Annotated in this window: 50 protein-coding genes and 2 tRNA genes (2 of these 52 only partly in view); 14 read left to right on the forward strand and 38 right to left on the reverse strand. The window is 47.2% G+C overall.

The window, feature by feature from the left end; translation table 11 throughout:
- Positions 1–475, reverse strand: the beginning of a protein-coding gene (murJ, locus tag F0316_RS10475) for a murein biosynthesis integral membrane protein MurJ (protein ID WP_001911253.1). 1,088 nt of this gene lie to the left of the window's left edge; only the first 475 of its 1,563 coding nucleotides appear in the window; its start codon is at positions 473–475; its stop codon lies off the left edge, out of view.
- A 257-nt stretch (positions 476–732) separates the two neighbouring features.
- On the opposite strand from murJ, the gene rpsT reads away from it, so the two are divergent.
- Positions 733–993 carry a 30S ribosomal protein S20 gene (gene rpsT, locus F0316_RS10480; RefSeq protein WP_000002742.1) on the forward strand — a complete coding sequence of 87 codons (261 nt, stop codon included), beginning with the start codon at positions 733–735 and terminating at the stop codon, positions 991–993.
- A 67-nt stretch (positions 994–1,060) separates the two neighbouring features.
- On the opposite strand, the gene F0316_RS10485 is transcribed toward rpsT, so the two are convergent.
- Positions 1,061–1,363 (reverse strand): ArsR/SmtB family transcription factor, encoded by a 303-nt coding sequence (locus F0316_RS10485; protein ID WP_001053149.1) that lies wholly within the window; start codon positions 1,361–1,363, stop codon positions 1,061–1,063.
- A gap of 222 nt (positions 1,364–1,585) precedes the next feature.
- Positions 1,586–2,476: a transcriptional activator NhaR gene (gene nhaR / locus F0316_RS10490; protein WP_000018876.1), complete on the reverse strand. Its 891-nt coding sequence runs from the start codon at positions 2,474–2,476 to the stop codon at positions 1,586–1,588.
- Between the two features lie 394 nt (positions 2,477–2,870).
- Here nhaR and F0316_RS10495 point away from each other — a divergent pair, with 394 nt between their 5' ends.
- Positions 2,871–4,019, forward strand: coding sequence for a Na/Pi cotransporter family protein (locus F0316_RS10495; protein WP_000609761.1), 1,149 nt, complete (start codon positions 2,871–2,873; stop codon positions 4,017–4,019).
- Between the two features lie 92 nt (positions 4,020–4,111).
- Here the strand turns inward: F0316_RS10495 and F0316_RS10500 are convergent, their stop codons facing one another.
- Genes F0316_RS10500 through rppH form a run of 5 tightly spaced genes read right to left on the reverse strand, consistent with a single transcriptional unit; the run spans position 4,112 to position 9,388 of the window.
- On the reverse strand, positions 4,112–4,963 hold the full coding sequence (locus tag F0316_RS10500) for a thymidylate synthase (protein WP_000816212.1): 852 nt from the start codon (positions 4,961–4,963) through the stop codon (positions 4,112–4,114).
- A gap of 9 nt (positions 4,964–4,972) precedes the next feature.
- Positions 4,973–5,788 carry a prolipoprotein diacylglyceryl transferase gene (gene lgt / locus F0316_RS10505; protein WP_001135560.1) on the reverse strand — a complete coding sequence of 272 codons (816 nt, stop codon included), beginning with the start codon at positions 5,786–5,788 and terminating at the stop codon, positions 4,973–4,975.
- 28 nt (positions 5,789–5,816) lie between these two features.
- Positions 5,817–6,611 (reverse strand): sulfite exporter TauE/SafE family protein, encoded by a 795-nt coding sequence (locus F0316_RS10510; protein ID WP_001019422.1) that lies wholly within the window; start codon positions 6,609–6,611, stop codon positions 5,817–5,819.
- 9 nt (positions 6,612–6,620) lie between these two features.
- A complete protein-coding gene (gene ptsP / locus F0316_RS10515) occupies positions 6,621–8,867 on the reverse strand; it encodes a phosphoenolpyruvate--protein phosphotransferase (RefSeq protein WP_149560470.1) in 2,247 nt (748 codons plus the stop codon).
- A 2-nt stretch (positions 8,868–8,869) separates the two neighbouring features.
- Positions 8,870–9,388, reverse strand: coding sequence for an RNA pyrophosphohydrolase (gene rppH / locus F0316_RS10520; RefSeq protein ID WP_001911254.1), 519 nt, complete (start codon positions 9,386–9,388; stop codon positions 8,870–8,872).
- A 630-nt stretch (positions 9,389–10,018) separates the two neighbouring features.
- On the opposite strand from rppH, the gene mutH reads away from it, so the two are divergent.
- Together mutH and F0316_RS10530 are read left to right on the forward strand one after the other, a co-directional pair.
- A complete protein-coding gene (mutH, locus tag F0316_RS10525) occupies positions 10,019–10,684 on the forward strand; it encodes a DNA mismatch repair endonuclease MutH (RefSeq protein ID WP_000801222.1) in 666 nt (221 codons plus the stop codon).
- A 216-nt stretch (positions 10,685–10,900) separates the two neighbouring features.
- Positions 10,901–11,935 (forward strand): NADP(H)-dependent aldo-keto reductase, encoded by a 1,035-nt coding sequence (locus F0316_RS10530; protein ID WP_002043163.1) that lies wholly within the window; start codon positions 10,901–10,903, stop codon positions 11,933–11,935.
- Between the two features lie 37 nt (positions 11,936–11,972).
- Here F0316_RS10530 and F0316_RS10535 read toward each other — a convergent pair whose 3' ends face one another.
- The 5 genes from F0316_RS10535 to brnQ form a co-directional block, all read right to left on the reverse strand.
- Entirely contained in the window at positions 11,973–12,224 is a 252-nt protein-coding gene (locus F0316_RS10535; RefSeq protein WP_001249919.1) for a hypothetical protein, read from the reverse strand.
- A 577-nt stretch (positions 12,225–12,801) separates the two neighbouring features.
- Positions 12,802–14,136 (reverse strand): cyclic-di-GMP-binding transcriptional regulator VpsR, encoded by a 1,335-nt coding sequence (vpsR, locus tag F0316_RS10540; protein ID WP_000107102.1) that lies wholly within the window; start codon positions 14,134–14,136, stop codon positions 12,802–12,804.
- A gap of 273 nt (positions 14,137–14,409) precedes the next feature.
- Positions 14,410–15,942 (reverse strand): lysine--tRNA ligase, encoded by a 1,533-nt coding sequence (lysS, locus tag F0316_RS10545; protein WP_000128764.1) that lies wholly within the window; start codon positions 15,940–15,942, stop codon positions 14,410–14,412.
- Between the two features lie 30 nt (positions 15,943–15,972).
- A protein-coding gene (gene prfB, locus F0316_RS10550; RefSeq protein ID WP_010895430.1) for a peptide chain release factor 2 occupies positions 15,973–17,071 on the reverse strand; the annotation gives its coding sequence in 2 pieces (ribosomal slippage) (positions 15,973–16,995 and positions 16,997–17,071; 1,098 coding nt in all).
- A gap of 169 nt (positions 17,072–17,240) precedes the next feature.
- A complete protein-coding gene (gene brnQ, locus F0316_RS10555; RefSeq protein WP_000815020.1) occupies positions 17,241–18,554 on the reverse strand; it encodes a branched-chain amino acid transport system II carrier protein in 1,314 nt (437 codons plus the stop codon).
- A gap of 308 nt (positions 18,555–18,862) precedes the next feature.
- Between brnQ and F0316_RS10560 the strand changes: the two genes are divergently transcribed.
- Positions 18,863–19,585 (forward strand): tRNA1(Val) (adenine(37)-N6)-methyltransferase, encoded by a 723-nt coding sequence (locus tag F0316_RS10560; RefSeq protein ID WP_149560472.1) that lies wholly within the window; start codon positions 18,863–18,865, stop codon positions 19,583–19,585.
- A gap of 87 nt (positions 19,586–19,672) precedes the next feature.
- Positions 19,673–20,944, forward strand: coding sequence for an ATP-dependent RNA helicase SrmB (gene srmB, locus F0316_RS10565; protein ID WP_000597952.1), 1,272 nt, complete (start codon positions 19,673–19,675; stop codon positions 20,942–20,944).
- A gap of 121 nt (positions 20,945–21,065) precedes the next feature.
- Here srmB and prfC read toward each other — a convergent pair whose 3' ends face one another.
- Positions 21,066–22,655 carry a peptide chain release factor 3 gene (prfC, locus tag F0316_RS10570; protein ID WP_000108381.1) on the reverse strand — a complete coding sequence of 530 codons (1,590 nt, stop codon included), beginning with the start codon at positions 22,653–22,655 and terminating at the stop codon, positions 21,066–21,068.
- A gap of 209 nt (positions 22,656–22,864) precedes the next feature.
- On the opposite strand from prfC, the gene F0316_RS10575 reads away from it, so the two are divergent.
- Positions 22,865–24,922, forward strand: coding sequence for a putative bifunctional diguanylate cyclase/phosphodiesterase (locus F0316_RS10575; protein WP_000160067.1), 2,058 nt, complete (start codon positions 22,865–22,867; stop codon positions 24,920–24,922).
- Here the strand turns inward: F0316_RS10575 and rimI are convergent.
- From rimI to ubiT, 4 genes are all read right to left on the reverse strand, one after another.
- Complete coding sequence (rimI, locus tag F0316_RS10580) at positions 24,911–25,360, reverse strand: ribosomal protein S18-alanine N-acetyltransferase (RefSeq protein WP_000214241.1); 450 nt, start codon at positions 25,358–25,360, stop codon at positions 24,911–24,913. The two genes, F0316_RS10575 and rimI, sit on opposite strands and share 12 nt — an antisense overlap.
- Positions 25,357–25,764 (reverse strand): DNA polymerase III subunit psi, encoded by a 408-nt coding sequence (locus F0316_RS10585; protein WP_000953212.1) that lies wholly within the window; start codon positions 25,762–25,764, stop codon positions 25,357–25,359. The genes rimI and F0316_RS10585 overlap by 4 nt, the downstream gene beginning before the upstream one ends.
- A 110-nt stretch (positions 25,765–25,874) precedes the next feature.
- Entirely contained in the window at positions 25,875–26,378 is a 504-nt protein-coding gene (locus tag F0316_RS10590; protein WP_000908540.1) for a GNAT family N-acetyltransferase, read from the reverse strand.
- A complete protein-coding gene (gene ubiT / locus F0316_RS10595; RefSeq protein WP_000932672.1) occupies positions 26,362–26,889 on the reverse strand; it encodes a ubiquinone anaerobic biosynthesis accessory factor UbiT in 528 nt (175 codons plus the stop codon). Before ubiT ends, F0316_RS10590 begins: the two co-directional genes overlap by 17 nt.
- A gap of 232 nt (positions 26,890–27,121) precedes the next feature.
- On the opposite strand from ubiT, the gene F0316_RS10600 reads away from it, so the two are divergent.
- From F0316_RS10600 to F0316_RS10610, 3 genes are all read left to right on the forward strand, one after another.
- The gene (locus F0316_RS10600) at positions 27,122–29,176 is read left to right on the forward strand and encodes a bifunctional diguanylate cyclase/phosphodiesterase (protein ID WP_001111411.1); all 2,055 of its coding nucleotides are present in this window, start codon (positions 27,122–27,124) and stop codon (positions 29,174–29,176) included.
- A 107-nt stretch (positions 29,177–29,283) separates the two neighbouring features.
- Positions 29,284–30,297, forward strand: a complete 1,014-nt coding sequence (gene ubiU, locus F0316_RS10605; protein ID WP_000421320.1) for a ubiquinone anaerobic biosynthesis protein UbiU — start codon at positions 29,284–29,286, stop codon at positions 30,295–30,297.
- A gap of 11 nt (positions 30,298–30,308) precedes the next feature.
- A complete protein-coding gene (locus tag F0316_RS10610) occupies positions 30,309–31,187 on the forward strand; it encodes a U32 family peptidase (protein WP_000872504.1) in 879 nt (292 codons plus the stop codon).
- A 58-nt stretch (positions 31,188–31,245) separates the two neighbouring features.
- Here F0316_RS10610 and vcrM read toward each other — a convergent pair whose 3' ends face one another.
- The 17 genes from vcrM to rlmE form a co-directional block, all read right to left on the reverse strand.
- Positions 31,246–32,583, reverse strand: a complete 1,338-nt coding sequence (gene vcrM / locus F0316_RS10615) for a sodium-coupled multidrug efflux MATE transporter VcrM (protein WP_000981941.1) — start codon at positions 32,581–32,583, stop codon at positions 31,246–31,248.
- A gap of 42 nt (positions 32,584–32,625) precedes the next feature.
- Complete coding sequence (locus F0316_RS10620; protein WP_000887845.1) at positions 32,626–33,033, reverse strand: MarR family winged helix-turn-helix transcriptional regulator; 408 nt, start codon at positions 33,031–33,033, stop codon at positions 32,626–32,628.
- A 98-nt stretch (positions 33,034–33,131) separates the two neighbouring features.
- Positions 33,132–34,043 (reverse strand): lipoprotein NlpI, encoded by a 912-nt coding sequence (nlpI, locus tag F0316_RS10625; RefSeq protein WP_001897601.1) that lies wholly within the window; start codon positions 34,041–34,043, stop codon positions 33,132–33,134.
- 115 nt (positions 34,044–34,158) lie between these two features.
- Entirely contained in the window at positions 34,159–36,288 is a 2,130-nt protein-coding gene (gene pnp, locus F0316_RS10630) for a polyribonucleotide nucleotidyltransferase (protein WP_000462070.1), read from the reverse strand.
- A gap of 362 nt (positions 36,289–36,650) precedes the next feature.
- Positions 36,651–36,920 (reverse strand): 30S ribosomal protein S15, encoded by a 270-nt coding sequence (rpsO, locus tag F0316_RS10635; protein WP_000055654.1) that lies wholly within the window; start codon positions 36,918–36,920, stop codon positions 36,651–36,653.
- A gap of 141 nt (positions 36,921–37,061) precedes the next feature.
- Positions 37,062–38,000: a tRNA pseudouridine(55) synthase TruB gene (gene truB / locus F0316_RS10640; RefSeq protein ID WP_114732901.1), complete on the reverse strand. Its 939-nt coding sequence runs from the start codon at positions 37,998–38,000 to the stop codon at positions 37,062–37,064.
- Positions 38,000–38,398, reverse strand: coding sequence for a 30S ribosome-binding factor RbfA (gene rbfA / locus F0316_RS10645; protein WP_001123656.1), 399 nt, complete (start codon positions 38,396–38,398; stop codon positions 38,000–38,002). The genes truB and rbfA overlap by 1 nt, the downstream gene beginning before the upstream one ends.
- 101 nt (positions 38,399–38,499) lie before the next feature.
- Positions 38,500–41,196: a translation initiation factor IF-2 gene (gene infB, locus F0316_RS10650; protein WP_000192207.1), complete on the reverse strand. Its 2,697-nt coding sequence runs from the start codon at positions 41,194–41,196 to the stop codon at positions 38,500–38,502.
- 24 nt (positions 41,197–41,220) lie between these two features.
- A complete protein-coding gene (gene nusA / locus F0316_RS10655) occupies positions 41,221–42,708 on the reverse strand; it encodes a transcription termination factor NusA (protein WP_000031603.1) in 1,488 nt (495 codons plus the stop codon).
- A gap of 18 nt (positions 42,709–42,726) precedes the next feature.
- Positions 42,727–43,182: a ribosome maturation factor RimP gene (gene rimP / locus F0316_RS10660; RefSeq protein WP_000147148.1), complete on the reverse strand. Its 456-nt coding sequence runs from the start codon at positions 43,180–43,182 to the stop codon at positions 42,727–42,729.
- 209 nt (positions 43,183–43,391) lie between these two features.
- Positions 43,392–43,468: transfer RNA gene (locus tag F0316_RS10665), tRNA-Met, on the reverse strand.
- Between the two features lie 53 nt (positions 43,469–43,521).
- A tRNA-Leu gene (locus tag F0316_RS10670) sits at positions 43,522–43,605 on the reverse strand.
- A 7-nt stretch (positions 43,606–43,612) separates the two neighbouring features.
- On the reverse strand, positions 43,613–43,948 hold the full coding sequence (gene secG / locus F0316_RS10675) for a preprotein translocase subunit SecG (RefSeq protein WP_000495557.1): 336 nt from the start codon (positions 43,946–43,948) through the stop codon (positions 43,613–43,615).
- Between the two features lie 256 nt (positions 43,949–44,204).
- A complete protein-coding gene (gene glmM, locus F0316_RS10685; protein ID WP_032475274.1) occupies positions 44,205–45,545 on the reverse strand; it encodes a phosphoglucosamine mutase in 1,341 nt (446 codons plus the stop codon).
- Positions 45,546–45,570: 25 nt separating this feature from the next.
- On the reverse strand, positions 45,571–46,407 hold the full coding sequence (folP, locus tag F0316_RS10690; RefSeq protein ID WP_085603139.1) for a dihydropteroate synthase: 837 nt from the start codon (positions 46,405–46,407) through the stop codon (positions 45,571–45,573).
- Between the two features lie 66 nt (positions 46,408–46,473).
- Positions 46,474–48,420 carry an ATP-dependent zinc metalloprotease FtsH gene (gene ftsH / locus F0316_RS10695; protein WP_001107448.1) on the reverse strand — a complete coding sequence of 649 codons (1,947 nt, stop codon included), beginning with the start codon at positions 48,418–48,420 and terminating at the stop codon, positions 46,474–46,476.
- Between the two features lie 109 nt (positions 48,421–48,529).
- A complete protein-coding gene (gene rlmE, locus F0316_RS10700; RefSeq protein ID WP_000043220.1) occupies positions 48,530–49,159 on the reverse strand; it encodes a 23S rRNA (uridine(2552)-2'-O)-methyltransferase RlmE in 630 nt (209 codons plus the stop codon).
- A gap of 119 nt (positions 49,160–49,278) precedes the next feature.
- On the opposite strand from rlmE, the gene yhbY reads away from it, so the two are divergent.
- Positions 49,279–49,575 (forward strand): ribosome assembly RNA-binding protein YhbY, encoded by a 297-nt coding sequence (gene yhbY, locus F0316_RS10705; RefSeq protein WP_001054291.1) that lies wholly within the window; start codon positions 49,279–49,281, stop codon positions 49,573–49,575.
- 76 nt (positions 49,576–49,651) lie between these two features.
- Here the strand turns inward: yhbY and greA are convergent, their stop codons facing one another.
- Complete coding sequence (greA, locus tag F0316_RS10710) at positions 49,652–50,125, reverse strand: transcription elongation factor GreA (RefSeq protein WP_001883448.1); 474 nt, start codon at positions 50,123–50,125, stop codon at positions 49,652–49,654.
- Positions 50,126–50,681: 556 nt separating this feature from the next.
- On the opposite strand from greA, the gene F0316_RS10715 reads away from it, so the two are divergent.
- Both F0316_RS10715 and dacB read left to right on the forward strand, forming a co-directional pair.
- Positions 50,682–51,719 (forward strand): porin, encoded by a 1,038-nt coding sequence (locus F0316_RS10715; protein WP_001044317.1) that lies wholly within the window; start codon positions 50,682–50,684, stop codon positions 51,717–51,719.
- 97 nt (positions 51,720–51,816) lie between these two features.
- Positions 51,817–53,262 carry a serine-type D-Ala-D-Ala carboxypeptidase gene (gene dacB, locus F0316_RS10720; RefSeq protein WP_172626016.1) on the forward strand — a complete coding sequence of 482 codons (1,446 nt, stop codon included), beginning with the start codon at positions 51,817–51,819 and terminating at the stop codon, positions 53,260–53,262.
- 67 nt (positions 53,263–53,329) lie between these two features.
- Here the strand turns inward: dacB and tyrS are convergent, their stop codons facing one another.
- Entirely contained in the window at positions 53,330–54,517 is a 1,188-nt protein-coding gene (gene tyrS / locus F0316_RS10725; RefSeq protein ID WP_000146476.1) for a tyrosine--tRNA ligase, read from the reverse strand.
- Between the two features lie 130 nt (positions 54,518–54,647).
- On the opposite strand from tyrS, the gene F0316_RS10730 reads away from it, so the two are divergent.
- The gene (locus F0316_RS10730) at positions 54,648–55,949 is read left to right on the forward strand and encodes a peptidoglycan DD-metalloendopeptidase family protein (protein WP_000949649.1); all 1,302 of its coding nucleotides are present in this window, start codon (positions 54,648–54,650) and stop codon (positions 55,947–55,949) included.
- 81 nt (positions 55,950–56,030) lie between these two features.
- Here the strand turns inward: F0316_RS10730 and vexF are convergent, their stop codons facing one another.
- Positions 56,031–57,671, reverse strand: the 3' portion of a protein-coding gene (vexF, locus tag F0316_RS10735) for a multidrug efflux RND transporter permease subunit VexF (protein WP_000494540.1). The gene runs 1,479 nt beyond the window's last position; the window shows 1,641 of its 3,120 coding nt (coding positions 1,480–3,120); its start codon lies off the right edge, out of view; its stop codon occupies positions 56,031–56,033.

The raw sequence follows: 57,671 nt of genomic DNA on the forward strand, positions 1-57,671 counted from the left end.
TTGCCCCAGACAAGGCAACAAAGGTGATAAACCACAAATAGGGAAAAGTAATCTTAAGCAGTAGGCTCGCTAACTCAAACTTTCCTGCTGCAGGGCCCCCATTCAGCCAGTCTAAGAACCAACCTGCGCCAAATAATGCGGTGACGGCGCCAGAGCCGAGCACGCCAATTAGCGTCACTATGGTCACTAAAACACCGAGAGTTCCCGACGCTCGCGCAATTAAATCTCGAGTTTTATTGATATCACCCGAGGCGTGATATTCGGTTAATACCGGGACAAATGCTTGAGAGAAGGCCCCTTCTGCAAATAATCGGCGTAAAAAATTGGGAATTCGGTTGGCAAAAAAGAATACGTCAGCACTTGCGCCTGCGCCCATCAAATTGGCCACAACCACATCGCGCACTAAACCTAAAACACGAGAAATCAAAGTCATAGCACTTACAATGATGCCAGACTTGAGTAAGCGTTTACTCACGGTAACCTCGAACAAAGAGTCAAAACCACATTATCTGATTCGAAAGGATAAGAATGTCATAGTGAGATCAGATAAGTATTAGCATTGGTAAAAAAATGCTGATAGAATCCCCGCCATCTTAACCGCGAAGGCTCTTCGATACCAAGTTTGTTTGGTCCAGTTGGGTTTTTGCACAAATCATTTGACATTAAAGAGCAAATCGGGGATATTTCCCGCCCTTAAAATGTCACCGAACTAAGTTTTTGGGAGTTAGACCCTTGGCAAATAACAAATCTGCTAAGAAGCGCGCTATCCAAGCTGAGAAACGTCGCCAGCACAATGCTAGCCGTCGTTCTATGATGCGCACTTACATGAAGAAAACTGTTGCTGCAATCGCTGCTGGCGACAAAGAAGCTGCAACTGCTGCATTCGCTGTAGTTACACCAATCCTAGACCGCATGGCGACTAAAGGCCTTATTCACAAGAATAAAGCAGCTCGTCACAAGTCTCGCTTCTTTGCTGCTATCAACGCTCTGTAATAGAGTTTGATCTTCAGCAACAAAAAACCGGCCTACGCCGGTTTTTTTATACCTTTTTTCGACCACCCTACTGATTCGCCTGACAATAAAGACGGTGCAACAGTTCAATCATCGCCTTCACTTCTGTACTGCTCAACGTATAAAACACGGTTTGCGCTTCTTTACGTGTATTCACTAAACCATCACGACGTAACCACGCTAGATGTTGAGAAAGAGCAGATTGGCTGAGTTCCAAACGGCTGCTCAATTCCCCTACCGACAGTTCATTGTCCAATAACATACACAAAATTTGCAGTCGCCGCTCATTGGCCATCGCTTTGAGCAAAACTACCGCTTTGGCAGAATTTTTTTCCATCTCTTGGAGATTCATTGGTGCCCCCTTTAAATACGGCATTTTAATTCCAATCCATTCATTCACTTTTCTCTGTCGTTCTAATCACCGATGTCGTAATTCGGTTGAGTGATCATGATGGGTCGAAATGGTGAAAGCGGAGAAAACTCGCTGATAATGATAAAAAACTAATCAAGAACGCTAGTTTATTGTTTTCACTTATCATTGGGTAGTGATCAAAGACTTAACAGTGATAATTATTCACAAAAATAAGTTAGTAAAATCAGCATCACAGACATTTTTTACTGCTGGGTGCTGGATCATGCGTTCAGCGAAGATGACATAATACTCCTCTTTAATCTCATCCACATGTCCGATGAGTTTCAATGATGATTCCGCATCCACTTCTGAGACATAAAAAGAAGGAGCCATAAACACGGCATCACTGTGATAGATGGCAAACGCTTTCATTAAAGCAGAGTCATCAAATTCACCGAGAATATGCGGTTGTAACCCTTGACGATCAAACCACTGCCGCACTTTACGCCCCATTGCGGTTCGACTGCCTGGAACTAACAATTTTTTACTCTGCAACACCGCGGGGAATGGCGCAAAATCCACGTCACCAAAGCTGAAAAAACTCATGCGACTCTCACCGAGTTTTTTACTAAATAAGCCGGGACTTTGGCTCGAATCCACTGGGCAATCAGATAAGATCATATCCAACTTATGCTGGGCTAACTGCTCTAATAGCATCTCATGGGTTGATTCAAAGCAGCGTAGATGAATCCGATTATCACCGGGTACTGAGGTCAGCAATATTTTGCTCACCAATCTTTTGGATAAGGCGTCTGCCACCCCCACATCAAACAGCAAGTTTGAACGCTGGCTATAGTTAACGATATCCAACATTTCATAACTCAAGCCAAACATGCGATCAGCGTATTTAAAGACCAACTGTCCCAATTCAGTCGGCTCAATACTGCGCCCATTACGTTTCGTCAACTTACCATCAAGTCGATCTTCCAAAGCTTTGATCTGCCCAGTCACGGTTTGGGGCGTTAAAAACAGAGCATCGGCCGCTTTGGTTACCGAGCCTTGTTTACACACCATCCAGAAATAATAGAGGTGGTTATAGTTAAGATGAGACATGAAATCGACTACCTGCTAGAAATCCCGTTTTCCTTATAACAGATGCGATCTTTTACAACAATAAGTTCGAATAAACCGAAACAATAAACCGTTTAGTTAGGATTTTTCATAAACAAAAATACGAACTGTCATAAACTGATAGCACCCGAGGCCTATCGACAAGCTCATTACACACTTTGTTACAACCCAACCACCAAGTGGCACCGGCCACAAACCCATTATAAAACATAAAGTTAACAAAACCCTTATCACTCATTTTTTAAGCACGTTGCAATATTGATGAATAACTCATCAGTTACACCGAAATGTCATATTAGTGAAATATTTCCTCTCTACCATCAGCCTCGAATTCAACAATCGACCGAACCCTTAACAACGGTCCACGGAGAAAATAATGATAAACCAAGCAACTTCCCCGGCAGCGCCGATTTCGCTGACCACGAAAGGCCTACGTTGGGCAAACTTGGCTTTCATGCTGTATTTACTACTTCTTGCAGTCGCGATGGTCGGCAGCGGTTTTAAATGGGCAACCGGCGATCAAGCCAAAGTTCTATTTGAATTTGCTTCCCACCCAATTGCAGGATTGATGATTGGTTTAGTGGCAACGGCACTGATTCAATCCTCAAGCACGGTGACTTCTATTATTGTTGGTCTCGTTGCCGGTGGGTTACCGGTTGAAACCGCGATTCCTATGGTGATGGGTGCCAATATTGGTACTACTGTGACCAATACTCTCGTCAGCCTTGGCCATATGCGCTGTAAAGAAGAGTTTCGCCGTGCTTTCGCCAGTGCCACCATCCACGATTTTTTCAATCTTCTCGCGGTGCTGATCTTCCTACCTCTAGAAATGATGTTTGGAATTTTAGAGAAAGTCTCACACTGGCTCGTTTCGCCTCTGCTTGCGACTGGCGATATGAGCATGAAAGGTTTTGACTTTATCAAACCGATTACCAAACCTGTCATCACAGGTCTTGAAACCCAGCTTTCGGTATTGGGTAATACTTTCGGTGGTGTCGCACTTATCGTATTGGGTATTGCGACCATTTTCGTCGCCATTACGGTGATGGGCAAACTAATGAAGAGTTTGATGGTTGGCCGCGCACGTGAAATTCTACAAAATGCGATTGGCCGAGGCCCACTACACGGTATTGCTTCAGGTACAGTGGTTACGGTATTAGTTCAATCTTCATCGACCACAACCAGCCTAATGGTTCCTCTCGTGGGCTCTGGCGTGCTGAAAGTGCGTGAAATCTACCCATTTACCTTAGGTGCGAACATTGGCACTTGTATTACTGCTCTGCTCGCCGCAACCGCAGTCTCTGGTGAGTTTGCCGTGTTTGCTCTGCAAATTGCGCTGGTGCACTTAAGCTTTAACTTGATGGCTACAGTCTTGATTTACGGTATTCCTTTCTTACGCGAACTGCCTATTAAAGGTGCTGAACTCATCTCAACTTGGGCTTGTAAGAGCAAAATGGTGGTGGTGAGTTACTTATTGGGTGTGTTTGTCGTCATCCCCGGCAGCATTCTTGCCCTAACCGCTTAAGCGTTAAAGCATCATCTGTATAAAAAAAGCTCCCGACCTTCGGGAGCTTTTTTTATATAAAACCCATCAAGCCATACCGCCTGAATACGGGATTAGACTGAAAACGGGTATTGAATAGGATCGTGGAACTGATATCCGGTGACGTCAAAATCATCCAAAGTGACCCAAGTTTCCAAATCATGCAGTGTTTTAATCTTTGGATTGATATGGAACTGAGGCGCTGGGAATGGCTCACGTTTTAGCTGCACATCGCGCATCAATTCGAGTTGATCTTGGTAAATGTGCGCATTGACGATCTTGTGATACGCCAAGCCCGGCTTTTTCCCTGTGATCTGTGCCATCAGCGCAAGGAACACATAAACCTGCACCATGTTGAAATTCAAACCCAAGGGCACATCACATGAACGCTGAGTGCTGTTGAGATACAAGGTATCCCCCAGCAATGAAAAATGATGGCTGTACATGCAAGGGCGCAAACACCCCATATGAAATTCACCCGGATTGTAGAAGTTAAGAATTTCACCTCGGTCATCAACGCCACGGCTCAAATCATCAACAATCTTTTTCAACTGGTCAATATGACCACCATCAGGCTTAGCCCAAGCTCTACCCTGAACTCCATACACGCGTCCCATGTCATCCTCACCTTTACGGTAAGGATTGTTGAGCCATGCTTGGTTTAAATTGGCATTAGCATCCCAGGTTTTGGTACCTAATTGGCGAAAATCCGCCGCATTATCGTAACCACGAATATAGCCGAGCAACTCGGCTACGGCAGCTTTCCAAAAACTCTTGCGTGTAGTCACTAGAGGAAACTGATTGTTGCCCACATCGTAGGTCAAATCGGCATTAATCACGGTCAAACAACGCTTGCCCGTTCGTTCATTTTCAACCCAAACACCTTGATCGACGATGCGCTGACAAAGATCTAAATACTGTTTCACCTAACTACCCTATTTTGCTGCTACACGGTCTTGATACAAACCGCGCTTGTAAGACCAAACCATCATCAAAATACCGATGATCACCATAGGTAAGGAGAGGATTTGCCCCATTGAAATGAAGCCACCAAACAGACCCAACTGAGCATCTGGCTCACGAACGTATTCCACAAGGAAGCGGAATGTACCGTATCCAGCTAAAAACAGTCCGGATACGCTGCCTAGCGGACGAGGTTTACCAATAAACCAATTAAGAATAAAGAACAGAACCACGCCTTCTAAGGCGAATTCATAAAGCTGTGAAGGATGGCGCGGCAGTGGGCCACCATTAGGGAATACAAAAGCCCAAGGCACATCCGTCACTCGTCCCCAAAGTTCACTATTCATAAAGTTACCGATACGTCCCATCCCCAAACCGAATGGCACCAAGGGGGCAACAAAATCGGCCACACCAAAGAAGGTGCGTTGGTTTTTACGCGCATACCAGAACATGGCGGTGATCACACCCAATAAGCCGCCATGGAAGGACATACCGCCAGTCCACACTTTGAATAAATAAAGAGGGTCAGCAAGGAACAGATCAAAATTGTAGAAGATCACATAACCAACTCGGCCACCGATCACTACACCTAAAAAGCCGGCGAATAACAAGTCAGAGACTTGCTCACGCGTCCAACCACTGCCGGCGCGATCCGCTCGGCGATTGGCCAACCACATAGCAAAAAGGAAACCCACCAAATACATCAAGCCATACCAGCGCACCGCTAGAGGGCCGATCGAAAACAATACGGGGTCAATATTGGGAAACTGCAGATAACCCTGAGGCATAACAAACCTTCTCTATAAACAATGAGTATTACTGGAACAACATGGTCACAGCGACGCACATTAAAAAAATGGCAAAGAATCGCTTAAGCCTTGCTGTTGGCATTTGGGTGGCAAGTTTAGCGCCAATTCGCGTGGTAAGCATCGATGTTGTAGCAATCGCTAACAATGCAGGTAAATAAACATAACCAAGGCTGTATTGTGGCAAGTTCTCCACTTGATAACCGTGCAAAATAAAACCAATCATGCCCGATATCGCAATCGCAAAACCACAGACCGATGAAGAACCTATCGCCTTTTTCATTTCAATGCCATGTCGATTCAAAAAAGGCACCGATAAAGAACCGCCGCCAATACCGGCCAAACTTGAGATCACCCCAATTCCGGTACCGCACAAGGTGGTAATCCATGCACTTGGCATTGGATGATTTTGTAATGCACGTATCGAACGGTACATCTGCACACTCAAACAGAGCACAATGACCCCGAACACTTTGGGTAAATATTGGCTTGGGATCCATTCTGCAACCACTGAGCCTAAAAACCCACCGACCACCACACCCGGCATTAACCATTTCACGACAAAAACATCGACATTACCCAGCTTTAGATGGTTTAGTGCCGATGAGCCTGATGTGAGTATGATCGTCGCTAACGATGTGGCCAGCGCAAGCTGCATCACAATCTCGGTCGAGATGCCAGCATAAGGCAGTAAAAACAGTAGAGCGGGGACCACTAGTAAGCCGCCACCAATGCCCAATAAGCCAGCAAGCACACCCACCACTGCCCCTAACAGCAGCAGTATAGCTAAGAGTTCAATATTCACATTTGGTTCCTATTTTTTGCCTGCACGGACAAAACCTGCAAAACCGTGTTTTTCGATATAGGCGAGCATCATATTGTAGATTTCTCGTCCATAAGGTTGGGTTAATGCCAGCTCAGCGAGCTGGGTTAATTCCGCCAGTTCAGAGTGTCGCACCAGATATTTCACTTTAGCGACGTTAGACGTGTTCATACTTAAGGTGGTGTAGCCTAACCCTATCAACAGCAAAGCACCAATCGGATCTCCGGCTAACTCACCACAGACACACACGGGTATTTGATGGGTCACACAAGTCTGTTGGATCTGCTTCAGTGCCATCACCACCGCAGGATGCATAGATTCATACACATCCGCCACACGCGCATTGTTACGATCCACGGCAAGCAGATATTGGGTCAAATCGTTTGTACCGACAGAGACGAAATCAATTTTATCGGCAATCAGTGGCAGCAGATACAGCATCGAAGGTACTTCGAGCATGATCCCGATTTGCGGCATCACCACGCGTGGATCTTGTTGCGAAACTTCTTGATAGGCTTGATAGATAAATTTCAGCGCATCATCCAGCTCTTTGGCACCGGAAATCATCGGCAGCAAGATGGATAAATTCCCCGACTCCGCACTTGCTCTGAGCATGGCGCGCAGTTGGATAATAAAAATGTCAGGATGATCTAAGGTAAAACGGATGCCACGCCAACCGAGAAATGGGTTGTCTTCCTCAATCGGCAAGTAAGGTAAAGGCTTATCACCTCCGATATCGAGCGTACGCATAACAACACGTTGATGAGGGTAAGTGTTCAGCACATGCCGATATTGCTGAGTCTGCTCCTCTTCTGAGGGAAATCGGTGCTGCAGTAAGAAAGAGATTTCTGTGCGATACAACCCAACGCCATCCACCCCTTGATTGACGGCAATACTGGTATCGGCACTCAAACCGGCATTCAGTAACAATTCGATTCGTGCGCCATCAAGAGTACATGCGGGCTCACGAATCGCCTCATTGACCATGCGCGAGAGCTCACGCTCTTCATTCGCTAAGGCACGATACTCATTCAGAATGGTTTTCGAAGGCGAAATGAATAACTTACCGCTGTAGCCATCGACAATGCCTTTTTTGCCATTCAGATCGCGCAGGTTAATCGATACCCCCATCACCGCAGGAATGCCTAACGCGCGCGACAAAATAGCCGCATGGGAGTTGGCCGCGCCTTCAAGAGAGACGACAGCCAGCAGCTTATCTTTGGGCAGTGCGGCTAACACGCTCGCGGTCAGCTCTCGCACCACCAAGATAACCGGCTTATCGATTTTGGGCTGATTGGTTTCGGTATTGAGCAAGAAAAACAGTAAACGTTGTCCTAACTCACGAATGTCTTGCGCTCGCTCTCGCAGATAAACATCCGACATGCGCGCAAAACGGTTCGAATAACTTTCGACCACTTGGCGCAGCGCCCAATCGGCACGATCCCCTTTTTGGATCTGCGCTTTGAGATCTTTCCGCAGCATAGGATCGTTCAATAAGTGAGTGAACAGATCAAAAATGGCTAACGCTTCTTTGTTGATATCCCCATCGAGCTTTTTACGCATCCGACGAAAATCGGCCAGCGCACTCTCTACCGCCAAGGCAATGCGCTCTTGCTCAAAATCAGGATCCAGAGCTGAGGCGGGTAGCACTTCGGACAGATCTGGCTGGGTATCATCCCACCAAAACTCACCAATCGCGACCCCAGAAGAGGCGGCAACACCCGTAATGGCCTGCTGCTTTTTGGATAAACGCCAGTGACCTTGCGTTTGAGCATGCGCCACCAGCACCGCGAGCTGCGCTGCAAGGGTAACTAAAAAGGAGACTTCCATCTCGCTAAATAAACGGGGAGATTTTTGCTGCACCACCAGCACACCAAGCACCTGTTTGCGATAGATGATCGGTGTACCGAGGAAGGAGTGATAAACCTCTTCACCCAACTGCTTAAAATATTTAAAGCTCGGATGTTTTGAGGCTTCGGCTAAGTTAATCGGTTCGGCAGAACGTTTAACCAACCCGACCAAGCCTTCATCAAAATCAATATGGATCTTATCGCCCTTGAACTTCAGACCTTGTGTGGCCATCAATTCCAGACGGTGCATCTCTTCATTCGCTAAATAGACAGTACAACACTCTGTGCTCATCGCCTCACAGGTCTGCTTTACAAAAATATCCAACGCCTGATAGACGTCTTCGACTTTTGAAACTTGTTCTACTATGTCCCTTAGCTGAGAAAGCATGCTTAACCTCTGTGAGTGTTGCGTTTGCCCTTCACTTTCCGTTCTTTAAATGGCATCGCTAATGAGGCGAACTCTTTCATTGCGCGGCGATAAACATCACGCTTAAACGACACCACTTGCCTAACCGGATACCAGTAGCTTACCCAGCGCCAACCATCAAACTCAGGGGAACTGCCACGTTGCATGTTGATTTTCGACTCATCACATTCCAAACGCAGCAAGAACCATTTCTGTTTTTGTCCGATACAGACAGGTTGAGAATCCCAACGCACCAAACGCTTTGGTAACTTATAACGCAGCCAATGACGACTGGTTGCAATCACTTTGACGTCTTTTTTGGTTAACCCAACCTCTTCGTATAGCTCACGGAACATGGCTTGCTCTGGAGATTCTCCATCATCGATTCCCCCCTGAGGGAACTGCCATGAATGTTGCCCGTATCGTTTCGCCCAGAAAACCTGACCATGGTTGTTACAAATCACAATCCCGACATTTAGCCGGTAACCATCGCCATCGATCACTGGCAAACCTCTAGTAAATTCTTTAATTGCGTTGATTTTTCCACATATCCCCAAGCGGAGCAAACTTACTATTGTGATTAGCCCGATATTTATTAGTAAATGGGATAAAAAAGGATAAGTTCTGTGCCAGATCTAAGTTATCAACAATTTTATGAGACATACCGCGCATTTATTCACGTTTTCTGTGAATAACCGTGTGAAGAAACTTGGGGGCTGTGTAAAAAAAGGCATTTATCAACAATGACCGATCTGACAACCAGAAAGAAAAACAACAAAAAACAAATGAAAAACAAAAGGTTAAATCAAATCATTCCATAATCAGAAACTTAACCTATCAGACCACATGAAGATCCTCACCAGAAGGTTAAAGATCCATCAATTCGTCATCCTTACACCTTTGTGAGTGCTCAATCGTCGAGAGAAGCATCAATCCAATCTCAGTAGGCCCTCTCTGGGTACTGTTTATTGATCCATACCTTAGCCTACTCTCAAGCCAACAAAATAAAGCTGTGGATAACCTCATCAATAGACCTCTTAATCTCATTTCAAGCATCAAAAATCGTTCATCCATGGCAAGCGCAAGCAAAATCAGTACAATCCCCACTGTGATTATCCAAACCGAAAGCCTTTATGAAACCAGCACCGACGACTCAACAAGAATTACTCACGCGAGCCCAACAAATTGCAGGGCTGAGTTTTGCTGAACTCGCCGATGAAGCAGGCATGACCGTACCGCCAGATCTGCGTAAAGACAAAGGCTGGGTAGGCCAGTTACTGGAATGGCACTTAGGGGCGACAGCAGGCAGTCGTCCACAACAAGATTTTGAACATCTCGGGATTGAGTTAAAGAGCATTCCCATCAGTTACACCGGAAAACCGTTGGAGACCACTTTCGTTTGCGTCGCCCCACTCACCGGAGTTCATGGCTTAACATGGGAGCAAAGTCACGTGCGCAATAAGCTCTCTAAGGTGCTCTGGATCCCGGTACAAGGTGAGCGCGAGATCCCGCTCGCTGAACGCTGTGTGGGCTCTCCTTTGCTGTGGAGCCCTTCTCCCGAAGAAGAAGCGCAGCTCAAAGCGGACTGGGAAGAGCTAATGGAATGGATTGTGCTGGGTAAAGTGGCACAAATTACCGCTAAACACGGTGAAGTGCTGCAACTGCGCCCTAAAGCCGCCAATGGTCGAGCGCTCACTGAAGCCTATGGAGCCAACGGACGCCCAATCAAAACCCTGCCACGTGGTTTTTATCTGCGTACCCAATTTACTGCGCAAATTCTGCAGCGCTATTACGCCTAGTTATCTTCACAACGATCTTTTTTGTTTTCGCAGTGTCGTGACTCGCTTATAGTGAAAAAACTGTCTCCCTCGTGACTGGGTTCTATTTGTGGCGACAGCGCAAACCTCTGTGATTTTTCTTATTCCGAATGTAACGAAGTCGCCACCATCACTCGGCTTCAACTTCCAATACAAGGGAATATCATTCGTTCTTTGGCTCTAAGACAAGGAAGTGCTATGCAATATACCAAGCTGCCTCATTCCAGCCTCGAAATCAGCAAGATCTGTTTAGGTACCATGACGTTTGGTGAACAGAATTCGCAAGCTGATGCCTTTCAACAGCTCGATTATGCTCTTGAGCGTGGAGTGAATTTTATCGATACGGCGGAGATGTATCCGGTTCCGCCAACGGCACAAACACAAGGTAAAACCGAAGAGTTTATTGGCAATTGGCTGGCTAAATCCGGTAAGCGAGAGAAAATCGTGCTCGCCACCAAAGTCGCTGGTCCACGCAATGTGCCTTACATTCGCGACAAAATGGCGCTCGATCATCGCAATATCCATCAAGCGGTCGATGATAGCCTACGTCGTCTGCAAACGGATTATATCGACCTGTATCAACTTCACTGGCCGCAGCGCCAAACCAATACTTTCGGTCAGCTCAACTACCCTTATCCAGACAAACAAGAAGAAGTAACGCTGATTGAAACACTGGAAGCGCTCAATGATTTGGTGCGCATGGGTAAAGTGCGTTATATCGGAGTCTCTAATGAAACGCCGTGGGGAGTGATGAGCTACCTGCGTCTTGCAGAAAAGCATGAACTGCCAAGAATTGTCTCGATCCAGAACCCTTATAATCTGATCAACCGCAGTTTTGAGGTGGGACTTGCCGAAATAAGTCATCTGGAGGGCGTTAAGCTACTCGCTTACTCGCCACTCGCCTTTGGTGCTTTAAGTGGTAAATATCTCAATGGTGCTCGTCCTGCGGGTGCGCGTTGTACACTGCATCAACGCTTCTCACGCTACTTTACAGAACAAGGCATTCTTGCAACAGAAGCCTATGTCGCATTAGCCCAGCAATTTGGGCTCGATCCTGCGCAAATGGCACTGGCGTTTGTTAATCAGCGCCCATTTGTGGCCTCGAATATTATCGGAGCCACAACGATGGAGCAGTTAAAATCGAATTTGGATAGTTTGGATATTTCATTAAATGCAGAACTTCTGCAAAAAATTCAGGAGATTGGAACCACTTATTCCAATCCCTGTCCTTAGTGATGTGGGGGCTGGTGCACAGACCAGCCCCTTAGCATTACGTCGGTATTCGCGCAGCTAACACTCGACGAATATGTCTCACACGGCGTTCCGCGACAACAGCATCCGGTAAACTCAAGCCGATTGGACGACCATCCGTTTCCAAGCCAATATCACGCAACAAATGCGGATTATTCCAAGGTAGATGGTAACTACTTCTGCGCACTTTACGCTTCCACACTCGCTCCTCACGGCGCAGCTCAGCACGAACCAGTAACACAGCTAATTGTAAGTAAATAGATTGACGCATGGTATTTTCTCCAGTGGTTTTGCTGGGGAAAATGACGATCGAAAGGGAAAAGTCAGAAGACACTCCTACTCAGCTGCCATTTTCCGCAGCCTAATAAGAGGTTACGGATTAATTCAGTGATCTTTGCTCAAATCATTGCCCATTGCGCACACGGGAAAATCTCGGAGTGCAGTTTGGGTTGAATCAAGATCAGAAGCGCAAAGCAATGATGCAGATACGAAATGTGCCATGATGCGCCTCCAAGCAAAGTCAATTAATCCAAAAGAAAGGTGATATTGAGTGAGTGAAACTTACGATTAAATTCTAAACAACTCAGGTAACAATATTCAACATCTTATTACACATGCTCGAAAAAACAGCGTTTTTCGCTAAGTCAGAGTTTTTATCGCGTTTATGAATAACATATTCAGCCAAGGAATAAACACAAGGCGCTATATGCATCCAAAGATTGATACTCGACATAAGCCATAACACTGAAATTCGCTGTAGAAAGACGTCCCAAAAACAGTCTGTACTACAAAAAATTCAGCCACTTAACCAAGTGGCTGAACATGAGTACAAGGTAAATCAGCAAAACTTAGAAGTTTTCATCGGTGATCAAGTTGTGTTTATTCAGTAAGCGATACATGGTTGCACGCGATACTCCCAGCTCTTTGGCTGCCGTTGAAACTTGCCCAGAGTGCGACTCCAACACCAGCAGCAGTGCATCACGCTCGGAGCGTTCCCGAATGCTTTTCAGGCTGCGACGGCCATCGCTGCGCTTGGGAAGATCGAGCTGAGATTCATCCAGCACCACAGTATCTGACATTAATACCACACGCTTGATCTGGTTCATCAGCTCACGCACATTACCCGGCCAATGGTAGCGAGTTAACCCACGTACGGCATCATCAGAGAAGCTACGCGCCTGAGCGTTGTACTCTTTGGAGTATTCTTGCAAAAAGTGTTTAGCCAGTAGCACGATATCCGATGCGCGCTCTTTCAAACTAGGCACATTAATCCGCAATACGTTAATGTAGTGGTACAACTCTTCGTTAAAATCACCATCGATCAGCGCTTTTTCGATGTCTGACGAATTGGCGGCCAAAATACGCACATCGACTGCGCGAACCCCTTGGCGCGTCTCCACAGTCCCTTCTTGTAAGAAACGCAGTAGGTTCAACTGTTGGCTTTTAGGCAAGGTCAAAATATCGTTTAGCAGCAGTGTGCCACCATCCGCTTGCAGCAAAAAGGGTTGTTGACCTTCCTCCGTTTCGCCAAGACCAAACAGCTCGCTTTCAAGGCGCTTTTCTGACATAGCTCGGCAATTAACTGAAATGAAAGGTTTTTGTGCACGCGACGATGTTTTGTGAATCGCCTTAGCCACCGTTTCTTTCCCAGTACCACTTTCGCCATAGATCAAAATACTGACATCGGTCGGGCCAATGCGTTTGATCTGATCGCGCAAACGCTTCATAGGCATAGATTCCCCAATCAAGCCCATGTTGCCGGCCGAGCCAAAATGTGGCCACACTTTCTTTTCCAACTTCAGCATGCCAAGTTGGTGACCAATCGTGCTCAACAACTGAGCATCAGGGATCGGCGCAGTAAAAAAGTCGATACAGAAGTTAACGATAAATTGGCAAATGGTATCTGAACTGAGCTGCGCCTCACGAATGAACGCCAGCCAACGGACTTGCTTATGGCTACTCACCAAATTCGCAATCCCGTTAAGGCTAAATTCATCATGGCTTAAATCCACAATACCAATACATGGCCCAGTCTCGACAAATAACGCATCGGCTTTGCGCAAATCTGCTACTTGAGTACAGCGCCAACCCACTTTTTCCAACACAGCCAGCCAGGGTTCATAGGTACCTCCCACCACAACAAGAGAGCCAGGTACTGAATCCATACGGAATTGAGTGCTCATGAACCTATATTCCTTATTTTTATTGTTACGATGCGGATTATTCTATTCGCACCCACTACATGGTTACGGACGTTACATTAGCGAGACTTTGCACTAGAATCTGTCTCACAGATAAGACTAGCCAACAAATGCCCATTTTTCTAATCAACTTATGGGAGAAAGTCATAATTCAGTAAAAAGAATGACTTACATTGCACCGACTTGGCACGATTATTTCTTGAGGAAATAAAAAAAGCCGCTCAATAGAGCGGCTTTTTAATCAATCTACAGTGATTATTGCTGAGGGCGCATCGCTGGGAACAAAATCACATCACGGATAGTGTGAGTATTGGTCAGGAGCATAACCAGACGATCAATACCAATACCTTGACCCGCTGTTGGCGGTAAGCCGTGCTCTAAAGCGGTAATGTAGTCGGCATCATAGAACATGGCTTCATCATCACCAGACTCTTTCGCTTCCACTTGGGCTTTGAAACGCGCATCTTGGTCTTCAGCATCGTTCAGCTCTGAGAAGCCGTTTGCCACTTCACGGCCACCGATGAAGAACTCAAAGCGGTCAGTGAAGAACGGGTTGTCATCGCTACGACGTGCCAGTGGAGAGATATCTGCTGGGTAGCCAGTGATGAAAGTTGGCTGCATCAGTTTCGGCTCAGCCGTTTCACCAAAGATCTCTTCGAGAAGCTGACCACAGGTCCAGAAAGGCTCCACATCAACGTGAACGGATTTCGCGATAGAAACCATGAGGTCACGGTTTTGGATGTCTTCTTCGGTCAGAGCTTGGATCTGCGCGTGATTTGGGTTGTAGTGCTTGATTGCATCAAACATGCTCATACGCGCGTATTTACCACCAAATTCAACGGTATGCTCACCGTAAGGCATGGAGGTTGAACCGAGAACTTCTAACGCTACAGAGCTGAGCAGCTCTTCCGTCAGATCCATCAGATCTTTGTAGTCCGCGTACGCCATATAGAATTCCATCATGGTGAATTCTGGGTTGTGACGTGGAGAAAGGCCTTCGTTACGGAAGTTACGGTTGATTTCGAATACACGATCAAAACCACCGACAACCAGACGCTTCAGGTACAGCTCAGGCGCGATACGTAGGTACATCGGCATGTCGAGCGCGTTGTGGTGCGTGATGAATGGGCGCGCACTCGCACCACCAGGGATCACGTGCATCATCGGCGTTTCCACTTCCATGAACTGTTTTGAGATCATGAAGTTACGAATGGCTGACATCACCTTAGAACGTACAATGAAAGCGTTACGAGAATTTTCGTTGACGATCAGGTCAACGTAACGCTGGCGGTAACGCATTTCTTGGTCAGTCAGACCGTGGAATTTCTCTGGCAGCGGGCGCAGTGCTTTGGTCAGCAGTTGGAATTGCTCCATGTTGACGTACAAATCGCCTTTACCGGATTTGTGCAGTGCACCTTGCACACCGATGATGTCACCGATATCCAAACCTTGGTATTTATCTTTCAGCTCTTGTTGCACTTCTTTCGATGCATAAGCCTGAATGCGGCCAGAGGTTTCTTGAATCACCAAGAATGGGCCACGTTTTGCCATCACACGACCAGCGATAGACACCACGTGATTGAGCGCTTCCAGTTCTTCCTTACTCTTTTCACCGAACTTCTTCTGCAGATCACCCGCTAGGCTGTCGCGACGGAACGAGTTTGGGTGCCCGTTTGCTTTACAGTTCTTGCGGATGTGATCCAACTTGCTGCGACGCTCTGCAATCAGTTTGTTTTCTTCTTGCGCGATTTGCTCTTGATTAATCTCGTTTTGAACAGCATCAGTCATTTGCATGTACCTTGTTTGTCGGTAAAAAGCTTACAGGCCTGATTTCAGGCTAGCTTCGATAAATTTGTCTAAGTCACCATCGAGTACCGCTTGCGTGTTGCGGTTTTCAATACCTGTACGTAAATCCTTGATTCGTGAATCATCCAACACGTAAGAACGGATTTGGCTACCCCAACCAATGTCGGATTTAGCATCTTCGTTAGCCTGTTTCTCGGCGTTCTGCTTTTGCAGCTCCAATTCAAACAGTTTGGCGCGAAGTTGCTTCATCGCTTGGTCTTTGTTTTTGTGCTGTGAGCGATCGTTTTGACACTGCACGACCGTATTGGTCGGTACGTGAGTGATACGTACCGCCGATTCGGTGGTGTTAACGTGCTGACCACCGGCACCAGAAGCACGATACACGTCTATACGCAGATCGGCAGGGTTAATTTCGATATCTATGTTTTCATCTACTTCAGGGTAGATAAACGCCGAAGCAAACGACGTATGACGGCGGCCACCTGAATCGAACGGTGATTTACGCACTAAACGGTGTACACCGGTTTCCGTACGTAGCCAACCATACGCGTAATCACCAATGATACGCACTGTCGCAGATTTCAATCCTGCTACGTCGCCTTCCGACACTTCAATCACTTCGGTTTTAAAGCCTTTAGCATCTGCCCAGCGCAAGTACATGCGCAGCAGCATCGACGTCCAATCTTGCGCTTCTGTACCGCCAGAGCCGGCTTGTAGGTCAAGGTAGCAATCGGAAGAATCGTGATCGCCAGAGAACATGCGGCGGAATTCGAGCTGTTCAAGTTTCGCTTCTAGCTCATCCAATTCAGGACCAATTTCATCAAACGTTTCTTGATCTTCCGCTTCGATGGCCAGTTCTAGTAGACCTTCGACATCGTCGACACCACGATCCAGTTGATCGATGGTATCCACAACCGCTTCAAGTGCTGAACGCTCTTTACCGAGGGCTTGCGCACGCTCAGGTTGGGTCCAGACATCAGGTTGTTCTAATTCGGCATTGACTTCTTCAAGACGCTCTTTCTTGGCGTCATAGTCAAAGATACCCCCTCAGGATATTTGTGCGTTCAGACACATCCTGCAGGCGGTTTTTAATAGGATTGATTTCAAACATGTTGGCTTACGGGTTATGAATAGAAATTAACCGCGGAATTCTACTGAAAAATGTGATGAAGATACAGGAAAAAATACGTTATCCCGCCTTAGTAAACAGAATAAACCGCAAAAGATCCCTATAAAAAAGCGGAAGCCAAGGCTCCCGCTTAATCTGCTATTGAAGAGCGTTATGCTAGCTCTTCTTCTAGAACAGGGGATGATGCTGAAGGAATAAAGAACATGCAGATCATCGCAGCACAAGTCGGTAGCAACCAGCCCATACCATACTCAAAGAAAGGTAGGAAGCTGAACGCTGAAACATCAAAGCCCGCGACTTTTGCCGCATCCAGTAACGCCACCAGCAGAGAAACGGACAGTACAGCACGGTATGCTACCCGTGGGTTTGGCAGTTTGTGACGCACGAAAGTCAATGCGACCAGAGCAATCGCCACAGGGTACAGAGCAAACAGTACAGGAATCGAGAGTGTGATGAGCTGCGCCAAACCAACGTTCGCCACAACGCCACACGCTACACCATTAATCACTACCCACTGTTTGTAAGATAGCGACGTGTGTTTGCTGAAGAAATCAGAACACGCTGAAATCAAGCCAACCGCCGTGGTCAAACAAGCCAGCATAACGATAACCGAGAGAACCAACTGACCATAGCTACCAAAGAGAGCTTGTACGTATTGGCTTAAAATCGCACCTCCGTTGTTAGCCCCCGCCGCCACACTTGAGCTGGTTGCACCAAGATAGAAGAGCGAGCCGTAAACCAACGCCAAACCAACTGCCGCAATCACCGCAGAGCTGATCAGATAGCGGGTAGTCGCCGCACGATCGGTAATCCCTTTGCTACGCAGTGCATCGACAATCAAGATACCAAACATCAACGATGCGAAAGTATCCATGGTGTTATAGCCTTCCAAGAAGCCTTTGGTCAGAGGTTGGCTTAGGTACTCACCTTGCGCAGCAATCATCTCACCTTGTGGGTTCATGAACACGCCCAGCGCAAGGATAATCAGACCGATAAAGAGCGCAGGTGTCAGCAGTTTACCAATTAAATCAACCAGTTTGCCTTGAGACCATGAGAAGAACATCGCAACTGCAAAAAACAGCACAGAGAAAAGCGTGAGATAAGATTGAGTGCTCTCTGCAAAAAATGGTTTTACTGCCATTTCGTAAGCCACCAGACCCGTACGAGGAGCTGCAAACGCAGGACCAATGACGATCAGGATCAGTGCTGCCATCAGCACAGAAGCTTTTACAGGCAGATCTTTGGTGAGATGCTCCCAGCTACCACCCGCAACGGCAATCGCGATGATAGTGATCAGCGGCAAACCCACAGCGGTCAGCAAAAAGCCGAACATGGCAGGAGTAATGTTCTCACCCGCCAACTGGCCAGCGAGAGGTGGAAAAATGATATTGCCTGCGCCTAAGAAGAAGGCGAACAGCATAAAGCCCAAAGCTAAAATATCTGCTAGTTTTAACGTCTGCTTCACAGATAACCCTTATTTATTAAAGTAATGAATGTTGTGTATGCATTTCGCTGCTTAGAAAAATGTGATACCAAGCGGCTTATGGCCGAATAATGACGAATGCGCTTGTATTTCGCAACCGCAAAGCAAAAAACACAACAATAATTTATAATCACAACATTTATGCAGTGTCATATGCTAGCTGACTGTAAAAATGCAGAATTACGACCTGCTTTATAAGCTCATTTTTTCACCAATCAACAGAATAAAATATTATTAACCATCTTCAGAAGAGAGCTTTTCGCTTAACTCTGGTTTGACCTAGAATCTCGATGAAAACCAATAAATTAATCAATAAAAGCTTTCGCTTTAAACAATTCTCTATAGAAGAAGGCACATGCGGCATGCCAATCAGTACCGATGGCGTTTTACTCGGTAGCTGGGCATTTAGCCTCTCTCCAACGACGATTTTAGATATTGGCTGTGGTACAGGGCTTTTGAGTTTAATGTGCGCGCAGCGCTTCCCTCATGCCCACATCACCGCTTTGGATATTGAGCAAAGTGCGTATCAAGCGGCAGAGCACAATCGCCAGCAGAGTCCCTGGGCTGAACGCATCGAATGCCAACATGCCGATATTCTGCACTGGCAGCCCAGCAAACGCTTTGCCGCAATCATTTGTAATCCTCCTTATTTCAACAGCGGAGAAACCGCTCAACACCAAGTCAGAGCGACGGCACGCCACACCATTAGCTTGCAGCACCAAGCCTTGATTGAGCGCATACCTCAGCTCCTCGAACCCGATGGCGTAGCGAGTTTTATTCTGCCTAAAGCGGAAGGTGAAGATTTCATCGTCCTAGCCAAACAAGCTGGACTCTTTGTGGGTCGCTATTGTCAGGTTCAACCAACCACGGAAAAACCTGTGCATCGTCTATTATTTGAGCTGCACCTATCCCCTTGTTTACCAGTAGAGACAAGACTGGTGATCCGTGAGCAGCAAGGTTACAGTGAGACGTTTTGTCAGTTAACTCGCGATTTTTATCTGAAGATGTCGTAATTAAAGATGTGATCTAAAGCGTGATCCATCTATAATGTGCGCCCTGTTTTAAGACAGAGCCTTTCAACGCTTGTGGAGTAATTATTTGTGATTAAAACCTTTGCCGACCTCGAACTCGATCCAATTTTGCTTGAAGCGATCGAAGAAATGGGCTTTAGCCGCCCAACCCAAGTTCAGGCTGAAGCAATCCCGCAAGCACTGGATGGTCGCGATGTCTTAGCCTCAGCCCCAACAGGCACGGGTAAAACGGCGGCTTTCGTGATCCCAGCGCTGCAATATTTGCTCGATTTCCCACGCCGTAAAGCGGGTCCTGCGCGGATTTTGATCCTCACTCCGACTCGTGAACTGGCGATGCAAGTGGCTGAACAAGCACAAGCGCTGGCCAAAAATACTCGTCTGAACATTTTCACCATTACCGGTGGTGTTCAGTACCAAGAGCACGCCGATATTCTGGCCACGACTCAAGATATCGTGGTCGCCACACCAGGACGTCTGCTGGAATACATTGACGCCGAGCGCTTTGATTGTCGTGCGATTGAGTGGCTGATCCTCGATGAAGCGGACCGCATGTTGGACATGGGTTTTGGCCCAACCGTTGACCGCCTTTCAACCGAGTGTCGCTGGCGTAAACAGACACTGCTCTTCTCTGCGACTTTAGAAGGCCGCGGTGTGGAAGGCTTTACTGCCGATCTGTTAAAAGATCCCGCCCATGTCGATGCCGAGCCACCCCGTCGTGAGCGTAAGAAAATTTCGCAGTGGTACCACCGCGCCGATGATATGCCTCACAAAGTGGAGCTGCTGAAAAAGATCCTGACCGAGCAAGCTGAACGTTCTATCGTGTTTTTGAAAACTCGTGAGCGTCTCGCAGACCTGCGTGCTGAGCTGGAGAAAGCCCAGATCCCTTGTGCTTGGATTCAAGGTGAAATGCCGCAAGATCGCCGTAACAATGCGATCAGCCGTTTCCGTGAAGGCGATGTCAATATTCTGCTGGCTACCGATGTGGCGGCGCGTGGTATTGATGTGCCAGACATTAGCCATGTGATCAACTTTGACTTGCCACGCAGTGCTGACGTTTACCTACACCGTATTGGTCGCACCGGACGTGCCGGGAAAAAAGGTATTGCTATTTCACTGGTTGAAGCGCACGACCAGCCGATGATGGCGCGTGTTGAACGTTACATCAAAGAAGAAGTTAAAGAGCGCTTTATTGATGGTTTACGCCCTAAGCACAAAAAGCCTGTGTTTAAGAAAAAGAAAAAAGACAGCAAGAAAACCGCAGACAAAGGCGCGGTGAAAAAGAAAACCACCAGCAAGCCAAAAGCAAAAGCGACCAAGAAGAAAGCCGCGACCAAAGCCTAAGCGCAACCAAAGCCTAAGTAAGATAGGCAATCCAGTTACGAAAAAGCCGATGAATTTTCATCGGCTTTTTTATTTAGTTAGAGCAACGCGCACTAAATTGAGCGCGCGTTTCTGTTAATCCTTAATGTTCACGAGTCGCGCGGAATTTCACCTCAGGTGAACGCTCCTGCGCCAAGTTCAAATTCACCATGGTGGGTGCGATATAAGCAAGATTATCGCCCCCATCCAGCGCAAGGTTGCTCTGGTTTTTGCGTTTGAACTCTTCAAACTTCTTCACATCGTCACACTCAACCCAACGCGCGGTCGCAACGTTAACGCCTTCATAGATGGCTTCTACGTTGTATTCCGATTTCAGACGCGATACCACCACATCAAACTGCAGTACCCCCACCGCACCCACGATGAGGTCGTTGTTTTGGAGCGGACGGAAAACCTGTACCGCGCCCTCTTCCGAAAGCTGAACTAAGCCTTTCAGCAGTTGCTTTTGCTTGAGTGGGTCACGCAGACGAATACGGCGGAACAGTTCAGGCGCGAAGTTCGGAATACCAGTAAATTTCAGCGTTTCACCTTGGGTAAAAGTATCGCCAATCTGGATCGTGCCGTGGTTATGTAGGCCGATAATATCGCCAGCAAATGCCTCTTCTGCGCGTGCACGGTCGCCCGCCATAAAGGTTACCGCATCAGAAATATTAACCTGCTTACCAAGGCGCACATGGTTCATCTTCATGCCTTGCTTGTAGGTGCCCGATACAATACGCACGAAAGCAATCCGGTCGCGGTGTTTAGGATCCATGTTGGCTTGAATTTTAAACACGAAGCCAGTGAATTTCTCTTCGCTCGCCTCAACCACACGCTCAGCCGCCTGACGAGGCATAGGTGATGGTGCCCATTGGGTCAGGCCGTCCAGCATATGATCAACCCCAAAGTTACCCAGTGCTGTACCAAAGAATACCGGAGTCAGTTCGCCTTGCAGGAACAACTCACGATCAAACTCATGTGACGCGCCGAGTACCAATTCTAACTCTTCACGCAGCTGCGCCGCTAAATCAGCACCGACTGCTTGATCCAGCTCAGGGTTATCCAAGCCTTTGATAATGCGTTCTTCTTGGATGGTGTGGCCTTGGCCTGAAGTGTACAAAATGGTTTCATCACGATGAATGTGGTAAACACCTTTAAACTCTTTACCACAACCGATTGGCCATGTGATCGGCGAACAAGCAATTTTCAGCTCATTTTCCACTTCATCCATCAACTCCATCGGGTCACGGATTTCACGGTCAAGTTTGTTCATGAAGGTCACGATCGGCGTATCACGCAGACGGGTCACTTCCATCAACTTACGGGTACGATCTTCAACCCCTTTCGCCGCATCAATCACCATCAAACAAGAGTCAACTGCGGTCAGGGTACGATAAGTATCTTCCGAGAAGTCTTCGTGTCCCGGAGTATCCAAAAGGTTCACCAGACAATCGCCGTACGGGAATTGCATAACAGAGGTGGTCACCGAAATACCACGCTCTTTTTCCATTTCCATCCAGTCGGATTTTGCATGCTGATTTGAGCCACGGCCTTTTACCGTGCCGGCTACTTGGATCGCACGTCCGAAAAGCAGGACTTTTTCAGTAATCGTGGTTTTACCCGCGTCAGGGTGCGAGATGATCGCGAAAGTACGGCGCTTTGATACTTCGCCGAAATAGGGTGTAGTTGACATCAACAAGTTCTCTTTGTGCTCAATCAGCCCAACATAAGCTAGCGAGCGTTTCGGTTCAAATTTGCGCGGTATTCTCCCCTATCTTGGCGCAGGGAGCAACTTCACTGTATTCAATGAGTGAATTCATATTTTCTCATGGCAGTTTTAATTAATTTATCAATAAATTTGGACTATAACTGTAGAGAGTAGAAAAAAATGAAGTCGGGCCTATGACCAAATTTCGCAAGATTCATTCTTTGGCCTTTAAGCAAGCCAAAAGCGTGTTTTTAGTCTCTGTACTGTTGGGACTCTGTTTTAGTTTTTACCACACCTTATCCGATCTGCACCAAGAGCAGAGCAAGGTGCAGGAGCACTATAACTTTAAATTGGTGCAGAGTTATGAAAACGCCAGTCAGGCGGCTTACCATCTTAATAATCTACTCGCCGAGCAAGTCGCCACCACCTTGATGCTCGACCCTGGCATCTTCAAAGTGGAGATTGTAGATGACTTTGGCGATGTGATGACCCGTAAAGAAAAAGCAATCAGTGAACAGAGTCAATTAGTCAGTGTACTCGCTAGCTATCTTACTCCTGCGGTTTCCGTGTTTAGTGCCGAGCTGCATCAACCTAACTCCAACGTGGTGGTCGGCAAACTGAGCTTCTATATCGATGGCTCATCAATAGCCAAGGTGTTCATCGCCAAAACCACTCGCGTACTGCTCTTCGACCTATTACGTAATACGCTATTGACGACCATTTTACTGCTGTTTTTCTACCAAAAGCTCTCTCGCCCAATCACCATGCTGATCACTTGGGTTAACTCACTCAATGACACACAGCGCTCACCTCTGCCTCTTCGTCTTACTCATGACGATGAACTCAGTGAGCTCGCGTCGACGTTTCAATCGATGTGGAAAGGCAAAGAGCTGGCAGAATCGAAACTCAATCAATTGGCTTATTATGACAGCCTCACTGGCCTCGCCAATCGCAGTTTGTTGCTGCAAAAATTGAGTGATGCGATTGAAACTGCGCAAAACTCACACAGTACTGGCGTACTGTTCTATCTCGACTTGGATCGCTTTAAAACCATTAATGACTCACTCGGTCATACCATCGGTGACCAGTTGATTAAAGCCGTAGCGCTGCGCATGGAGGCATGGACTAAAAACGACTACCTGTCAGCACGAATTGGTGGCGATGAGTTCGCAGTGCTGATCCCTTATCTCTCGCCTGCGAAAGCTGAGGAAGTGGCTAAACAGCTACTCACTCTGATTTCCAACCCTTATGCGGTGGACGATCACCAGTTCTACTGTACCGTGAGTATCGGGATTTCGGTTTTCCCTTCCGTAGGGAGCAGTAATATTGATGTATTACGTCAAGCGGATACTGCACTGTATCGCGCCAAAGCCAGTGGGCGTAACAAATTCATGTTCTATGAGCCGGAAATGCAGGCGCAGGTGGAGTCTTTCCTTGAAATTGAAAAAGGCTTGCATGAAGCGCTCAATCAGCGCCAACTCGAGCTTTTCTACCAACCTCAGGTCGACGAGCAGCACAACATTATTGGTGTCGAAGCGCTGATCCGCTGGAACCATCCTAAACGAGGGTTGTTGCCTCCCGGTGTTTTTATGCCGATCGCAGAAGAAACAGGACAAATTTTACCGATAGGCAACTGGATCATTGAGCAAGCGTGTTATCAATATGCCCAGTGGAAAAAACAAGGCATTTTACCGCCCCATTTTCGCCGTTTGGCGATCAATATCAGCCCACTACAGTTTGCCCAGGAGTCTTTTATTGAGCAGGTGAACCACGCTTTACGCCAAGCAGGGATCACGGGGGAGCCGATAGAATTAGAGATAACTGAAAGCTTACTGCTGGAAAACGTTGAGAGCGCCATAGAAAAAATGGCCAAGTTGAAAGAGAGCCAAATCAGTATTTCGATTGATGACTTTGGAACAGGCTACTCTTCGCTGCGTTACCTCAAGCATCTTGCGGTCGATGTGCTGAAAATTGACCGCTCGTTTGTCAATCAACTGCACCTAGACGATAACGATCAAGCGATCGTCGACACCATCTTAGCGATTGCCAGAAAACTGAATTTAGAAGTGATTGCCGAAGGGGTGGAAGACACCTCTGAGTTGGCCGCACTCAAAAAACTGGGGTGTAACCAATTCCAAGGCTACCTGTTTGATAAACCGCTGCGAGCCGAAGAGATTGCGCAGCGTTTTGTCAGCAACAGTTATCGCAAAATTCAAACCTTACCCGTTGCGACAAACAGTTTACAAAAATAGGTAGCTCATGATGATCGCATCTTCACTCTTACCCTTTGCGACGGGGTAATAGTTAACACGGCGATCGATTTCATTAAACCCCGCTCGCTGATACAGCGCAAAAGCTCGCTGATTACTTTCGCGCACTTCTAGCCATGCGCTTTCTGCTTTTTGCTGTTCACACAACGCAATAAAGTGCTGCAAAAGCTGCTGACCATAACCTTTGCCTTGCTGCGCCGGATCAACCGCAATATTCAATAAGGTCACTTCGCCAACAATATTCTGGGCATAGAAATACCCCACGACCTGTTGATCCACCAACATGACTTGATGGCATGCTCCACGGCTAGTTAAATCACGCACTAAGGACTCCGCCCAAGGATGGGAATGCGCTGCACATTCAATGCGCCAAACAGCATCCAGATGGGTCGGTTGCATTGCAGTAAAAACAGTCGTCATGATGCGATTCCTTGATGAGCGCAAATTTGCTGCCACAACGCGCGGCGGTATTGAGTATTGCCATCAATGTCACTCAACCGCGGCGAATGCAGCTGTTTTTGAGCCTGATGAGATAAGGGATCGCAGCCCGCAAACCAGATCCACTCGAGTCCAGTATAGGCAAGTTGACTGAGCTGAATCGGTGCGATGTAGCGCACCATCGACAGCTCAAGCTGAAAGCTTTTGAGAATTCTCTCCAGCAACAGAATTTCCGCGCCTTGTGGCGGTTGATTGGCCACCAACAAGAGTCGGCAATCATGGTCCAGCGTTTGTGTGCGCGGCTGAAATCCGGCCAAACGCTCTGGATGGATCAATTCCCATTGTTGAATGTCCATCGCGGACAAATAGTGTGAAGAAGAAAGCATGGTGTTACTCGCAGCCTATCTGAGCGGCAATGCTAACAAACTGGTGATAGACGACTCAAGGACTAGAGAGAAAAAGGAGCAGAAAGGCTCCTTTTCAGTATGGATTGGATTTATAAAGCCGCAAACTCTTGGCTGTATTCAATCACTCCACATCGACCATCTAACTCACGCTCCCATAGTGCCACCACTTGAAATGCTCCCTGCGGTACATCCCAAGCACAACGCAGCGAATAACGCGCGGCATCTTCAAAGCCAAAACGTGAGTAGTAGGCCGGATCGCCAAGCACCACACAAGCAGGATAGCCAAGCTCCCCAAGCGAGCTTAACCCTTCTTTGACTAACTCGGCACCAATGCCTTGGCGACGGTATTCTTCTTTTACCGCGAGAGGTGCAAGACCTTGCCAGTTGAGATCCTCGCCTTCTAACGTGACAGGACTGAACATCACATGCCCAACAATCTCACCTTCATCATCGCAAGCCACCAGTGACAAAGTGCGCTGGCCATTTTCACGCAGCGCCATCACTAAATCCGCCTCTGCCTCAGTAGCAAAGACGTTTTTCAACAGTTGATCGACCACCAAAATATCAGCAGGCGCTTCAGTTCGAATAAGCATTAATAACCTCGTGGGATGAATTCGGCGTTTGCATCCCTTTATGCACAAAATCGGCCAGTTGGTGAAGCAAAATCTGTAACGCTTTCGGCAATTGTTGTAGATCCACGCTATCCATCAGGTTTTTCACTTCCAAACCGAGTTCGGTATCCCCTTCGATGGAGAGTCGACGCTGGAAGAACAGCGTATCTGGATCTTCCTTACGTCCGGCGATTAAAACCAAATCATTCAGATTTCCGCTAAAACTCACATCTTCAGCGACGGGTTTATCTGCGACGACTAACTTGTCGTTTTGGTAACTGATAAACCAGCGCAATTCCATGTCTTTTACTTCGACTTTCAGCCATTTATCTTCGAGGAATTCGAAGTCTCCGTCCTGTAAGGCTTCGCGGAATACTAAACCCATTGCATCAAGCAAGGCTTTTTTTTGAACGTTTTGGGGCAATAAGTGGATTGGAGATCGCAAAATTGAAGCAGCGTTCTGAACCAGTTGAGTGCGAATCTTGTTTAACACGAGCGTTATCCGTTACCTTGTTAGTCAATCTGCGCCCATCATACTGGATGTCAGCACCTGGATTCCTGTTATGTATCAAAAAATAACTTCAGGCCAAGATCCTTTTCTACTGTGGAAATCACAGTTATAGTTAATCATGTTACCGAATTGGTAACGCTATACCCCAACGACATACGCTGTTAAAGGGGATATTATAAACGTCGTCGCGCACGGACAGTTGGTAGTATTTTAAATGCCTGCTCAAACCTCATCTCAGCTCAAGCATTGGTTTGCAAAAATTACGTCACACAGTCCGTTCTTTTTTGCAATCCTCAATGATCAACACCAATACGTGATGGTCAACGAGCGCTATTGTGATATCGCCGGTCTCTCTAGCGAAGAGATGGTCGGGATGAGCGATAGTCAGGTTCTGGGCGAACATTTTTATCGCCATCTCAAACCGTTTTACGAACGTGCGTTTAACAACGAGCATATTGAGTCCGAGCTGACCCTCAGCGAAATCGACCTCGAAACCAGCTTACACTTTTCTCTCTCCCCCATCATGATCAACGATCGGGTGCAATACCTTGTATTCCACGCGATTGATACCTCAGAAAAGCAGATTTTAGTGCGCTCTCTGGAAGAATCGGAAAGCAAATACGCACTCCTCACGACACTGCTACCTGATGGTTTAATGATGGTGGAAAATGACTGCATTATTTCTGCCAACCCTTCCGCTGCACGTTTACTCGGTTTTGACGACGCACAAAAACTGCTCGGAGAAAATCTCTCCAGACTGTTTATTGATGAAAAGACCAAAACCGTTTTTTCATCGCAGTTGGCTTCGCTGCTGACAGAAAAACCCTTGGTGTGCTTGACCGGGCCAAGGTGTGGGTTTGAACGGAAAATCCAGTTACACGCAGGTTGCACTTCTTTACTCGGTAATCAGTCGCAGTTGATCTTATTGCAAGATGCCGATGAAGCCCCAAAACAGTTTTCTGCGACCACTCAAGTCGATGCGCATATCGATAGCCTCACTGGACTGTATAACCGACACGGTTTTACCAAGCGCTTAGAACAGTGCATCCAAAATGAGACGCCTTTGGTTATGCTCTATCTGGACATTGATAACTTCAAAAACATCAATGACTCTCTCGGCCATCACATCGGTGACAAAGTGATTAAAGAAGTGGCGGCACGTTTAAAACGCTTACTGCCACAGCAAGCCGTACTTGGTCATTTGGGCGGCGATGAGTTTGGTTTGATCTTGCCGGAGCCAGAACACAACCGCTCTGCAGAAATGTTGGCCGATCGCATTATCTCTTTGATTAATCAGCCTTTTGACCTGCACCATTTCAGTAAGCGTTTAGCTTGTTCGATTGGTAGCGTGCGTTATCCCGGTGACGGCAATGATGCTCGCGTATTACTGCAAAATGCCGATACCGCGATGTATGAGGCTAAAGAGCGTGGTCGCAATCGCCTGATCAAATTCAATGATCAGATGAACAAAGAAGCGCGGATGCGCCTTTGGTTGGAAATTGAACTGCAAAAAGCGCTACAACAAAACGGCCTAGAAGTGTGGTACCAACCGAAAGTCAATGCGCGTGATTTTAGCATCAATGGCGCAGAAGCCTTGGTACGCTGGAAACATCCCGTTGAAGGCTATATCAGCCCAGGCGCCTTTATTCCCGTTGCGGAAAAAGCCGGCTTAATCGAACATTTGGGTCGCGTGGTTATGCGTGAAGTCTTCGCGACCGTCAAACGCTGGAAGCTGCAAGGAATTTTACCCGGACGTGTGGCGATCAACATCTCCCCCGAGCAGTTTGGCAATCCTCAACTGATTGATTATTTAGAAAAACTACTGCGAACAACCGGGCTAGATCCGAATAACATCACATTTGAACTGACCGAAAGTGCGGTGATGAGCGATAGTGAACATACCCAGCAAATGCTCAATGCCATCAAGAAACTCGGCTTCACCTTGTCAATTGATGACTTCGGTACAGGTTACTCGTCGCTGGCTTATTTAGCTCGCTTCCCGATCGATGAGCTCAAAATCGACCGCGCGTTTATCAGTAATATCGACACTCTACCCAAACAGCTCACGGTGATTGAAAACATCATTAATTTGGGGCGCTCACTGAACCTGACCGTAGTTGCAGAAGGAGTAGAAACTCAGCAACAAGCCACTTTACTCTCCAACCTAAATTGCCACTCCATCCAAGGCTTCCATTTTTATCGCCCACAACCGAAGCACGAAGTGGAAGAGTTGTTTGCGCAAAATCGCCGCCATCGCAAATCCCTCTAAGGGGTTAATTTTACTCTGATTGGTGGAAACCTGCCTTACATCAAATCGGGGAGACTCAATCCTTCCTAAAATGCGTTCACTATTCCCTGAATTCAGAGCCTTACGCTATGGAACTTCTCTGTCCGGCCGGAAATTTGCCGGCCCTGAAAACAGCGATTGATTGTGGTGCCGATGCGGTTTATATCGGTTTCAAAGATGATACCAACGCTCGCCACTTTGCCGGCCTTAATTTTAGCGGCAAAAAGCTCGAAAAAGCGGTGGATTACGTGCACGACCACCATAAAAAAATTCATATTGCACTCAACACCTTCGCCCATCCTAATGGTTTCGAGCGCTGGACTAACGCGGTAGATCAAGCGGCCGATCTCGGGGTTGATGCCTTGATCATTGCCGATATTGCCGTGCTGGAGTATGCGGCGCGCCACTACCCACACCTTGAACTGCACCTTTCCGTGCAAGCATCAGCCACCAACGTGAAAGCCGTTGAATTTTATCATCAGAATTTTAACGTCAAACGTGTCGTTCTGCCGCGCGTGCTTTCCATTCATCAGGTGAAACAGCTTTCGCGTAATATTCCACAAGGTGTCGAGCTGGAAGTGTTCGCTTTTGGCAGCTTGTGCATCATGTCGGAAGGCCGCTGTTATCTCTCCTCTTACATGACGGGTGAGTCGCCTAATACGGTTGGAGCTTGCTCTCCCGCCAAATATGTACGCTGGCAAGAGACAGAATCAGGGCTTGAATCTCGCTTGAACGAAATTTTGATTGATAAGTATGCGGCGGGGGAAAATGCAGGTTATCCAACCCTGTGTAAAGGGCGCTTCATCACGGATATTGAAGGTGAAAGAAAGTGCTATCACGCTCTTGAAGAGCCAACCAGTTTAAATACCTTGTCACTGCTGCCAGAGCTGTTTGCCGCCAATGTGGCTTCAGTAAAAATTGAGGGGCGTCAACGAAGCCCTGCGTATGTCGAACAAGTCACCCGCACTTGGCGTGCCGCGATTGATCGCTACTTAGCCAATCCTGCGCAATACCATGTCGAACCCAAATGGAATGCGGCACTGGCCAATGTCTCAGAAGGTACCCAAACCACACTCGGTGCCTATCACCGTCAATGGCAATAAGGGCAACGATCATGAAATATGCTTTAGGTCCACTACTCTATTTCTGGCCAAAACAAGACGTTGAAAGTTTCTATACTCAAGCCGCCGCCAGCATGGCGGATGTCATTTATCTTGGTGAAACCGTCTGCTCGAAGCGTCGTGAAATGAAACCACAACACTGGTTTGAGATTGCCAAATCCCTCTCTGCTGCTGGCAAACAAGTGGTGCTTTCTACTATGGCACTGCTTGAAGCGCCAAGTGAAATCAATGTGATGAAGAAGTACATCGATAACGGTGATTTCGCGATTGAAGCCAATGATGTTTCCGCTATTCAGATGGCGCACGAAAAAGGCCTTCCTTTTATCGTCGGGCCGGCCGTCAATACCTATAACGCACACACTCTCAAGCTGTTTTTAAAACAAGGCATGATCCGTTGGTGTATGCCAGTTGAGCTATCACGAGACTGGCTAATCAACACCTTACAGCAGTGTGATGAGCTCAATATTCGCGGACAATTTGAAGTAGAAGTGTTTAGCCACGGCTATTTACCACTGGCTTATTCAGCGCGCTGCTTTACCGCTCGCGCCGAAAACCGCGCTAAAGATGAATGTGAGACCTGCTGTATTCGCTACCCGACGGGCATTCAAGTCGCGAGCCAAGAGGGGCAATCGGTATTTAACCTCAATGGTATTCAAACCCAATCGGGTTACTGCTACAACTTGGTCAACGATTTACCAAGTATGGCCGGATTGGTCGATGTGGTGCGTTTAAGCCCACTCGGTGTTGAGACGTTCCAACATCTTGAGCAATTCAAAGCCAATGAACAAGGGCTGAAGCCGCAGCCGATTACCAGCCATCAGTGCAATGGTTACTGGCATCAATTAGCTGGTTTGGCCGTTAAAAATAGCTAAGGTTTACCAAAGGGTTGCTCATCGGCAACCCTTTTTATTTGCCTTTTCCTTTGCCTTTTCATGCATAGGAAACTTGGGTAGGTTTCCCCATTTTGTTCACATCGCGCCAGAGCATAATGCCGACCACAGTGCTCAGCACAATATTGGAGATGGGTAAGGCGATCCATACCCCTGTCAGCCCAAAAAACTGCGGCAAAATAAACAAGAAGGGTAACATGATCGACATATTCCCCACGGTAATAAACATGGCTTTGCCACCGCGATTGGTGGATTGGTAATACGCCGCGCTCACCACTAAGAAACCATCAAGATACATCGCAAACAGGTGCAGCTTAATGCCCATTTGCGCTCCTGCGATCAATTCGCTGTCGCTGGAGTTAAATATCGCAATCGCCTGCTCAGGGAAGAGGTTGAGCACCAGCACAAACGCCATCCCTCCCAGTACGGCAATCCCCATCGCCAAGCGCAATAACTTACGGATATGATCGTAATTACGCGCCCCAAAATGGTAGCTAGCCAGCGGCTGCATACCATTCGCAATCCCTTCAACAGTCAGGTAGTAGATCGTCACTATGTAACCCATCACCGCATAAGCGCCGACCATGACGGCATTGCCGTACTCGATCATCAAGGTGTTGTGCAGCGCAACCATGGTGGAACCGTAGGCGTACATAAAAAAGCTTGAGACGCCAATCGCGAAGATCTTGGGTAACGAGTGCCACTCCAACCTTAAGCAACGACGAGTTAAACGCATATTGGCTCGGGCAGAAAAGAAATACGCCAAGCCTAATAACGTGACCACCACCTGCGCAAGAGTGGTGGCGATCGCTGCACCGGTCAGCTCCCATTGCAGCCAAGCGATAAACAGGTAATCAAGTGCGATATTGGTCAGTGCACCAATCACCATTAATAACGTAGCCAAATTGGGGCTGTGATCGTTACGTAGCAAAAACGGCATCGCAATCGAGCCTAAAGTGAACAAACAGCCAACAATTAACACTTGTAGGTACTGCAGGCCTAATTCAAACACCCTTCCTTCAGCGCCTTGCCAACGCAAGAAGTCATCCGCCATAAACCACAAAATCACAGCCACGATAGGGGCAAGTAGCAGCAAACTCATCAACCCAGTGGCCAGAATACGCTTAGCACTGTCAGGATGGCCTTCCCCCTGTTTGATTGAAGCCAGAGCTCCAGTGCCCACCCCAACCAGCATACCAATCCCGAGGATGGTACCGATCACAGGCCAAGCCACGTTAATGCCAGCTAATCCCTCAGCGCCCACATAATGGCCAATGAAGATGCCATCCACCACTTGATACAGACCATTAACCAGCATCGCAGCCACCGTAGGAATGGTGTAGCGAACAAACTGTCGGTAAATCGATCGATTCATCATACAAACATATCTATTTAGTTAGCCTATCTAATAAAAACCTGACTAGCGCAGGGCTTTACCCAATAACAAGTCCAGCATCATCGCTTCTTCAGAAGATAAATTCTGCGCCACTTGTTCTGCCAAAATCTGATAAACCTTAGCTTCACTCGCCAGATGTAACTCCGCTTGTTCCGTCAGCTCAAACAATTGAGAACGCGCATCCGATTGGCACTGAACGCGTTTCACTAAACCTCGCCGTTCAAGCTTCTTCAGCATGTTAGAGGCAGAGGGCTTACTCACTTCTAACGCCAGTGCTAAATCGGTTAAACGGATCGCTTGAGGGGCGCTTTGAATCACTTTCAGGTAGTCATATTCATTAAAACTGAGCTGAGCAAGAGGATCTTCTTTGCCATATTTACGCCAAACTTTGGCGGCAAAGCGTTCCATTTTTTCTAAATTAACATCGAGCATATTCGATAACATATAGTTAGCAAGACTAACTATTCTGCCAGAGTCCTAGCGACAAAAAAAGCCGCAAGATGCGGCTTTTTTATCAGAGAGAGGTGAAACTATTGTGTCATTGCTTCGGCTTTCGCGCGCGCTAACTGCTCTTCACGGGCTTGTTGATAGATGCGCCCTAGCTCAAGAAAAGCATAGCGATGCTCCACATATTCATACACATTGAAGGAAATCGCGAGCTTATACAAAGAGAGCGCATGGGCCAGTTCTCCTTGCATTTGATAACGCTTACCTAGGTAGAAATAAGCCTCTGTGAGACGCTGTGCTAATAGCTCATTTTCTCGAGAGCCCGCAATAATGGCTTTGAATGCGACCTCTTCCGAGAGTTGATCCAACATCAGTCCTACCAGCACCCAGCCCCACTGTTCATCGTGCTGCTGATAGCGTTCAAGCAATTCTGTACGCGCTTTTGTCGGGTCAATATCGCTTTCTATGATGTACAGCCACAGCGCCCGAAAAGGATCTTGTGGGTCTTGCTGATAGTGCTTAGTGATCTCTTCGAGTGCCAGTTGTGGGCGCTCGCCATAGTAAAGCGCGATGGCGCGATTGCGCACGGCATACTCGTTACTAGGATCCAATTCTAACGTCGAATCGAAGGATTCATACGCGGCGTCAAACTCGCCCGCTTCGGTGTAATACACCCCTAGCAAGTTAAATACATCGGGCTGCGCAGGGTTAATCGAGAGCGATTGAGTAAAATCGAGCCGAGCCAAATCACGTAAACCGACACTGTCGTAATAATTGCCACGTTCGAACAGCATTTTAGCGCGTATCTCCGGCTCAAGATCCGTGCGCTGTAATAATTGGCTCAAGCGGGCGATTTGCACTTCTTGTTGAATCGACGCTTGCAGCGGCACCGCCATTGGCGGGTAAAGCCATTGGGTTGCAGATTCATTCTGCGTGGCACACCCTGACAGCAGAACCAATCCTATCAACGCTATCGGGAATCGAAACCATTTCACTCATCATACTCCTGTGGGATTTCGCATAAAAAAGGGAGCGAATAACGCTCCCTTTATAGCACGCTTTTATTATGAAAAGTAAAAGCCGTGTTGTTTTTGCTCCAGCAACGGAAAATTATTCCGCTTGTGGTGCCACTTCTGCTGCTGCAGCATCAGAAGTTTCAACCGCTTCTTTCATGCTTAGACGTACACGGCCTTGGCGGTCGATTTCCAGCACTTTAACTTGAACTTCTTGGCCTTCAGTCAGGTAGTCAGACACTTTCTCTACGCGCTTGTCAGCGATTTGAGAGATGTGTACTAGACCATCTTTACCAGGAAGAATCGTTACAAACGCACCAAAGTCTGCCAAACGAGCTACTTTACCAGTGTAGATCACGCCCACTTCAACTTCGGCGGTGATCTCTTGAATACGGCGGATCGCTTCTTTCGCTTGATCGCCGTCAGTCGCAGCAATCTTGATCGTGCCGTCATCTTCGATCTCGATGGTGGTACCCGTTTCTTCCGTCAACTGACGAATCACCGCACCGCCTTTACCGATCACGTCTTTGATCTTCTCAACGCTGATCTTCATCGTGTGGATACGTGGCGCAAATTCAGAGATATCGCTACGCGCTGCAGAGATCGCTTGATCCATCACAGACAGAATGTGTAGACGAGCACCTTTCGCTTGGTTCAGAGCGATTTGCATGATCTCTTTGGTGATGCCTTCGATCTTGATGTCCATCTGCAGTGCAGTAACACCTGTCGCGGTACCTGCGACTTTAAAGTCCATGTCGCCAAGGTGATCTTCATCACCTAGGATGTCAGACAGAACCACAAAATCATTTTCTTCTTTCACCAGACCCATTGCGATACCCGCAACAGAAGCCTTGATTGGAACACCTGCATCCATAAGAGCAAGCGATGAACCACACACAGAAGCCATTGAAGATGAACCGTTAGATTCCGTGATTTCAGAAACGACACGTACTGTGTACGGGAACTCTTCTGGTGATGGCATAACCGCAGCAATACCACGCTTCGCCAAACGGCCGTGACCGATTTCGCGACGCTTAGGAGAACCCACAAAACCCGTTTCACCCACACAGTATGGAGGGAAGTTGTAGTGCAGTAGGAAGTGATCTTTCTTCTCGCCAGTCAGCTCATCGATGATTTGCGCATCACGCTGAGTGCCTAGAGTTGCTGTAACCAGAGCCTGAGTTTCACCACGTGTGAACAGAGCAGAGCCGTGAGTACGTGGCAGAACGCCAGTACGAACGTCCAGAGCACGAACCATGTCTTTTTCACGGCCATCGATACGTGGGTTACCCGCGATGATGCTGCGACGAACAACGGTTTTTTCCAGATCGTGGAAAATGGTGTGAATTTCTTTGGTATCTAAAGCTTCGTTTTCAGCCAGCAGAGCCGCCGTCACTTCCGCACTGATTTCATGGATACGATCATAGCGCGCCATTTTCTCAGTGATTTGGTACGCTTCCACCAAACGAGTTTCTGCCAGAGCAGCGACTTTCGCTTTCAGCTCAGTGTTCTCGGCTGGTGCAACCCATTCCCATGCAGGTGTTGCCACTTCCGCTGCGAATTCATTGATTGCTTTGATCACGGCTTGTTGTTGATCGTGACCAAACACAACGGCAGCCAGCATCTCTTCTTCAGTCAGAATTTGTGCTTCTGATTCCACCATCAGTACTGCGTTGTCAGTACCCGCAACCACCAGATCCAAACGAGACTGTTTCAGCTCTTTTTCACTTGGGTTCAGAACCAATTGACCATCAATGTGACCTACGCGAGCCGCACCGATTGGACCATTGAATGGGAGTCCAGAAATCGCCAGTGCTGCAGAAGTACCGATCATCGAGATGATGTCAGGTTGTACGTCTGGGTTTACTGAAACCACAGTCGCGATCACTTGCACTTCGTTAGTGAAACCATCAGGGAACAGAGGACGAATTGGACGGTCAATCAGACGAGCAATCAGCGTTTCGCCTTCAGAAGGACGGCCTTCGCGCTTAAAGAAACCGCCAGGGATTTTACCTGCCGCGTAAGTACGCTCTTGGTAGTTTACGGTCAATGGGAAGAAATCTTGACCCACTACCGCTTCTTTCTTACCGACTACAGAGACAAACACCGCAGTGTCATCCATGGTAGCCATTACTGCTGCCGTTGCTTGGCGAGCCATTACGCCCGTTTCGAGAGTAACGGTGTGGTTACCGTACTGAAACGTTTTTACTACTGGTTTTTCGAACATGAGTATTCCTTATTCTCAGGACAAGCCTGAAATCAAATCATTAATACTCAGAGCACTACTAATCGCGACTAGTAAAAATAGACTGACAACTTGGGAGTACGTTCGAGAAACAATCGGTTTTAATGGCGATCTGTTTTTAAGAGCGATCTATTTGTAAGAGCAATCTGTTTTTAATAGCCGCGACCTTTTGGTCGACTACGGTGACTGTAATGCCATGAGCACAAACTTGTTCAGCCACGTAGACTGAACGGCGGATAGTATAAACTACTTAGAGGAAGGATAGCTAATTTAGAGTGCAAATTTAGCCTGCAAAAAAGGGGCTTACGCCCCTTTTTGTACAAACTGTGCTTTGCAGCGACGAATTAACGACGCAGGCCTAGACGTTTGATCAGATCTTGGTAACGAGACAGATCTTTACCTTTCAGGTAGTCCAGCAGTTTACGACGGCTTGAAACCATACGTAGCAGACCACGACGGCTGTGGTGATCGCCTTTGTGTGCTTGGAAGTGACCTTGCAGGTGGTTGATAGAAGCAGTCAGTAGAGCGATCTGTACTTCTGGTGAACCTGTGTCATTTTCGCAACGTGCATATTCAGCAACGATTGCTGCTTTAGTTTCTGCATTCAGAGACATAATTCTCTCCTAAAGAGTTTGAGGTTTAAGTTTGTGCCAGCCAATCTCTGATTCAGCCGACACGAGAAGCGCGGATTATAGGGAATATTCCTAATCCGCACAAGCGGAATGTCTCGCCATACAGCGAGCCCTTCCACGAATTTATTCGCCGTACACCACCAAGCGTTTCGGCGCGACCTTACCGTTATCGTCAATCTCGCCAACGCCAAGGAATAGCTTCTGCTCGCCGCCAGTAATGCGCACCATACCATCGGATGGTGCACCCGAAACCTGTACTGCTTGCCCATGCTGAATAAGTGTCATCAGTTCTGGGATCACGTTGACTTCGGGTAAAGCATCCACGGCAGTATCCATCGGCAGTAATAGCGGATCGAGAACGTCCGCCACCGCTTTTTCGTCACGATGGGCTTGTTCAACCAAAGCGTTGAGTTGCTCTAGCGTCACCATTCGCTCATACGGATAGTTAGCGACACCCACACGGCGCAGCATGGTCACATGTGCTCCACAGCCCAGCATTTCACCCAGATCATCGACTATGGTACGAATATAAGTGCCTTTCGAGCAGTGTACTTCCATCTCCACTTCATCACCTTCAAAGCGATGCAGCTCAATCTCATACACAGTGATCTTGCGCGCTTCACGCGGCACTTCGATACCCTGACGGGCGTATTCGTAGAGTGGACGACCTTGGTATTTCAACGCTGAAAACATGGATGGAACTTGATCCGTTTCACCGCGAAACTTGGCGATACAGGCAAGCAGCGTATCGCGATCCACGTGAACAGGACGCGCTTGTACCACTTGACCATCAGAATCTGAGGTGTCGGTACGTTCACCCAATTTGGCGATCACACGATAACGTTTATCAGAATCGAGCAGAAATTGGGAAAACTTAGTGGCTTCACCGAGGCAGATTGGCAACATGCCCGTCGCCAGAGGATCAAGCGCGCCAGTATGTCCCGCTTTTTCAGCGCCATAGAGGCGTTTAACCTTTTGCAAAGCGTCGTTGGAAGAGATACCTGTCGGCTTATCCAACAGAATCACACCGTGGATAACCCGACCTTTACGTCGACGAGCCATTACGCTTCGTCCTCATCACGACCCGCTTCATGCTTGCGGCGCTTGTCACTATTGATCACTTCGGTAACGAGGTTTGACATACGCATACCTTCAACCAAGGTGTTGTCGTAGTAGAAGCGAATTTCTGGTGTCAAACGTAAGCGGATCTGCTTACCTAACATCATGCGGATCTGCACTTCGTGCTCACGCAATGCTGCCAGACAAGATTCTGGGGTTTGCTCACCGATGCACAGAAAGGTCACGAACACTTTGGCATAAGCCAAATCGCGTGATACTTCTACATCAGAGATGGTCACCATACCTAGGCGAGAATCACGCACTTCGCGTTGCAGGATCATCGCCAGTTCTTTTTGTAATTGCTGTGCCACACGTTGTGTACGGCTAAATTCTTTCGGCATATCGTTTCTCACTGATAGAAAGAATGGGGGGATGGTCTTGGCCAGCCCCCCATGGTGTATTCAACAACCTATATTGCCTTGATTAATGCAACAGTAGTTGATTAGTCGATGGTACGTTGGATTTCGATCGTTTCGAACACTTCGATCTGGTCACCGACGCGAACATCATTGTAGTTCTTAACGCCGATACCACACTCGTAACCATTCTTCACTTCTGCAACGTCATCTTTAAAGCGACGTAGCGATTCCAGTTCGCCTTCATAGATAACTACGTTATCACGCAGAACGCGGATTGGAGCATTACGTTTGATCACACCTTCAGTGACCATACAGCCTGCAATCGCACCCAGTTTCGGTGACTTAAATACGTCACGAACTTCCGCCAGACCGATGATCTCTTGTTTGAACTCAGGTGAAAGCATACCGCTCATCGCCTGTTTCACTTCATCGATCAATTGGTAAATGATGGAGTAGTAACGCAGATCGATGTTTTCAGCTTCAATCATACGGCGAGCTGACGCATCAGCACGTACGTTAAAGCCAACCACGATAGCGTTAGAAGCCGCCGCCAGAACCGCATCCGTTTCAGTAATACCACCGACACCAGAGCCGACGATATTGACTTTCACTTCGTCTGTTGAAAGTTTGGTCAACGAGTCCGCAATCGCTTCCACTGAACCTTGTACGTCAGCTTTCAGTACAATGTTCAGCTCAGCGACATCACCTGCAGTCATGTTAGAGAACATGTTCTCCAGTTTAGACTTCTGCTGACGCGCCAGTTTCACTTCGCGGAACTTACCTGCACGGTAGTTAGCCACTTCACGCGCTTTACGCTCATCACGTACTACGGTTGCTTCATCACCGGCCGCTGGAACACCAGACAAACCCAGGATTTCAACTGGGATCGATGGGCCCGCTTCTTCAACTTCGTTACCGACTTCATCACGCATTGCACGAACGCGGCCATATTCTTGGCCACACAGAACAATGTCACCCTTACGCAGAGTGCCCGATTGAACCAGAACAGTGGCTACCGGACCACGGCCTTTATCCAGACGAGATTCGATGACCACGCCAGATGCCATACCTTGTTTCACCGCTTTCAGCTCAAGAACTTCAGCTTGCAGCAGAATAGCTTCCAGTAGACCGTCAATGTTAGTACCTTGTTTCGCAGAGATGTGAACAAACATGTTGTCACCGCCCCACTCTTCAGGCATCACATTGTACTGTGACAGTTCAGTTTTAACGTTATCTGGGTTAGCCGTGTCTTTATCGATCTTGTTTACCGCAACAATCAGAGGAACTCCCGCCGCTTTCGCGTGTTGGATAGCCTCGACGGTTTGTGGCATTACGCCATCGTCCGCTGCAACAACCAGTACTACGATATCCGTTGCTTGTGCACCACGAGCACGCATAGCGGTAAACGCCGCGTGTCCAGGAGTATCCAGGAAGGTGATCATGCCGTTTGGCGTTTCAACGTGGTAAGCACCGATGTGCTGAGTAATACCACCCGCTTCACCAGAAGCAACGTGGGTACGACGGATATAGTCCAGCGTTGAGGTTTTACCGTGGTCAACGTGTCCCATGATGGTCACGACTGGTGCACGGGAAACTTCTTCGAACTTGTCATCACGATCCGACAGAATCGCTTCTTCCAGCTCATTTTCCTTACGCAGAACCACTTTGTGACCCATTTCTTCCGCTACCAGTTGAGCAGTTTCTTGGTCAATCACTTGGTTAATGGTCGCCATCGCGCCCATTTTCATCATCACTTTGATGACTTCTGTCGCTTTCACTGACATTTTTTGTGCCAGTTCAGAAACAACGATAGTTTCACCAACCACAACATCCGCTTTCGCGACGACAGCGGTTTTATCAAAACCGTGTTGCATAGACATTGGCTTGTTGATGCGGCCTTTACGACCCGCTTTACCACCACGAGGACGAGAATCGCGCTCTTGGTTATCGTCACGAGAGGACATCTTTCTCTTATTCGCTTTTGTCGAGCGACGACGAGCACCTTCTTCGTGGAGGTCAGCCTCATCTTCCGCTTCGCGTGCATAACGCGAAGTCGTTACATGGTAATCTGTGTTTTCTTGCATATCACCTACAGTCTCTTTATCAGCAGACCAACGCTCACCATTTTTTTCAGCCAATTCGCGTACTTTTTCAAGTTGACGGCGACTTTCCTCTTCGGCCTTACGTCTTGCTTCTTCTTCCTGGCGACGTTTTAGCGCCTCGGCTTCTTTGCGCGCTGCTTCTTGCTTCAATTTTTCTTCGTCAGAACGTGGTTGTGTAGCCGCTTGCGTTTCACGCTTCGCTTTCTCTTCAGCCATACGTTTTGCCTCTGCTTCACGCTTGGCGGCTTCTTCTGCTTCACGTTTGGCTTTTTCTTCTGCCGCACGTTGTGCAGCTTCTTCAGCTTCACGTTTTGCTTGCTCTTCTGCGGCGCGCATTGCGGCTTCTTCCGCTTCACGAGTCGCTTCATCTTCAACAGAACTGCGCTTAACATACGTACGTTTTTTGCGCACTTCAACTTGAACATTCTTACTTTTACCGCCACCGGCATTCACGCTCAGTGTGCTACGGGTTTTACGCTGGAGTGTCAAACGCGTTGGCTCAGAGCCTGTCGCATCGCCGTGCTCTTTACGTAAATGAGCCAGCAGCTTCTGCTTCTCATCCTCAGATACGTGATCCGCAACAGCCTTGTTCATTCCTGCATCAGCAAGTTGCTCTAATAAGCGGTCTACTGGTGTTCCAATTTCTTCACTCAGTGCTTTAACGGTAATTTGTGTCATGCCGCTTCCTCCCCTTGCTGAAAATTATGCGTCTTCACCAAACCAACAAATGTTACGAGCCGCCATAATAAGCTCACCCGCACGCTGTTCGGTCAGACCTTCAATACCTTCTAAATCATCCACACCTTGGTCAGCCAAATCTTCCAGTGTCGCAACACCTTTCGCTGCCAGTTTGAATGCCATGTCGCGTTCCAGTCCTGCTAATGCAAGCAGATCTTCTGCAGGCTCAAGGCCTTCGAACGACTCTTCTTTTGCCAGAGCAATCGTCGTCAGCGCTTCTTTCGCACGACTACGTAGCTCATCTGCCAGATCTTCATCCATGCCATCAACATCAAGCAGCTCATTCATTGGTACGTAAGCGATCTCTTCTAACGTAGAGAAGCCTTCTTCAACCAGCAGCTCAGCAAAATCTTGCTCAATATCGAGATACTTCATGAAGTTCTCGATGGATGCCATTGATTCTTCTTGGTGTTTCTTCTGTAGATCCGCAACCGTCATCACATTCAGTTCCCAACCGGTCAGTTGAGAAGCCAAACGTACGTTTTGACCGTTACGACCGATCGCTTGCGCAAGGTTATCAGCCTCAACAGCGATATCCATTGAGTGTGCATCTTCATCCATAATGATGGATGCCACATCGGCTGGTGCCATGGCATTAATGACGAATTGCGCTGGGTTATCATCCCACAACACGATATCAATACGCTCGCCACCCAGTTCGCCAGAAACCGCTTGTACACGTGCACCACGCATACCCACACACGCACCAACAGGGTCGATACGCTTATCATTGGTTTTTACCGCGATCTTGGCACGTGAACCTGGATCACGCGCAGCCGCTTTCAGCTCAATCAGCTCTTCACCAATTTCTGGAACTTCTACACGGAACAATTCTGCCAACATTTCTGGCTTAGAACGAGTGATGAAGAGTTGGAAACCACGTGCTTCTGGAGCCACTTTATACAGCAAACCACGGACACGATCGCCAGGACGGAAGTTTTCGCGTGGCAGTTGATCTTCACGTAGGATAACCGCTTCAGCGTTGTTACCCAGATCGAGGATCACGGTTTCACGGTTCACTTTCTTCACTACACCAGTCACCAATTCACCTTCGTTATCGATGAATTGTTCAACAATCTGTGCACGTTCTGCTTCACGCACTTTTTGTACGATCACTTGTTTCGCAGTTTGCGTGGTAATACGGTCAAAGGTCACTGATTCGATCTGATCTTCGACATAGTCACCCAGTTGAACCGAGTCATCATCAAAGCTCGCCGCTTCAAATGAGATCTCTTTGGTTGGGTGCTCAACATTCTCAACCACTAACCAACGGCGGAACGTTTCAAACGCACCTGTTTTGCGATCGATGGCAACGCGCACATCGATCTCGATTTCATACTTCTTTTTGGTTGAAGTCGCTAACGCAGTTTCCAGCGCTTCAAAAATACGCTCACGAGGTACCGCTTTCTCGTTAGAAACCGCCTCAACTACCGCTAAAATTTCTTTACTCATTGTTCTAGCCTCAAAGACTTAAAATTTAGGGATCAGGTTAGCTTTTGAAATGTTGCTTAAGGCAAAGTGTTCTTCTTGCCCATCAACCATCACGGCTACGGTTTCACCATCAATTGATTGGATGACCCCTTTCCACTTGCGACGGTTGCCAACAGCCATCTTCAAAACGATGCTGACCTCGTGACCAATAAACTGCTCGTAATGTGCTGCTTTAAAGAGTGGTCTTTCTAGACCAGGAGAAGACACTTCGAGGTTGTAAACGACCGAAATAGGGTCTTCAACATCCAAAACAGCACTCACTTGGCGACTTACTTCTGCGCAGTCTTCCACTGTGATACCGTTTTCGTGATCAATAAAGATACGTAGTGTGGAATGTTGCCCTGCACGGACGAACTCTAATCCAACCAACTCGTAACCTGCAGCAACCACCGGAGCTTCAAGCATTTCAGTAAGTTGTCTTTCTAAACCAGTCATCTAAACCACTCCAGAAACAAAAAAAGGGCTTAGAGCCCAATTTAAATACCAAGCAAATACCTAAAACCCTTAAAAAGGAAATTTAGATAATAAAAAACCCCGATTAAGTCGGGGTTTTTTATTGCTGGACCCTGATAAATTGAGAATCGCTTCTCAACTGCAGTGAGGTTAACACTGCCAAACTTGTCTCTCTAATCGTTAAGAGAGATTGGTTGCGGGGGCCGGATTTGAACCAACGACCTTCGGGTTATGAGCCCGACGAGCTACCAAGCTGCTCCACCCCGCGTCCGACTTGCGAGCATTATACGCTCAACAAGATGATTTACAAGTTTGTAAATATGGTGCCGAGAGAGGGACTCGAACCCTCACACCTAAGGCGCTAGCACCTCATGCTAGTGTGTCTACCAATTTCACCATCTCGGCATATCTTTTATTGAGGAATTTCGTCACTGCTTTTAGCAGGCGCTTCACTCACTGAGTCACCAGCTTGCTGAATCACTTGACCTTGTGAAGGGTCAACCCATTGTGATTCAGTTTTGTGAGTTGACATATTGCCAAGCACAAGGCTGATAACAAAAAATACTGTTGCGAAAATCGCAGTCATTCGGGTTAGGAAGTTACCTGAGCCGCTAGCACCAAACACTGTGTTTGACGCGCCAGCACCGAATGAGGCTCCCATGTCTGCGCCTTTACCTTGTTGAATCAACACTAGGCCAATGATAGCAACCGCTGCCAACAGGTAAATCACAAGTAGAACTGTAAACATTACTTCCACCTATGTTCATATTTGTTGAGCTAGCGCCGTTCGTATCATCAGACTCGAACAAGGCCAGCGACCTTTCTCTCCGAAAGCGGACGCAATACTAACGAATGGTTCCGAGACTGACAAGAGGTATTTTCTAAAAAAAATCACTTTACGATTTGATCGCTCAAAAAACTCGCACAACAGCGTTTTTTCGAGCATTTCTACAATTCCTAGCGCGAAATCAATCAGCTAGGAATTATAGAAACCAGCGCCCAAATTAGCAGTTATCTTTTACAGCTTGAGCAATTTTTAATGCAGATTGCTTCACTAAGGTTTCATCTTCCCCTTCCACCATCACACGGATCAGAGGTTCAGTACCCGATTTGCGCAGTAATACACGGCCTTTCGAACCTAGCTCAGCTTCAACCTCAGATACCGCCGCTTTCACCGCATCAGCTTCAAGTGGATTGTTATCTCCTGCAAAACGGACATTCTCCAACACTTGTGGGTAAAGCGTCATACCTTTCGCTAATTCATGCAGGGTCATTTCACTACCCACTACTGAAGCCAGTACTTGTAGGCCAGCGACAATCGCATCACCCGTAGTCACTTTATCGAGTAAGATGACGTGACCTGAATTTTCCGCACCAATCTTCCAGCCTTTCTCTAGAAGTTTTTCCATAACATAACGATCACCGACCGCAGCGCGTACAAATGGAATGCCCAACTGTTTGAGTCCATTCTCCATGCCAAGGTTCGTCATCAATGTCCCAACAACGCCACCTTTGAGCTCGCCACGGCGCAGTGCATCACGGGCAATAATGTAAGCGATTTGGTCACCATCGACTTTATTACCTAGGTGGTCAACCATGATGATGCGGTCGCCGTCACCATCGAAAGCAAGACCAAGATGAGCCTGCTCTTCAACAACGCGTTTTTGCAGTGCGTGAACGTCGGTTGCACCGACTTGGTCATTGATATTCAAACCATTAGGCTCAACGCCCATTGCAATGACTTCCGCTCCTAACTCACGGAAAACATTGGGCGCAATGTGGTATGTGGCACCATTGGCACAATCCACAACAAGCTTCAAACCAGATAGACTGAGTTTTGAAGGGAAAGTGCTTTTACAAAATTCGATGTAACGCCCCGCCGCATCCACCATGCGTGAAGCTTTACCAAGCTCAGCCGATTCAACACATTCAATGTCTTTATCTAACTCAGCTTCAATCGCTAACTCAATGTCATCCGGCAGTTTGGTTCCTTCGTAAGAGAAGAATTTAATGCCGTTATCGTAGTAAGGGTTGTGCGATGCAGAAATAACAATCCCCGCTTCTGCACGAAACGTTTGGGTAAGATAGGCCACAGCTGGCGTTGGCATTGGTCCGGTGAAGGTCGCTTTTAATCCTGCCGCTGCAAGCCCAGCTTCCAGTGCAGACTCCAACATATAGCCAGAAATACGGGTATCTTTACCAATAATGACTTTTTTCGTGCCTTGTTTTGCCAGTACACGTCCAGCCGCCCAGCCAAGCTTAAGTACAAAATCAGGAGTAATTGGGTACTGGCCAACTTTGCCACGAACCCCATCAGTGCCAAAATAACGTCTCTTATCAGACATTTGTGTTTCCTTTACATTATTGTTTTTACAAATTGTTATGCATCATCTGCACCATTTTGAGTGCATCAATAGTCTGCTCTACATCATGAACACGGATAATTTGTGCGCCTTTTTGCGCAGCCAATGTGGCACACGCAACGCTTCCTGCCACACATTCAGCTGGTTGCTTATTCAGTGTTTTAAAAATCATTGATTTACGTGACATTCCAGCTAAAACTGGCAATCCAAAACGATGAAACTGTTCTAAATGGGCGAGCAAATGATAATTGTGTTGCACCGATTTTCCAAAACCAAAACCGGGATCTAAGATAATATTCTCACGCTTAATACCCGCTGCTTCGCATTGTGCAATTCGCTCAGCTAAAAACTGGCAAAGCTCTTCAATAATATTGTCGTAGTGTGGGTTAGCTTGCATCGTCCGCGGCTGACCTTGCATATGCATAATACAAACCGGGACTTGAGCCTGCGCTGCTACTTCAAGAGCTCCCGGCTCTTGCAAAGCACGCACATCATTAATCAGATCGGCTCCCGCAGCTAATGCTTGGCGCATCACTTCCGCTTTGCTGGTATCAATCGAAATCCATACCTCAGCATTCTGTTTTCGAATCGCTTTGATAAGTGGGATGACGCGCTGTAATTCCTCTTCTAAAGCCACATCAGGAGCGCCTGGTCGAGTTGACTCACCGCCAATATCAATAATCGCGACGCCAAGGTCGATCATTTGCTGTGCTCTTGCCAACGCGACATCAAGGTCAACGTAACGGCCGCCATCGGAAAAGGAATCTGGCGTAGTATTTAAGATACCCATCACAACGGGTGAATGCAGCTCAAGCTGCTTATCGGCATGACTGATTTTCAGCATTCTAAAAATATATTCCCTGCAAACACAAAACCCCGAACAAGTCGGGGTTTAAAGTTAAAAGTGATGTTATTCAGCGTCTTTTTTCTCGCTTGCTGTCGCGACATCCGATGAAGCAGTCTCTGCTGTAGATTCTTCCGCCTTAGCTTCAGGCTCAGCTTTTACTTCAGGTTCAGACGGCGTTTTCGATTGATCACCCCAACCTGCTGGTTCACGAATCACCGGCTTACGCGCCATCAAGTCATCAATTTGACCTGCATCGATAGTTTCATACTTCATCAATGCATCTTTCATCGCATGCATGATATCCATATTATCCATAATGATTTGGCGAGCTCGTTCGTAGTTACGATCAATGATTTGACGCACTTCGTCATCAATCAGCTTCGCGGTGTCATCAGACATGTGCTTCGTCTGTGTCACACTGCGCCCAAGGAACACTTCACCTTCATCTTCCGCATACAACATAGGACCTAGCTTTTCAGAGAAGCCCCATTGGGTCACCATCTTACGAGCAATTTCTGTTGCACGCTCGATATCGTTTGATGCGCCTGTTGAAACTTTTTCTTTGCCGTAAATCAACTCTTCAGCAAGACGACCGCCGTACAAGCTAGAGATCATCGATTCCAGATGCTGTTTAGACATGCTCACGCGATCTTGCTCAGGCAAGTACATGGTGACACCCAATGCACGACCGCGAGGAATGATCGACACTTTGTAAACCGGATCATGCTCAGGTACAAGGCGACCTACTACCGCATGACCAGCCTCATGATAAGCGGTAGACTCTTTTATCTCTTCAGACATCACCATTGAACGGCGCTCTGCACCCATCATGATTTTGTCTTTTGCAAGTTCAAACTCAACCATAGAGACGTTGCGCTTGTTGCCACGAGCAGCAAACAGCGCCGCTTCGTTAACTAAGTTCGCTAAATCCGCACCAGAGAATCCAGGAGTACCACGCGCAATCAATGATGGCTCTACATCATTCGCCAGAGGCACTTTGCGCATATGCACTTTAAGAATTTGCTCACGGCCACGCACATCTGGCAGGCCTACCACGACTTGACGGTCAAAACGTCCCGGACGCAGCAATGCTGGGTCCAACACGTCAGGACGGTTGGTTGCCGCGATGACAATAATGCCTTCATTGCCTTCAAAACCATCCATCTCAACCAGCATTTGGTTTAGTGTCTGCTCACGTTCATCGTGACCACCACCAACACCCGCGCCACGCTGACGACCTACTGCATCAATTTCATCAATGAAAATAATACATGGAGAGGCTTTCTTCGCTTGTTCGAACATGTCACGCACACGAGATGCACCGACACCGACAAACATTTCAACGAAATCCGAACCAGAGATAGTAAAGAATGGCACTTTAGCTTCACCAGCAATCGCTTTGGCAAGCAAGGTTTTACCTGTACCAGGAGGACCAACCATGAGTACACCCGTTGGGATCTTACCACCCAGCTTTTGGAAGCGGCTCGGATCGCGCAGGTAATCCACCAGTTCTTTCACATCTTCTTTTGCTTCATCACAGCCCGCAACGTCGCTGAAAGTGGTTTTTATCTGGTCTTCACTCATCATACGCGCTTTGCTCTTACCAAATGACATGGCACCTTTGCCACCGCCACCTTGCATTTGACGCATGAAGAAGATCCAAACCCCAATCAATAGAATCATTGGGAACCAAGAGATGAAAATGGTACCCAGCAAGCTTTGCTCTTCAGGAGGCGTACCTTGTACTTTCACGTCTTGATTTATCAAGTCATCGAGGAGCTTTTGATCATAAACCGGCATGTAAGTTACATAACGGCTGCCGCCTCCACGACGCATGAAAGTAATTTCACCGTTGTTGAATTGAGCTTCCTGAATCTGGCCTTGACCAACTTCCTTTACAAATGTGGTGTAGTCGACTGCTCTGCCGTTATTCTCACCGGGGCCGAAGCTCTGGAATACAGACATCAAAACGACAGCAATCACAAGCCACAGGATTAAATTTTTTGCCATGTCACTCAAGGTGTAAGCCTCGCGATAACTAATTGTAATTAAAAGGTAGGGTACTACAGTTTGTAGCTAGCGGCTATAGGGTCTACTTAGGCACCAAATAGTGAAATAGTTAACCTTTGTAACCAGTCGCTACGATAAAAACTTCTCGTGAACGTGATCGAGAGGAGTCCGGTTTACGGATTTTAACCACTTTAAACAGGTCTCTTACTGCTTTGACATAATCGTCAAAGCCTTCTCCTTGAAACACTTTCACCACAAAACTACCATTGGGAGCCAGAACTTGTCGACACATATCCAGTGCCAGTTCGACAAGATACATGGCGCGTGGCTGATCGACGGACAAGTTACCCGCCATATTAGGTGCCATATCAGACATCACCACATCGACCATATCTGGCTGGATTCGATCTAGCAATGCATTGAGTACCGCTTCCTCACGGAAATCACCTTGCAAGAAAGACACCCCCGCAATCGACTCCATAGGTAAAAGGTCACATGCAATAACACGCCCACCTTCGCCAACTACTTTGGCCGCAAATTGCGACCATCCACCAGGTGCAGCGCCAAGATCGACAACTGTCATACCAGCTTTTAGTAGTTTATCTTTGTTTTGGATCTCTTCTATTTTGAAGATAGCACGTGAACGATAGCCTTTCTTCTTTGCTTCGTTAACATATTTGTCGTCAAAATGCTCTTTTAACCAGCGAGTTGAGCTGGCCGAGTGTTTCTGTTTACTCATTTTGTTCCTAACTAAGTCACCACTATCCAAGAAAGTCTGGTAGAAAATATAGTCTTCTAGCATAGATGGCGTTAAAATGACGGTTTTCAACCCTAATATTAAATAAATTTGGCCGCGTAATGAACCTAAGCAACAAACAAAAGCAGCATCTGAAAGGCTTGGCACACAACTTAAAACCTGTTGTGTTGATGGGCGCTAACGGACTCACAGAAGCTGTGCTGGCGGAAATCGAAATTGCGCTCGATCACCATGAACTGATTAAAGTGAAAGTCGTTTCTGAAGATCGTGAAACTAAGCAATTGATCGTTGACGCAATTGTTCGCGAAACTGGTGCCGAGAAAGTACAGGTAATTGGTAAAGTCCTAGTACTTTATCGCCAGTCTCAGCAACGCAAAATCGAATTGCCACGCAAATAATCAGCCAATGGATGAAAAAAGGTCGCGACTGCGACCTTTTTTACTTTTCCCTAAAATGATTGGCTAATTGGCGAAGCTATAGATATTCCACGCGATCAATTTCAAAGACCTTATTGCCCCCTGGAGTCGCAATCGAGACTTCATCGCCTTCAAATTTACCAATCAAACCACGAGCAATCGGCGAATTGACTGAAATACGACCTGATTTGATATCCGCTTCATCATCACCAACGATTTGGTAAGTCTTCTCTTCGTCGCTGTTGACATCAATCACCGTCACCGTGGCACCAAAAATGACTTTGCCACTGTTTTCCATCTTGGTGACATCAATCACTTGCGCCACAGACAACTTGTATTCGATATCACGAATTTGCGCTTCACAGATCCCCTGCTCTTCACGTGCAGCATGGTATTCCGCATTCTCTTTCAAATCGCCCAACTCACGAGCTTCTGCAATCGCTTCTGTAATTTTAGGCCTGAGCTTTAATAGTCTATCGAGTTCTTCACGCAGTAGCTTTTCACCACGCGCTGTCATTGGAACTTTTTCCATCATTTACCTCTGCGCCAAAGTGTTTCTTTGGACAATAAAAAATTTCCCAACATCCTAAATCGGGTCGGGTTAGGGTTGAACCATTTGGATTACTCAAAAGTGTAAACAAAGTTAAGAGCTAAATCATCCAAATTCAAGATTTGCGAGGCGAATTTAGTTGAATCCCCATTTTCGCTTTTTATATGTGATCTTTAGCACAATTAGATTGCGTGCATTTTGCTCAATATCGATAAAAAAAAATAAAAAATACAACAAATTAAATTAAAAAAAACACTCACCAACAAACATTAAAATCATTTAAAAACAAAAACTTGATAAATTTTTACCAACAATAAAACAGTGTTCACAAGTTGGATTTATATCATTTTACTAACTGATAGCGGAACTTTGGGAGTAAAAAAATAGCCACGAAAATGGCTGAGCCATCAAATCTTTATGCTTTTTATGGTTGAACACAACAATGACCAATGAAGCTTGATGCATCACCTATTTCGATTGACGTGGCTTACGTCGCACAAAAATCAAATTTATGGACAATAAATTAGGACTTAATAAGATGAACAAGACTCTGATTGCTCTTGCTGTATCAGCTGCTGCAGTGGCTACTGGCGCTTACGCTGACGGAATCAACCAAAGCGGTGACAAAGCAGGTTCAACCGTTTACAGCGCGAAAGGTACTTCTCTAGAAATCGGTGGCCGTGCTGAAGCGCGCCTATCTCTGAAAGATGGCAAAGCTGAAGATAAATCTCGCGTACGCCTGAACTTCTTGGGTAAAGCAGAAATCAATGACAGCCTATACGGCATTGGTTTCTACGAAGGTGAGTTCACTACTGCAGATTCTACAGCGACAAAAACAGACAACGGTTCTGATTTAGATAACCGTTACACCTACGCAGGTATTGGCGGTACTTACGGTGAAGTAACTTACGGTAAAAACGATGGTGCACTAGGTGTAATCACTGACTTCACCGATATCATGTCTTACCACGGTAACTCAGCTGCAGACAAAATTGCTGTAGCAGACCGTGTTGACAATATGCTGGCTTACAAAGGCCAATTTGGTGACCTAGGCGTAAAAGCAAGCTTCCGTTTTGCTGACCGTACAGAAAACACAGTGACTGATAAATACGAAGACAATGGTAAAGACGGCTACTCTCTGTCTGCTATCTACGCTTTCGGTGACACTGGTTTCAACGTAGGTGCTGGCTACGCAGACCAAGACGAGCAAAACGAATACATGCTAGCTGCTTCTTACCGCATGGAAAACCTGTACTTCGCAGGTCTATTCACTGACGGTGAAAAAGCTGCAACTAACGGTGATTACACTGGTTACGAGCTGGCTGCTGGTTACAAACTAGGTCAAGCTGCGTTTACTACGACTTACAACAACGCAGAAACTAACGACGAAACTTCAGCAAATAACTTTGCTATCGACGCGACTTACTACTTCAAGCCTAACTTCCGTACTTACATCTCTTACAACTTCAACATGATTGATGCTGGCGATGTATTGGGTAAAGTTGGTGGTAACGGTGTAGCAACTAAGATCGACGCTGAAGACGAACTGGCTATCGGTCTACGTTACGACTTCTAATTGTTGACTTCAGGTCACACGCCAAACGCCTGCTCACTAGCAGGCGTTTTTCTATCTCGTTATACTGCAGCAACGTTTCTTGGTGGATGTTATTGCTATGCTTTTTCGCTTCATACCTGTTTGGTTACTCTCTATTAGCGGTTTTCTAATAGCCTCTCCGATTTACGCACAAACACCATTGACTGCCGCAACGACTAAACTTCCTCAAGGGGCACGTTATAGCCTATTGATTGAAGATGCCGCATCACAGCAGAACACTCTCGAACTCAATACTCATCTGTACTATCCCCCCGCTAGCACCCAGAAGATTTTGACGGCGCTCGCCGCAAAATTAGAACTGGGTGATGAGTTTCGCTTTCACACTGATTTAATGCGTTCAGGGCAAGATTGGATCATTCGCTTTTCAGGCGACCCTACCCTGACGACTACGGATTTAACGACACTGATCCAGGCGCTGAAAGCGCAAAGTGGCGGCAGAATTGAGGGCGATTTGTGGTTGGATAATAGTGTATTTAATGGATATGAGCGTGCAGTAGGCTGGCCATGGGATATTTTAGGCGTCTGCTATAGCGCCCCAGCCAGTGCCATCAACCTCGATGCTAACTGTATTCAGGCGTCTATTTATACCGAGCCACAAGGTAAAACGCGCGTTTATGTCCCAGAGCACTACCCTGTGCATGTTCAGTCGCAAGCCATCAGCGTGACACAGAGCGAACAAGAGGGTTTACTGTGTGATTTAGAACTGACGGCAACGCCTGAGAATCACTATAAGCTAGATGGCTGTTTAACCCTACGAGACAAACCCTTACCGCTAAAATTTGCGGTGCAAGATACCGGGATCTACACCCAGCGAGTGGTCTATCGTCTCCTTAGCCAGCTAAACATCGAGCTCAAAGGGGAAATTAAAGTCGGTAAAGCCAATACCAAACAAGCGCAGAAAATCGCTTCTCATCACTCCCAGCCGCTGCCTGTGTTACTGAAAACCATGTTGCAAGAGTCCGACAACCTGATCGCCGATACCTTGACCAAAGCCTTGGGACACCGTTTTTACTCTCAACCCGGTAGCTTTACCAACGGAACACAAGCCATTAAACAGATTTTTTACTCGCGCACGGGCATTTCATTAGAAGATACTCAGCTCGCCGATGGCTCTGGCCTTTCACGTAATAACCGGATGCGTCCACAAGTGATGCTGGAAACTCTTCGCTACCTTTATCAGCACGAAGCTGAGCTCGGTTTAATTGCTATGCTTCCTTCAGCGGGAGAATCGGGCACTTTGCAATATCGACGCAGTATGCGTGCGCCGCAAATCAGTGGCCAAATTAAAGCGAAAAGTGGTTCACTTTATGGCACTTACAATATGGCGGGCTTTGTGATGGACGAAAATCAGCGCCCTAAGACTCTGTTTGTTCAATTCGTCACCGACTATTTCCCTCCGAAATCCAATCCTGAGGTAGCGGTTGAGCCGCCGATTATCCAGTTTGAAACTCAGCTCTATCAAGAGCTTATTCAGTTTAATCGTTTGGCATCTAAGCCAAACTAGGCTACCTGAAAAATAAAAAGCGCCGTTTGGCGCTTTTTATTTATTTTTAGCTCAGGTTTGAAAACCATTACTTGATGGTCACTCGAGCGAACTTACGTTTACCCACTTGGTAAACCGATGTACCACAAGCAGGAATCAGCTTCGCATCCTCTAACTTCTCGCCATCAAGCTTCACCGCACCTTGTTTAATCATGCGCAGTGCATCAGAAGTAGAAGCCACAAGTCCCGCCTCTTTAAGCAGATTGGAGATAGCGATTCCAGACTCGAATTCAAACTCTGGCATTTCCTCAGGCATCGCCCCTTTTTGGAAACGGTTGATGAACTCTTGTTCTGCTGCGTCAGCATCGGCTTGTGAATGGAAACGAGCGATGATCTCTTTTGCTAGCAAAATCTTGATATCACGCGGGTTAGCACCATTAGCAACCTCTGCTTTGAATTGGGCCACTTCTTCTAACGGACGGAAAGAGAGCAGCTCGTAGTAGCTCCACATCAGATCATCCGAAATTGACATGATTTTACCGAACATTTCGCTCGGCGCTTCACTCACACCAATATAGTTATGCGCTGATTTGGACATTTTCTTCTCGCCATCCAATCCCACCAGCAGAGGCATCATCAATACCACTTGTGGTTTTTGGCCGTTGGCTTTTTGTAGCTCACGCCCCATCAGCAAGTTGAACTTCTGGTCAGTACCGCCTAGCTCAACATCCGTCTCCATCGCAACAGAGTCGTAGCCTTGTAGCAATGGGTACATAAACTCATGAATCGCAATCGGCTGACCATTGTTGTAACGCTTTTTAAAGTCATCACGTTCTAACATACGAGCGACGGTCTGGTTTGAAGCCAGACGGATCATCCCTTCCGCTCCCAGTTGTGACAACCACTCTGAGTTAAATTGGATCTTGGTTTTGGCAGGATCGAGGATCTTGAACACTTGCTGCTTGTACGTTTCCGCGTTACGCAATACATCTTCGCGCGTCAAAGGTGGGCGTGTGGTGTTTTTTCCTGTTGGATCCCCCACCATTCCGGTAAAGTCACCAATCAAAAATGTCACGTCATGACCTAAATCCTGGAAAGTACGAAGCTTATTGAGGATTACCGTGTGGCCTAGGTGGATATCCGGAGCCGTTGGATCCGCCCCCAACTTAATTCGCAGCGGACGATTTTCTTTGAGCTTGGCAATGAGCTCTTCTTCGGGGATCAGCTCTTCAACACCACGTTTAATCTCGGCTAAAGCGGCTTCAATACTCGCCATTCTTGTTCACTCCCACAGATTTGGCAAAAATATGATAGTGGGACATATTACTTGAATAGCGATGCATTTTGAAACCAGTTAGACTACCCGACAGCGATTTTGTTAATAATTAAATGAATTTGAACTGAACATGCTTTCTCTTTTCAATCGTCTTCCTTGGCTGCATCGAGTGTTAATCACCGCGTTTAGCGCCATTATTGTCTTCGCCATTTTTTTTCTGCCCAATTCTGAAGATTTACGTAAACCGGATGCTCAGCGAGAAGTAGGACGCCACTATCCCGTCACTCTCGATAACCAACTGGTCTCCACACCAGAGGAAGAAGTGATCGCTCCGCCCTCTGTTATGCTGCGCTGGGAAACCTACCAAGTTGCCAACGGTGAGAGTGCCGCCTTACTCTTCCAGCGAGCAGGACTCTCATCACGCGTGCTCTACGAATTGACCTCAAGCAATAGCGATATCAACAATCAACTGTCGAAGTTAATGCCTAAAGACGAGCTGAAATTTGGCTTTGACAAAGATAATCAATTAGTTCAATTAAAACGCACCATTAGCCCTTATGAAACCTTTGTGGTAACCCGTTCAGATTCTGGTTTTACCTCTGAGTTTGATAAGAAAGAAGTCACCTTCCAACTCAATTACGCCGAAGCCAAAATCACCTCTAATTTCTGGAATGCGGGTGTCGCCGCAGGGTTAAGTGCTAACCAGATCATTGAGTTAGCCAATATGTTTGGCTGGGATATCGACTTCGCGCTCGATATTCGCGAAGGCGATCAATTCAAATTGCTCTACCAAGAAAAAATCGTCGAAGGCTCTGTGATTGGTCGCGGTAATATTATTGCCGCCACTTTTATCAACCAAGGTTCAACCTTTACTGCGATTTTGGATGACAATACAGGCAACTATTACGATCAGAATGGCCGTGCCATGAAAAAGGCCTTCTTGCGTTCGCCGCTCGATTTTCGTCGCGTCTCTTCTAACTTTAATCCTCGCCGACTCCATCCAGTGACCGGGCAAATTAAAGCTCACCGTGGTACTGACTATGTGGCACCAGTAGGAACACCGATTTGGGCTGCGGGTGATGGTGTGGTTGAGAAATCCAGCTATAACCAATTTAATGGTAACTATGTCTACATTCGCCATAGCAATACCTACATTACCAAGTACCTACATTTACAGCGCCGCCTAGTTAAAACCGGAGAGCGAGTAAAACAAGGCCAGACTATTGGTACATTGGGGGGCACAGGACGAGTTACCGGCCCTCACTTACACTATGAATTCTTGGTTAATGGCATCCACAAAAACCCACGCACGGTTGAATTACCACAAGCACAGTCACTGACTGGCAAAGCAAAAGAGACCTTTATTGCGAATGCGAAGCAACGAATGGAAAAGCTTGAGCGTTACAGCCAGTTGCTGTATGCCAATCAATAATCATCTCGTTGCGGACAAAAAGTTAGGCCAGCAATTGCTGGCCTAACTTTTATCAACATTCACTCTGTCGCTATGGCATATTTAACTCTGCGCATCTTGAGGAGCTTCGTCTTCACTTACCCCTTTTCTACGCCGCCCTAACATGAGCAAGCAAGGGGTAAGCACTAAGGTCAGTACCGTAGCAAAGGCTAATCCTCCGGCCACAGCCGTCGCCAACTGTGACCACCACTGGGTACTCGGTGCTCCAAACTCAATTTTCTGATTGATGATGTCGATATTCATCTCAAGCACCATGGGCAGCAAACCTAAAATCGTCGTCACCGTCGTCAGCAGCACTGGGCGCAAACGCTGCACTCCCGTGCGCAGTATCGCTTCTTCTCGGCTCAAACCACGTTTAAGCAATTGATTATAGGTGTCAATCAATACGATATTGTTGTTTACCACAATCCCTGCCAGAGCAATCACCCCGATACCAGACATGATGATGCCAAACGGTTTTTGGAAAATCAGCAATCCAGCAAAAACCCCTACGGTAGAGAAAATCACCGCGGTCAAAATCAGGAAGGCTTGATAGAAACTATTGAACTGGGTGATCAAAATGATCGCCATCGCCGCGAGTGCAACCATAAACGCTTTTTCGAGGAAAACCGCAGAATGCTCTTGCTCCTCGTTTTGACCACGGATACGAAACTCCACACTACTCGGTAAATTGAGCTCACGTAGTGCCTGTTCAATGGCTGGGAGTTCTAGCGCTAGGTTGTACCCTTCCTTGAGATCGGCCATCACGCTAATCACCCGTCGACCATCCACCCTATGAATCGTATCCTGCTTTTGCTCTGGAATAATTTGCGCAAAATTAGTGAGTGGCACTAAACCTTGTGCGGTTTTTACGCGTAGTTGGTCAAAACGTCCAATATCTCGATATTCACTCGGATAACGCACCAAAATATCAACTTCTTCGTCGCTGTCATCGGGAAGATAATCGCCAATTTTGAGGCCATTTGTCACAAACTGTACGGTATTGCCCACCAAAGTAGCATCGGCCGCAAAACGTGATGCATCATCACGTCGAATATCAATTTTCCAATCAATCCCCGGCTTACTGCCGTTGTCGCTTAAATTGGTCAGTGCCGGATTGGCCTCTGCCCACAACCTCACTTGCTGAGCGGCTTTATCGAGGTCGTCAGCAACGCGAGCTGAAATTTCAATCTCCAAATCATGCTCAACCGGAGGACCTGCGTCTGGAAATTTGTATTCGATTTCAACCCCTGGGAAGGTATCGGTGACTTGCTCCAGTTCCTCAATAATCGCTTTAACACTGCGACGATATTGCCAATCAACGGGGGTTATCTGTACGACGCCGATTTCATCATCGCCACCCGTACGGGTATAGACACTTTCAAACTCATCGTGGCCTAACATCACCTGCTCAATATCACTCATGATGCGATCTTTTTCATTCAGCGACAGATCGCCATAAGAGCGCACTTTGACCGAGAAAAAAGGCGGATCAACTTCAGGAAAAAACTCTGCACCTAACCCTGCTTTGCCATAAGCAAACGCAATCGCCGCAGACATCAGCAGCGCACCGCACAAAATTTTGATCGGGTGGCGAATCGCTATGGCAAGCGTGCGGTAATAGGCTTTGGTGATCCCCGTCGCTTGTGAAAAATCACCATTGTGCAGCGCCACCATCCGCGCTTGATTGGCTTGGGTCACTTT

It is taken from the genome of Vibrio cholerae (genome assembly GCF_008369605.1).
GTDB classification, from domain to species: Bacteria; Pseudomonadota; Gammaproteobacteria; order Enterobacterales; family Vibrionaceae; genus Vibrio; species Vibrio cholerae.

Bases quoted from the DNA above. Each gene is read 5' to 3' on its own strand.
- ptsP (WP_149560470.1), bottom strand. From the start codon at position 8,867: ATGCTTTCTCAGCTAAGGGACATAGTAGAACAAGTTTCAAAAGTCGAA.
- F0316_RS10730 (WP_000949649.1), top strand. From the start codon at position 54,648: ATGCTTTCTCTTTTCAATCGTCTTCCTTGGCTGCATCGAGTGTTAATC.
- F0316_RS10485 (WP_001053149.1), bottom strand. From the start codon at position 1,363: ATGAATCTCCAAGAGATGGAAAAAAATTCTGCCAAAGCGGTAGTTTTG.
- F0316_RS10530 (WP_002043163.1), top strand. From the start codon at position 10,901: ATGCAATATACCAAGCTGCCTCATTCCAGCCTCGAAATCAGCAAGATC.
- vcrM (WP_000981941.1), bottom strand. From the start codon at position 32,583: ATGATGAATCGATCGATTTACCGACAGTTTGTTCGCTACACCATTCCT.
- nhaR (WP_000018876.1), bottom strand. From the start codon at position 2,476: ATGTCTCATCTTAACTATAACCACCTCTATTATTTCTGGATGGTGTGT.
- F0316_RS10610 (WP_000872504.1), top strand. From the start codon at position 30,309: ATGAAATATGCTTTAGGTCCACTACTCTATTTCTGGCCAAAACAAGAC.
- F0316_RS10495 (WP_000609761.1), top strand. From the start codon at position 2,871: ATGATAAACCAAGCAACTTCCCCGGCAGCGCCGATTTCGCTGACCACG.
- F0316_RS10600 (WP_001111411.1), top strand. From the start codon at position 27,122: ATGCCTGCTCAAACCTCATCTCAGCTCAAGCATTGGTTTGCAAAAATT.
- prfC (WP_000108381.1), bottom strand. From the start codon at position 22,655: ATGTCAACTACACCCTATTTCGGCGAAGTATCAAAGCGCCGTACTTTC.
- F0316_RS10535 (WP_001249919.1), bottom strand. From the start codon at position 12,224: ATGCGTCAATCTATTTACTTACAATTAGCTGTGTTACTGGTTCGTGCT.
- F0316_RS10620 (WP_000887845.1), bottom strand. From the start codon at position 33,033: ATGCTCGATGTTAATTTAGAAAAAATGGAACGCTTTGCCGCCAAAGTT.
- F0316_RS10590 (WP_000908540.1), bottom strand. From the start codon at position 26,378: ATGCTTATTCGAACTGAAGCGCCTGCTGATATTTTGGTGGTCGATCAA.
- F0316_RS10585 (WP_000953212.1), bottom strand. From the start codon at position 25,764: ATGCTTTCTTCTTCACACTATTTGTCCGCGATGGACATTCAACAATGG.
- yhbY (WP_001054291.1), top strand. From the start codon at position 49,279: ATGAACCTAAGCAACAAACAAAAGCAGCATCTGAAAGGCTTGGCACAC.
- mutH (WP_000801222.1), top strand. From the start codon at position 10,019: ATGAAACCAGCACCGACGACTCAACAAGAATTACTCACGCGAGCCCAA.
- F0316_RS10575 (WP_000160067.1), top strand. From the start codon at position 22,865: ATGACCAAATTTCGCAAGATTCATTCTTTGGCCTTTAAGCAAGCCAAA.
- nusA (WP_000031603.1), bottom strand. From the start codon at position 42,708: ATGAGTAAAGAAATTTTAGCGGTAGTTGAGGCGGTTTCTAACGAGAAA.
- infB (WP_000192207.1), bottom strand. From the start codon at position 41,196: ATGACACAAATTACCGTTAAAGCACTGAGTGAAGAAATTGGAACACCA.
- folP (WP_085603139.1), bottom strand. From the start codon at position 46,407: ATGCTGAAAATCAGTCATGCCGATAAGCAGCTTGAGCTGCATTCACCC.
- vpsR (WP_000107102.1), bottom strand. From the start codon at position 14,136: ATGAGCACTCAATTCCGTATGGATTCAGTACCTGGCTCTCTTGTTGTG.
- dacB (WP_172626016.1), top strand. From the start codon at position 51,817: ATGCTTTTTCGCTTCATACCTGTTTGGTTACTCTCTATTAGCGGTTTT.
- rimP (WP_000147148.1), bottom strand. From the start codon at position 43,182: ATGACTGGTTTAGAAAGACAACTTACTGAAATGCTTGAAGCTCCGGTG.
- lgt (WP_001135560.1), bottom strand. From the start codon at position 5,788: ATGCCTCAGGGTTATCTGCAGTTTCCCAATATTGACCCCGTATTGTTT.
- rbfA (WP_001123656.1), bottom strand. From the start codon at position 38,398: ATGCCGAAAGAATTTAGCCGTACACAACGTGTGGCACAGCAATTACAA.
- truB (WP_114732901.1), bottom strand. From the start codon at position 38,000: ATGGCTCGTCGACGTAAAGGTCGGGTTATCCACGGTGTGATTCTGTTG.
- secG (WP_000495557.1), bottom strand. From the start codon at position 43,948: ATGTTTACAGTTCTACTTGTGATTTACCTGTTGGCAGCGGTTGCTATC.
- rpsO (WP_000055654.1), bottom strand. From the start codon at position 36,920: ATGTCTCTGAATGCAGAAACTAAAGCAGCAATCGTTGCTGAATATGCA.
- rimI (WP_000214241.1), bottom strand. From the start codon at position 25,360: ATGACGACTGTTTTTACTGCAATGCAACCGACCCATCTGGATGCTGTT.
- ftsH (WP_001107448.1), bottom strand. From the start codon at position 48,420: ATGGCAAAAAATTTAATCCTGTGGCTTGTGATTGCTGTCGTTTTGATG.
- ubiU (WP_000421320.1), top strand. From the start codon at position 29,284: ATGGAACTTCTCTGTCCGGCCGGAAATTTGCCGGCCCTGAAAACAGCG.
- pnp (WP_000462070.1), bottom strand. From the start codon at position 36,288: ATGTTCGAAAAACCAGTAGTAAAAACGTTTCAGTACGGTAACCACACC.
- tyrS (WP_000146476.1), bottom strand. From the start codon at position 54,517: ATGGCGAGTATTGAAGCCGCTTTAGCCGAGATTAAACGTGGTGTTGAA.
- lysS (WP_000128764.1), bottom strand. From the start codon at position 15,942: ATGACTGATGCTGTTCAAAACGAGATTAATCAAGAGCAAATCGCGCAA.
- F0316_RS10715 (WP_001044317.1), top strand. From the start codon at position 50,682: ATGAACAAGACTCTGATTGCTCTTGCTGTATCAGCTGCTGCAGTGGCT.
- F0316_RS10560 (WP_149560472.1), top strand. From the start codon at position 18,863: ATGAAAACCAATAAATTAATCAATAAAAGCTTTCGCTTTAAACAATTC.
- rlmE (WP_000043220.1), bottom strand. From the start codon at position 49,159: ATGAGTAAACAGAAACACTCGGCCAGCTCAACTCGCTGGTTAAAAGAG.
- glmM (WP_032475274.1), bottom strand. From the start codon at position 45,545: ATGTCTGATAAGAGACGTTATTTTGGCACTGATGGGGTTCGTGGCAAA.
- greA (WP_001883448.1), bottom strand. From the start codon at position 50,125: ATGGAAAAAGTTCCAATGACAGCGCGTGGTGAAAAGCTACTGCGTGAA.